General features: G+C 39.4%; 46 protein-coding genes (1 of these 46 running past the window's edge). 34 read left to right on the top strand and 12 right to left on the bottom strand.

The features are described 5' to 3' along the window. The 6 genes from pyrD to ACJJVX_RS13925 form a co-directional block, all read left to right on the top strand. Positions 1 to 89, top strand: the end of a protein-coding gene (gene pyrD / locus ACJJVX_RS13950) for a quinone-dependent dihydroorotate dehydrogenase (protein WP_169327402.1). 922 nt of this gene lie to the left of the window's left edge; the window shows 89 of its 1,011 coding nt (coding positions 923-1,011); the start codon falls outside the window, past its left edge; its stop codon occupies positions 87 to 89. A 120-nt stretch (positions 90 to 209) separates the two neighbouring features. Further along, positions 210 to 740, top strand: coding sequence for a cell division protein ZapC domain-containing protein (locus ACJJVX_RS13945; protein WP_054204729.1), 531 nt, complete (start codon positions 210 to 212; stop codon positions 738 to 740). 90 nt (positions 741 to 830) lie between these two features. Continuing rightward, positions 831 to 2,948: a bifunctional 23S rRNA (guanine(2069)-N(7))-methyltransferase RlmK/23S rRNA (guanine(2445)-N(2))-methyltransferase RlmL gene (rlmKL, locus tag ACJJVX_RS13940; protein ID WP_054204728.1), complete on the top strand. Its 2,118-nt coding sequence runs from the start codon at positions 831 to 833 to the stop codon at positions 2,946 to 2,948. Next, positions 2,941 to 3,177, top strand: coding sequence for a glutaredoxin family protein (locus ACJJVX_RS13935; protein ID WP_054204727.1), 237 nt, complete (start codon positions 2,941 to 2,943; stop codon positions 3,175 to 3,177). The genes rlmKL and ACJJVX_RS13935 overlap by 8 nt, the downstream gene beginning before the upstream one ends. A gap of 15 nt (positions 3,178 to 3,192) precedes the next feature. Next, positions 3,193 to 5,112 carry an ABC transporter ATP-binding protein gene (locus tag ACJJVX_RS13930; protein WP_054453073.1) on the top strand — a complete coding sequence of 640 codons (1,920 nt, stop codon included), beginning with the start codon at positions 3,193 to 3,195 and terminating at the stop codon, positions 5,110 to 5,112. A gap of 11 nt (positions 5,113 to 5,123) precedes the next feature. Then, on the top strand, positions 5,124 to 6,869 hold the full coding sequence (locus tag ACJJVX_RS13925; protein ID WP_054453072.1) for a DUF3466 family protein: 1,746 nt from the start codon (positions 5,124 to 5,126) through the stop codon (positions 6,867 to 6,869). A gap of 173 nt (positions 6,870 to 7,042) precedes the next feature. On the opposite strand, the gene ACJJVX_RS13920 is transcribed toward ACJJVX_RS13925, so the two are convergent. Next, positions 7,043 to 7,549, bottom strand: a complete 507-nt coding sequence (locus ACJJVX_RS13920) for a DUF2062 domain-containing protein (RefSeq protein WP_054204724.1) — start codon at positions 7,547 to 7,549, stop codon at positions 7,043 to 7,045. 21 nt (positions 7,550 to 7,570) lie between these two features. On the opposite strand from ACJJVX_RS13920, the gene ACJJVX_RS13915 reads away from it, so the two are divergent. Genes ACJJVX_RS13915 through tcdA form a run of 7 tightly spaced genes read left to right on the top strand, consistent with a single transcriptional unit; the run spans position 7,571 to position 14,999 of the window. Next, positions 7,571 to 9,799, top strand: coding sequence for a DNA internalization-related competence protein ComEC/Rec2 (locus ACJJVX_RS13915; protein WP_405632062.1), 2,229 nt, complete (start codon positions 7,571 to 7,573; stop codon positions 9,797 to 9,799). 58 nt (positions 9,800 to 9,857) lie between these two features. Beyond that, positions 9,858 to 11,603, top strand: coding sequence for a lipid A export permease/ATP-binding protein MsbA (gene msbA, locus ACJJVX_RS13910; RefSeq protein WP_405631951.1), 1,746 nt, complete (start codon positions 9,858 to 9,860; stop codon positions 11,601 to 11,603). Beyond that, positions 11,600 to 12,580, top strand: a complete 981-nt coding sequence (gene lpxK, locus ACJJVX_RS13905) for a tetraacyldisaccharide 4'-kinase (protein WP_054204721.1) — start codon at positions 11,600 to 11,602, stop codon at positions 12,578 to 12,580. Before msbA ends, lpxK begins: the two co-directional genes overlap by 4 nt. After that, positions 12,570 to 12,767, top strand: a complete 198-nt coding sequence (locus ACJJVX_RS13900; RefSeq protein ID WP_064435394.1) for a Trm112 family protein — start codon at positions 12,570 to 12,572, stop codon at positions 12,765 to 12,767. The genes lpxK and ACJJVX_RS13900 overlap by 11 nt, the downstream gene beginning before the upstream one ends. Continuing rightward, entirely contained in the window at positions 12,755 to 13,528 is a 774-nt protein-coding gene (gene kdsB / locus ACJJVX_RS13895) for a 3-deoxy-manno-octulosonate cytidylyltransferase (RefSeq protein WP_054204719.1), read from the top strand. Before ACJJVX_RS13900 ends, kdsB begins: the two co-directional genes overlap by 13 nt. Next, positions 13,521 to 14,198: a TIGR01621 family pseudouridine synthase gene (locus tag ACJJVX_RS13890; RefSeq protein ID WP_054204718.1), complete on the top strand. Its 678-nt coding sequence runs from the start codon at positions 13,521 to 13,523 to the stop codon at positions 14,196 to 14,198. Before kdsB ends, ACJJVX_RS13890 begins: the two co-directional genes overlap by 8 nt. Then, positions 14,199 to 14,999 carry a tRNA cyclic N6-threonylcarbamoyladenosine(37) synthase TcdA gene (gene tcdA / locus ACJJVX_RS13885; RefSeq protein ID WP_054204717.1) on the top strand — a complete coding sequence of 267 codons (801 nt, stop codon included), beginning with the start codon at positions 14,199 to 14,201 and terminating at the stop codon, positions 14,997 to 14,999. A gap of 2 nt (positions 15,000 to 15,001) precedes the next feature. Here the strand turns inward: tcdA and ACJJVX_RS13880 are convergent, their stop codons facing one another. From ACJJVX_RS13880 to ACJJVX_RS13870, 3 genes are all read right to left on the bottom strand, one after another. Continuing rightward, positions 15,002 to 15,412 carry a SufE family protein gene (locus ACJJVX_RS13880; protein ID WP_405631947.1) on the bottom strand — a complete coding sequence of 137 codons (411 nt, stop codon included), beginning with the start codon at positions 15,410 to 15,412 and terminating at the stop codon, positions 15,002 to 15,004. Positions 15,413 to 15,425: 13 nt separating this feature from the next. Beyond that, on the bottom strand, positions 15,426 to 16,640 hold the full coding sequence (locus tag ACJJVX_RS13875) for a SufS family cysteine desulfurase (protein ID WP_054453068.1): 1,215 nt from the start codon (positions 16,638 to 16,640) through the stop codon (positions 15,426 to 15,428). 123 nt (positions 16,641 to 16,763) lie between these two features. Then, positions 16,764 to 18,050 (bottom strand): citrate synthase, encoded by a 1,287-nt coding sequence (locus ACJJVX_RS13870; protein WP_054453066.1) that lies wholly within the window; start codon positions 18,048 to 18,050, stop codon positions 16,764 to 16,766. A 412-nt stretch (positions 18,051 to 18,462) separates the two neighbouring features. Here ACJJVX_RS13870 and sdhC point away from each other — a divergent pair, with 412 nt between their 5' ends. From sdhC to hflX, 11 genes are all read left to right on the top strand, one after another. Then, positions 18,463 to 18,840, top strand: a complete 378-nt coding sequence (gene sdhC, locus ACJJVX_RS13865) for a succinate dehydrogenase, cytochrome b556 subunit (RefSeq protein ID WP_082355599.1) — start codon at positions 18,463 to 18,465, stop codon at positions 18,838 to 18,840. Further along, positions 18,831 to 19,178 (top strand): succinate dehydrogenase, hydrophobic membrane anchor protein, encoded by a 348-nt coding sequence (gene sdhD, locus ACJJVX_RS13860; protein ID WP_054204713.1) that lies wholly within the window; start codon positions 18,831 to 18,833, stop codon positions 19,176 to 19,178. Before sdhC ends, sdhD begins: the two co-directional genes overlap by 10 nt. Beyond that, complete coding sequence (gene sdhA / locus ACJJVX_RS13855) at positions 19,179 to 20,951, top strand: succinate dehydrogenase flavoprotein subunit (RefSeq protein ID WP_054204712.1); 1,773 nt, start codon at positions 19,179 to 19,181, stop codon at positions 20,949 to 20,951. 10 nt (positions 20,952 to 20,961) lie between these two features. Further along, the gene (locus tag ACJJVX_RS13850; protein WP_054204711.1) at positions 20,962 to 21,678 is read left to right on the top strand and encodes a succinate dehydrogenase iron-sulfur subunit; all 717 of its coding nucleotides are present in this window, start codon (positions 20,962 to 20,964) and stop codon (positions 21,676 to 21,678) included. An 88-nt stretch (positions 21,679 to 21,766) separates the two neighbouring features. Then, positions 21,767 to 24,586, top strand: a complete 2,820-nt coding sequence (locus ACJJVX_RS13845) for a 2-oxoglutarate dehydrogenase E1 component (RefSeq protein ID WP_054204710.1) — start codon at positions 21,767 to 21,769, stop codon at positions 24,584 to 24,586. A gap of 3 nt (positions 24,587 to 24,589) precedes the next feature. Next, a complete protein-coding gene (odhB, locus tag ACJJVX_RS13840) occupies positions 24,590 to 26,110 on the top strand; it encodes a 2-oxoglutarate dehydrogenase complex dihydrolipoyllysine-residue succinyltransferase (protein WP_054204709.1) in 1,521 nt (506 codons plus the stop codon). A gap of 177 nt (positions 26,111 to 26,287) precedes the next feature. Then, complete coding sequence (gene sucC, locus ACJJVX_RS13835; RefSeq protein WP_007375754.1) at positions 26,288 to 27,454, top strand: ADP-forming succinate--CoA ligase subunit beta; 1,167 nt, start codon at positions 26,288 to 26,290, stop codon at positions 27,452 to 27,454. Then, on the top strand, positions 27,454 to 28,326 hold the full coding sequence (sucD, locus tag ACJJVX_RS13830; protein ID WP_054204708.1) for a succinate--CoA ligase subunit alpha: 873 nt from the start codon (positions 27,454 to 27,456) through the stop codon (positions 28,324 to 28,326). Before sucC ends, sucD begins: the two co-directional genes overlap by 1 nt. A gap of 145 nt (positions 28,327 to 28,471) precedes the next feature. Then, positions 28,472 to 30,415 (top strand): GGDEF domain-containing protein, encoded by a 1,944-nt coding sequence (locus tag ACJJVX_RS13825; protein WP_405631941.1) that lies wholly within the window; start codon positions 28,472 to 28,474, stop codon positions 30,413 to 30,415. A gap of 192 nt (positions 30,416 to 30,607) precedes the next feature. Beyond that, positions 30,608 to 32,005 carry a M28 family peptidase gene (locus ACJJVX_RS13820; protein ID WP_054453062.1) on the top strand — a complete coding sequence of 466 codons (1,398 nt, stop codon included), beginning with the start codon at positions 30,608 to 30,610 and terminating at the stop codon, positions 32,003 to 32,005. A gap of 200 nt (positions 32,006 to 32,205) precedes the next feature. Next, positions 32,206 to 33,555, top strand: coding sequence for a GTPase HflX (gene hflX, locus ACJJVX_RS13815; RefSeq protein WP_405632059.1), 1,350 nt, complete (start codon positions 32,206 to 32,208; stop codon positions 33,553 to 33,555). Positions 33,556 to 33,618: 63 nt separating this feature from the next. Here hflX and ACJJVX_RS13810 read toward each other — a convergent pair whose 3' ends face one another. The 3 genes from ACJJVX_RS13810 to ACJJVX_RS13800 form a co-directional block, all read right to left on the bottom strand. Continuing rightward, positions 33,619 to 35,307 (bottom strand): AMP-binding protein, encoded by a 1,689-nt coding sequence (locus ACJJVX_RS13810; protein WP_405632056.1) that lies wholly within the window; start codon positions 35,305 to 35,307, stop codon positions 33,619 to 33,621. A gap of 297 nt (positions 35,308 to 35,604) precedes the next feature. Then, complete coding sequence (locus ACJJVX_RS13805; RefSeq protein WP_054204704.1) at positions 35,605 to 36,051, bottom strand: DUF3010 family protein; 447 nt, start codon at positions 36,049 to 36,051, stop codon at positions 35,605 to 35,607. A 64-nt stretch (positions 36,052 to 36,115) separates the two neighbouring features. After that, positions 36,116 to 37,129 carry an endonuclease/exonuclease/phosphatase family protein gene (locus ACJJVX_RS13800; RefSeq protein ID WP_405631937.1) on the bottom strand — a complete coding sequence of 338 codons (1,014 nt, stop codon included), beginning with the start codon at positions 37,127 to 37,129 and terminating at the stop codon, positions 36,116 to 36,118. Between the two features lie 258 nt (positions 37,130 to 37,387). On the opposite strand from ACJJVX_RS13800, the gene thrS reads away from it, so the two are divergent. From thrS to ACJJVX_RS13770, 6 genes are all read left to right on the top strand, one after another. Then, on the top strand, positions 37,388 to 39,298 hold the full coding sequence (gene thrS / locus ACJJVX_RS13795; RefSeq protein ID WP_054453059.1) for a threonine--tRNA ligase: 1,911 nt from the start codon (positions 37,388 to 37,390) through the stop codon (positions 39,296 to 39,298). Positions 39,299 to 39,357: 59 nt separating this feature from the next. Further along, complete coding sequence (gene infC / locus ACJJVX_RS13790) at positions 39,358 to 39,921, top strand: translation initiation factor IF-3 (RefSeq protein WP_082355596.1); 564 nt, start codon at positions 39,358 to 39,360, stop codon at positions 39,919 to 39,921. A gap of 208 nt (positions 39,922 to 40,129) precedes the next feature. Then, a complete protein-coding gene (gene rpmI / locus ACJJVX_RS13785; RefSeq protein WP_002960713.1) occupies positions 40,130 to 40,330 on the top strand; it encodes a 50S ribosomal protein L35 in 201 nt (66 codons plus the stop codon). A gap of 15 nt (positions 40,331 to 40,345) precedes the next feature. Next, positions 40,346 to 40,708 carry a 50S ribosomal protein L20 gene (rplT, locus tag ACJJVX_RS13780; protein WP_004587841.1) on the top strand — a complete coding sequence of 121 codons (363 nt, stop codon included), beginning with the start codon at positions 40,346 to 40,348 and terminating at the stop codon, positions 40,706 to 40,708. Between the two features lie 182 nt (positions 40,709 to 40,890). Beyond that, positions 40,891 to 41,973, top strand: coding sequence for a sensor histidine kinase (locus ACJJVX_RS13775; RefSeq protein WP_054204701.1), 1,083 nt, complete (start codon positions 40,891 to 40,893; stop codon positions 41,971 to 41,973). Then, complete coding sequence (locus ACJJVX_RS13770) at positions 41,960 to 42,784, top strand: LytTR family DNA-binding domain-containing protein (protein ID WP_054204700.1); 825 nt, start codon at positions 41,960 to 41,962, stop codon at positions 42,782 to 42,784. Before ACJJVX_RS13775 ends, ACJJVX_RS13770 begins: the two co-directional genes overlap by 14 nt. Positions 42,785 to 42,900: 116 nt before the next feature. Here the strand turns inward: ACJJVX_RS13770 and pyk are convergent, their stop codons facing one another. After that, positions 42,901 to 44,337 (bottom strand): pyruvate kinase, encoded by a 1,437-nt coding sequence (gene pyk / locus ACJJVX_RS13765; protein WP_054204699.1) that lies wholly within the window; start codon positions 44,335 to 44,337, stop codon positions 42,901 to 42,903. 392 nt (positions 44,338 to 44,729) lie between these two features. Between pyk and gndA the strand changes: the two genes are divergently transcribed. Further along, the gene (gene gndA / locus ACJJVX_RS13760) at positions 44,730 to 46,103 is read left to right on the top strand and encodes an NADP-dependent phosphogluconate dehydrogenase (RefSeq protein WP_054204698.1); all 1,374 of its coding nucleotides are present in this window, start codon (positions 44,730 to 44,732) and stop codon (positions 46,101 to 46,103) included. Positions 46,104 to 46,167: 64 nt separating this feature from the next. Here gndA and ansA read toward each other — a convergent pair whose 3' ends face one another. Together ansA and sppA are read right to left on the bottom strand one after the other, a co-directional pair. Then, on the bottom strand, positions 46,168 to 47,178 hold the full coding sequence (ansA, locus tag ACJJVX_RS13755; protein ID WP_054204697.1) for an asparaginase: 1,011 nt from the start codon (positions 47,176 to 47,178) through the stop codon (positions 46,168 to 46,170). A gap of 305 nt (positions 47,179 to 47,483) precedes the next feature. Continuing rightward, positions 47,484 to 49,349, bottom strand: a complete 1,866-nt coding sequence (gene sppA / locus ACJJVX_RS13750) for a signal peptide peptidase SppA (protein ID WP_054204696.1) — start codon at positions 49,347 to 49,349, stop codon at positions 47,484 to 47,486. Between the two features lie 218 nt (positions 49,350 to 49,567). Here sppA and ACJJVX_RS13745 point away from each other — a divergent pair, with 218 nt between their 5' ends. The 3 genes from ACJJVX_RS13745 to nhaD all read left to right on the top strand — a co-directional run bounded on the left by ACJJVX_RS13745 (position 49,568) and on the right by nhaD (position 54,590). Beyond that, positions 49,568 to 51,529, top strand: coding sequence for an FAD-dependent oxidoreductase (locus ACJJVX_RS13745; RefSeq protein WP_405631933.1), 1,962 nt, complete (start codon positions 49,568 to 49,570; stop codon positions 51,527 to 51,529). 291 nt (positions 51,530 to 51,820) lie between these two features. Beyond that, entirely contained in the window at positions 51,821 to 52,501 is a 681-nt protein-coding gene (locus ACJJVX_RS13740) for a DoxX family protein (protein ID WP_405631932.1), read from the top strand. A 682-nt stretch (positions 52,502 to 53,183) separates the two neighbouring features. Then, positions 53,184 to 54,590, top strand: coding sequence for a sodium:proton antiporter NhaD (nhaD, locus tag ACJJVX_RS13735; RefSeq protein ID WP_249118495.1), 1,407 nt, complete (start codon positions 53,184 to 53,186; stop codon positions 54,588 to 54,590). 71 nt (positions 54,591 to 54,661) lie between these two features. Here nhaD and ACJJVX_RS13730 read toward each other — a convergent pair whose 3' ends face one another. Next, positions 54,662 to 55,711, bottom strand: coding sequence for a CNNM domain-containing protein (locus ACJJVX_RS13730; RefSeq protein ID WP_342883894.1), 1,050 nt, complete (start codon positions 55,709 to 55,711; stop codon positions 54,662 to 54,664). Positions 55,712 to 56,300: 589 nt separating this feature from the next. Then, a complete protein-coding gene (locus tag ACJJVX_RS13725) occupies positions 56,301 to 57,122 on the bottom strand; it encodes a tyrosine-type recombinase/integrase (protein ID WP_405631928.1) in 822 nt (273 codons plus the stop codon). Positions 57,123 to 57,671: the final 549 nt, after the last annotated feature.

The raw sequence follows: 57,671 nt of genomic DNA, 5'->3' as shown, positions 1-57,671 counted from the left end.
TAGAGGCGGGTGCCGATTTATTACAGGTTTACACTGGATTTATTTATAAAGGTCCGCAATTAGTTAAAACGATCCTTAACGACTTATAAGGATCCGTTATCTAAGCTTTTGATCGTTCATTAAATGTTCTAAGCAAACATAGTGTAAATGATCAAAAGCCGCTATACTTCATTATTCGTGTAATTAATTCCTGGGAGCTAAAGGAGAGCATGTTACAAGCATCAAAGCAATGGCAGTGGGTTGCTTGTCAAGTACGGAACCGTTTATTGGTTGATTTAGACCAAGATATGCAGCTGTGCACGCCTTTTAAACTCCGTCAATTGACTGATTCTGTACTTACTCAACCTAATTTTAGTTTAGAAGATGCCGCATTTTATCAGCAAGTATATCAATATCTTGATGGTTTTAATATTTGGCAACCAGCAAAGCTATGTCAAATTGCACTCAATGCAACCGCAGCAAAATTTTATTTAAAGCCAATGCTTGCAAAAAGTTGGTTTTTTGAAACTTACACCGGAGCAGAACCGAGTGTTGAAGCTGTTATAAAGCTACAGTCGGCAGCTCAAAGTGGTGAGTTTTTGATCGTTGATCATTGTAAAGAAGCATCTTTATGCATTAGTTTGTCAGAGTGTTTTAAATTAGATGAAAATCTAAGCCTTAACCAATTTGAAGCTATTCGAGTGCTCAATAACCGTGTTTTTCCAATTTATAACCACGCCCAAAATAGTAAAACTGCCTAAGCATATTTTTTGCAGTTCCTCCCATTATCACGTGTTTGTCAGTCAACCTATGGTATAATCCTGCGCAATTAGCTATTAAGGGTTATTACTTTGCAATTTATCGCGCTTACTTCGATCGGAATCGAAAATTTATTGGTTGATGAACTTACTGAAATTGGTGCAACTGTCACCAAGCAAACAGTGGGTTCTGTGCGTTTTGACGCCGACACTACATTAGCACAAAAAGTTTGTTTAATGAGCCGCTTTGCAACGCGTGTTCTGATGTTGATCGAAGAGAAAGAAGGCGTAGATGACAAAGAGAGTCTTTACAATTTTGCTCGTTCGCAACCTTGGCAAGAATGGTTCGGCCCTACACAAACATTTGCTGTTGATTTCAATGGAACAAATGATTCATTGAAAAATACCCAGTTCTCAGGGCTTGTGATTAAAGACGCTATTGTGGATTATTTTAATGACCTTTTCGAACAGCGCCCAAATGTAGATAAACAAAATGCCAATGTGCGTGTTGTTGCACGGCTATCGCGCCAAGGCGTGGCGATGTATATTGATTATTCAGGTCCTCGTTTATCTGAGCGTGGTTATCGTGAAGGCCAAGGCAAGGCACCGATAAAAGAACATTTAGCAGCCGCACTGATTAAACGCAGTGGTTGGCTTGAAAATGTTCAACAGCCGTTATTTGATCCATGTTGTGGTGCTGGTACTATTCTAATTGAAGCTGCAGGTATGGCACGCAATGAGGCTCCGGGTTTATTCCGAGAAGGTTTTGCTTTTGAGCGCTTACCAAGCTTTCGTGTTGCTAAATACAGAGAATTAAAAGAACAACTTACCTCGCAAATTACCGATCCTAAACTATGGCTTATTGGTCATGATAATGATTCTAACGTACTTAGCAAAGCGGTGGATAATGCCCGTAGAGCTGATTTAGGCGATGTGATCAAGTTTAAACAAAGCGATGCGACCAAGTTGACCTCAGTGGCAAAATTGCCGGGTGTGGTCATTTCAAATTTACCGTATGGTGAACGTATCGGCTCTATGGCTGAGTTAGTTAGTTTACATAGTGGTTTAGGGACTGGATTTAAAAAACACTTTAATCATTGGAAACTTGCGTTATTAGGTATGGATGAGAGTTTATTTAAACTACTCAAGTTAGTAAAACTCAAACGCTATAAATTTAAAAATGGCCCGCTTGATGTGGTACTTAACTTATATCAACTTGACGATAAGCAAGTAAGCTTAACAACGGAAGATAAACCAGCATTGAACTTTGAAGGTTCAATGTCGTTTGCTAACCGCGTTAAAAAGAATAAGCAAGGTTTAAAAAATTGGCTTAAACAAAATGATATACACGCATATCGCGTGTACGACGCTGATATCCCTGAATACAATGTTGCCGTTGATATTTATGGTGATTCAGCAGTCATATTTGAATACGCTGCACCGAAAGAAATTGACGATGTGACGGCACATAAGCGTCTTCAAGACGTTATTTCATTGACCGCACAGCAGCTTAATATTGCGCCAGGAAACATTGCCGTAAAAGTCCGTAAAAAGCAAAAAGGCGAAGAACAATACACGCCAATGGCAAAGCAAAATCGTACTCAAGTTATCGAAGAATTTGGTGCTAAGTTTAAAGTTAATTTATTTGATTACTTAGATACGGGGCTGTTTTTAGATCATCGTTTAGCACGACGTTATATTCAAGAAAATTCAAAAGATAAGCGCTTCTTGAATTTATTTGCTTATACAGGTACAGCTTCTGTACATGCGGCATTAGGTGGAGCTAAAGCAATTACGACTGTGGATTTATCGAAAACCTATTTAAAATGGGGCCAAGATAACTTTGATTTAAATAATATCAGTAATACGCGATACCGCTTTGAGCAAGCTGATTGCTTGAAATGGTTAGAGCATGCAACCAGTCAATATGATTTGATATTTTTAGATCCCCCTACATTTTCCAATTCAAAACGTATGAAAGATGCCTTTGATGTACAAAATGATCATATTAAATTACTGACATGGGTTAAAAAAATCCTCAGTCCATCAGGGACGTTGATTTTCTCGAACAATATGCGTGGCTTTACAATGGATGAAGTCGGTTTAATTGGCTTAGGATTAAAAGCGGTTAATATTTCTGAGAAAACGATTTCACCTGACTTTAAACGCAATAAAAGAATACATAATAGCTGGTTGATTACCCATGGCTAAATGGATTTTATATCATACAGATGGCTGCCATTTATGTGAGCAAGCACATGCTTTGCTTACGCCGTTGCTAGATGATGATTCATTACAGCTAATTGATATTATGAGCGATGAAACGCTAATTTCAAAATATCAGACCAGCATACCGGTTTTAGAAAGCGAACGAGGCCAACAATTTTTTTGGCCTTTTACTGCGCAAGATGTGCGTCAGTTTTTTACGCAAACAGAATAAGAGTAAACAGATAGTATGGATTTAATTAGAATTTCTAAAGCTCAACTCGCATATGGCACGCATCCACTTTTAGATAATGCAGACGCTGTAATTGAAACTGGCGAACGAGTGTGTGTTGTTGGCCGTAATGGTGCTGGTAAATCAACGCTTTTAAAAGTGCTTGATGGCCAAGTGATTTTAGATGATGGTGAAATAAATCAGTTAGGTAGTATCAAAATATCTCGTTTAGAGCAAGATCCACCAAAAGGAGCCAGTGGCTCGGTGTTCGATTATGTTGCTCAAGGGATGCCTGAAATTGCCAATTTATTAATTGATTTTCACCATGTTAGTACTGAGTTACAAACTGACTGTACAGACAAGTTGCTAAATAAACTTGAGCGTTTATCAAATCAATTGGAAGCCGCAGATGGTTGGCGCTTTGATAGCCGTATTCAATTAGTGCTTACACAGTTAGAGCTTTCTCCTGATGCAAAACTTGAATCACTTTCTGGTGGTTGGTTACGCAAAGTCGCCCTTGCACGTGCACTTGTAAGTGAGCCTGATTTATTATTACTCGATGAGCCTACCAACCATTTAGATATGGAAAGTGTCATGTGGCTCGAGCAATTTTTGAAAGAGTTTAAAGGCGGAATTGTCTTTATTTCTCATGACCGTGCTTTTATTCGCGCAGTTGCAACACGTATTTTAGATTTAGACCGTGGTAAATTAATTTCTTACCCAGGTGATTACGCGACCTATTTAGAACAAAAGGCGCACGATTTAAAAGTTGAAGAAACACAAAACGCATTATTTGATAAACGTTTAGCTGAAGAAGAAACGTGGATCCGTCAAGGCGTTAAAGCACGTCGAACACGTAATGAAGGACGCGTTCGAGAGTTAAAGCAATTACGTAATGAACGTAAGCAACGTGTTGATCAAGTTGGTAAAACTGATTTCAATATTGAAACGGCTGACAGATCAGGCAAATTGGTATTTGAAGCTAAGCACCTAAATCATGCGTTCAATAAAGACAAAGTAATTGCTAATGATTTCTCAACACTAGTAATGCGTGGTGACCGTATTGGACTTGTAGGGCCAAATGGTATTGGTAAGACTACCTTATTAAAACTGCTATTTGGTGATATAGAAGCGGACGGAGGTATTGTTAAACAAGGTGTTAATTTAGAGTTTGCCTATTTTGATCAATACCGTCAAAAGCTTGATGAAGAGGCGACAGTGCAAGATAACGTCGCCGAAGGTAAGCAAGAAGTGATGATGAATGGTCGTTCACGTCATGTACTTGGCTATTTACAAGATTTCTTATTCCCACCGGCACGTGCTCGTACTCCAGTTAAAGCGCTATCAGGTGGTGAGAAAAATCGCTTATTATTAGCCAAGTTATTTTTAAAACCTTCAAATATTTTAGTGCTCGATGAGCCAACCAATGACTTGGATATTGAAACACTTGAATTATTAGAAGATATTATTAATCAATATCAAGGTACTGTTTTAATTGTAAGTCATGACAGAGAGTTTATTGATAATACCTGTTCGAGTGTGTGGGCATTTGAGGGGAATGGCGTTATTACCGATATCGTTGGTGGTTATAGCGACTATGAAGCTTATGTTAATTATTTAGCTGATGAGCAGAAAAAAAATACGCAACCTGTTATTAAAAAGATAGAAGTAGCGCCTGTTACACCTGTGGTAAAAAATGATAACAAAAGTAATAAATTATCTTACAAATTAAAACTTGAATTGGAACAGTTACCTAGTAAGCTGGAAGAAATAGAAAAAGCGCTTGAAGCTCAGCAAATTGTTGTCAATGATGGTGATTTTTTTAAGCAAGACGCCAGTGAAACGACGAAACAATTGAACCATTTAGCACAACTTGAGTCTGACCTCGAAGCCGCTTTGGAGCGCTGGGAAGAACTTGAAGATTTAAAGAATCAGTAGTAAGGACTAAAATGAAATATAAATTACTCGCTGCCAGTATTTTAGCGACGATTAGCACATCGGCACTCAGTGCAACGTATAAACTAACGGAATTAGAGTCGTATGATGGAGCTAAAAAAAATTATATCAGCGATGTCAGCAATAGCGGTCATATCATAGGGCTTGCAGAAAATTTGTATAATTTCCCAATTGATGTTAGCTATATAAATTTTGAACTTGATTTAATCAAGACGGCATATAGCAATCTTAAGACTAATTATGAAAAAATTAACAAAGAAATAACGTTTACGCTTGATGAAATAAAAAATGAAAATGCAGCTGCGCTTAACCCTGACGCCCATGCTTTTATGCTTTCATTTCTTGCATCACAAGCTAATAACCCTGATTATCAAAAAATAGGTCGCTTTGTTGGTATTAACTATCTAAATAGCAGTGCGCAAGAGCAAGTGTTATTTGACATTTCATCTGTTGATTACGATGGCCTAACTCGTTCTGTAAATAATCTTTATAACGCTGTTTCAGAAGATGGAGTATCTGTCGGTTGGGGTACGGCGCCTTATGACAAAACAACATTCACTGCCGACGGTGAAACAGAGGAAGAAACACAGTTCGTTCGTGACTTTATATCACGAGGTATCATTTTATCGCCTTCAGGCGCAGAAGTTCCGTTAATACCAGAGTTTTCAGAACATGGCGGTATTAGTACCGCTAACGATATTGTTAAAACTAATTCAGGCTATGTAGTTGTCGGGCAAGTTTCTACAGGGATACCTGCAGATCGTCAAAAAAATATTGACGATAGTTGTGATGGTAAAGATGAGCTTGTATCCGTATGCATAGAGCGTTTAAATATAACCCATCAGAGAAGTGGCGGGTTGTTTGATAAACGTGCTGTTATGTGGACTTTAGATGACAATCTTAATATCACAAAAACGCAAGAGCTAGGTTTAGGGTTTACACCAGAAGATGACGAAAGTGAGAGCTTTGCATATAGCAGTAATGCCATAGCAGTAAATGGAAAAGATATTGCTGTAGGTTATTCTAGTGTTCGTTATTATGATCGAGCGAGTACTATTATATCATTACCTGCGTATTATAAAGATGGTAAGGTAACTGAGATAGTCAACCAAGAAGATGGTTGGGTGGAGGGTCAAGCATCTGCTATTAGTGAAAATAATATTATTGTAGGCTATGCATCAAAACAAATTGATGGTGCACAACGTTACAAACTTTTCTATCATGATATAGCTAGCAACAGCACAGTGTTCCCTACGGACTACTTTAGTAGCTCAAGCTCATTCGCTAATAGTATAAATGATAACGGCTATATTGTAGGCGAAGGTGAAACGGATGTATATAATACATCAAATCGCCGTCGTGAAGGCTTTTTATATAAAATTGGTGATGATAAAATTACTAATTTGAATGACTTATTACCTTGCTATGAACTTGATGGTGAAACAAGGTATAAATACACTGTTTCTGAAGCACGAGTTATCAATAATGATAATGAAATTTTCGGTGTTGCAACAAAAACAGTTGAAAAAACTGATTCACTAGGTGGCGTTGTCAGAGATACTAACGGGGACATTGAATACGAAAGTGTACCTGTTCCCATTAAATTGACTCCAATTAATGGTGAAGTTGAAAGTTGTTCTGATCCTGCAACCGAGACTTACGAGCGCCAATCTGCAAGTTTCCCTTGGTATACATTATTATTGTTACCATTAGTGGGTTTACGCCGCGTATTTCGTTAAGAGAAATCTTATGTGATAAGTAATTATCACAGAGTGATTTAAACAAAAAAGCCCTCCTTTTTATAAGGAGGGCTTTTTTGTTCTATACTTCATTATTATTCAATTAACAGGATTTAAATGAACCAAAAATTGAATGTTAATAATAGTGTGTGAACTATTATTTATAGATGAGTTTATTTATGGCGATTCAACCAAGCTTTACGTACAGAGCGACGCCATAGTAAATCAACACCAAAATAGCCGAGTATTGCCGCCATACTGGCACAAATAATAGAACCAACTAAAAAGGCAGGACCTATGGTCGTCAAACTCTCAATAAACCACTGCCAAGTTGGTTCGAATGCAAAATGTTGCTCAGGATGCCCTAAAGCAATTGCTCCGACTAAATAAGAACAGTAGAAAATAGGCGGCATGGTTAAAGGATTTGTGATCCAGACTACGGCAACAGAAATCGGTAGGTTTACACGTAAAGGAATGGCTAACGCTGCAGCCAAAACCATTTGAAAAGGAACAGGGATGAATGCGAAAAATAAGCCAACTGCAAATGCACCTCGTGCAGAGCGTCGATTTAAATGCCACAAATTAGCATCATGCAATAAACGACCAAAAATTTTTAAAAATTTGTGATGTTTAACTGTATTGTGATCGGGTAAAAACCGTTGGATCGTTTTTTTAGCCATTTAAAGCAACCATTTACATCTGTGTGGTTAAGCATTGGGTTTGTTGTAGGTTGTTTAATAACCGTTTTTTATTATCAGACCCTTGTGTTTATTCTCTTCGCTTCATCTTTAACAATTGCGAGCTTGTATTTTAAGCCGTTTTTACCTGTATTGTTAGGTTTTATTTGCTCAATTTTATGTGTTTGGGTACATTTTTATAGCTTTTATTCAATTAACGCGGAACAGTTGCACGAAAATCAATCGCTACTAAGTACATTTAAAGTTGTAGAGGTAATTTCAAGACGTGATGCGTATTATTTAAAAGTTGAAATTGAATCAATTCACGAGAAAAACGTATCAAAAATTAAGCCCCCCCTGGCGTTAGTGAGTTTAAAGGTAGATGAATTGCTATCTATTGGAGATAGCATCACCACTAAGCTTAAATTGGTTCAATACCGTAGCCAGAAAAATTTTGATGTTTTTGATAAAGAGCAGCATGCTTTTAGCCAGCGTTTATTTTATAAAGCAAAGCAGATAGGCAGTGATATTCAAATTACGCGGCGGCCTAAGGCAACATTACGACAAAGCTACCGTGATTTTATTAAGCAAACTTACCAAGTGACTCAACTTAATTGGCTTTACTATGCACTATTGACTGGGGAAAGAAGTTTAATGTCGTTCGAGCAAAAAAATGAATTACAGCAGTTTGGATTGAGTCATTTACTTGCTATTTCAGGTTTACATATAGGTTTAATTTTCAGTATTGGCTTTTTTGTTAGCAAAACCTTCGTATCGTGTTTTATAAAGTTATTTAGTCAAAAACTTAATTTATCAGTGATCTATAGCTTTGGTGGGTTTAGTTTAGCATTTTGTTATGTTTATTTAAGTGATTTTTTAGTCTCAGCTACGCGTGCATTAATAATGCTAGGTTGTTATTTACTTGTTTATTATTGCTCTAAGCAAACATTAAAATGGCGGAGTATTTTGTTTGCGTTAGTGTGTGTGCTTGTAATTGATCCATTTAGCTTATTGAGTCCTGGGATATATTTTTCATTCATAGCAGTGGCTATTATCTTCTTAATATTTACTGTAAGAACACGTTTTCCAGCTAACTTTTTTACAACAATTAAAATGCTGGTTATTATACAGTTAGCATTAACAATCGGCTTGTTACCGCTATCCTTGCATTACTTTGGTGGAGTAAGCTTTATTGGCTTAGCAGTAAATTTAATAGCTATACCACTGCTTAGTATCGTTATTATGCCTTGCTTGGTTTTTATTAGCTTGCTAAGTTTTTTTGTAGAAGTACGTGAGCTTATAGCGCTATTTGATTTTTTATTGTTTGAAATGTATCAACTACTTTTAACTATCCCTGTAGATTACCGCTGGTATGACACGACAAAACCAAAACTCGCAATAGTATTAGGCTGCTACGTAAGCGGCACAATTATTTACCTATTCCCGCGGTATTTTATTATTGGGCTATTCCCTTTTTGTCTGGTGTTAGTTGATGAATTATTACAAGCTAGGGCTCGTTGGCAAGTAGATATATTCGATGTAGGGCATGGCACCATGGCACTAATAACGATACAGAATAAAGGTTTTATGTATGATCTAGGCCCTATATATTTTAATCAATTCAGTCGAATAGAAAGTACGTTAATTCCTTATCTAAAAAATAATGATATTGAGGTTGAGCATACAGTTATTAGTCATATGGATAAGGATCATGCCGGAGGACTAAATCACTGGTTAAAACACGGTTACGCGGATACGTTTAATTTATTACAACCAGAAGGAGTGGAGCAAATATGTCTTGCTGGTAGTTATGATTTTCATAGTTTAAAAATTAATGTCATTGAGAATAAAGGAAATTTTAGCTCAGATAATGATAACTCTTGCGTCATTCAAATTAGTGATGGCAATTTTAGTGTGTTATTACCTGGCGATATTTCAATAGCGCGTGAGAATGAACTGTTATCTGAAAATTTAGATCTAAAAAGTACTGTGTTATTAAGTCCGCATCACGGGAGCAATACCTCTTCAAGTGAAGAATTTATCGACGCGGTGTCGCCCGACGTTGTTATTCATTCCAGTGCATATAAGGGGCAGTGGCAACTTCCTCATTTTGAGGTTGTTGAGCGCTATAGTAACAAACAAATAAAGCAACATGTTACAGGTACGCAAGGTCAAGTACAGATCCTTTTTTATCAAAATAGTTACCGTGTTCGCGTTGCAAGGGATGAAAGTTATTGGTTTCTAAAAGATTGAGTTTAGTTTTATGTTGCTGGAGGCTACAATACCCATAGACTATGAATTAGAGAGTGTTATGGATCAAACTACATCACAAATTTATAAGCGTTTATTGACGTATGTGGGTGATTATAAAAGCGTTGCAATCTTAGCCGTGGTAGGCATGATCGGCTATTCAGCGATGGATGCTTTATTTATTCAATTGATGAAACCTTTTATTGATCAGGGGCTTAATGAGCGAAATAGCGATGTTTTAAAATACGCACCTTTTGTAGTTATTGCACTCGTTATCGGACGAGGGGTTTTTAATTATATGTCATCTTATTGCTTGAGCTATGTAGGCTCTCAGGTCGTACGTTCATTACGTCAGCAATTGTTTGAACATATTCTTCATTTACCTGTGTCATTTCATGATCAAAATTCAACGGGCGATTTGATCTCAAAAATTACCTTTGATACCGAACAAGTCCAACAAGCAATAACAAAAGCATTGTTAGTCGTTGTGCGTGAAGGTGCCTTTGTGGTGTTTTTATTGGCCGTGATGTTTAATACCAGTTGGAAATTGTCTTTAATCTTTTTAGTTATTATTCCTTTGGTTGCGATTATTGTATCTGTAGTTTCAAAACGCTTTCGCCATATCTCTAAGAAGATTCAATCCGCAATGGGACAAGTTACCCGTAGCTCAGAACAAATGCTAAGCGGTCATAAAGTTATTCATGGTTTTGGTGGCCAACAACAAGAAATAGCGCAGTTTGCCAAAGTTAATAATCATAATCGCCAACAACGCATTAAAATGGATGCGACTAAAGCTGTAAGTGTATCAGTTATCCAAATTTTAGCGGCCAGTGCAATGGCTGTTATTTTATGGATAGTGTCAATGCCATCAATGATTGACGCCATTACGTCTGGTGATTTTATGGTGTTGATATCTTCAATGATGATGCTTTTACGGCCATTAAAACAACTAGCTAATGTTAATAGTGACTTACAACGTGGCATTTCTGCGGCGCAAAGTATCTTTTTAGTACTGGATCAAGATATTGAGAAGGACACAGGGACAGTTACTGTAGATAAAGTACATGGGTTAATTGAAGTCAAAAATGTAACATTTAAGTATCCGACCAAAGATGAAGCTGTATTACATGATTTGTCTTTAACAATAAAAGCAGGTGAGAGGATCGCGTTAGTTGGGCGTTCTGGTTCTGGTAAGTCGACTATCTCTAACCTTTTACCACGGTATTACGATTTACAACAGCCGAGTGAAATACTCTTAGATGGTGTAGCGCTTTGTGATTACAAATTGGCTGACTTGCGAAAACAGTTTGCATTGGTATCACAGCAAGTTGTGTTATTCAACGATACCATAGCGAATAATATTAGCTATGGTATTTCACGCGAATTGGCTGAGGACGAACTACTTGCTGTTGCAAAACAAGCGCATGTTTGGGAATTTGTAAAAGACTTGCCTGATGGTTTAAATACGATGGTAGGTGAGAATGGTGTGATGCTTTCAGGTGGACAACGCCAACGCATTGCCATAGCGCGTGCGATATTAAAAGATGCCCCAATTCTTATCTTAGATGAGGCGACATCAGCACTGGATACTGAATCAGAGAAATTGATTCAGCAAGCATTAGATGTGTTAATGAAAAATAAAACATCCATCGTGATTGCCCATCGCTTATCAACGATTGAACACAGTGACAGAATATATGTAATTGATAACGGGAAAGTGATTGAAAGTGGAGATCATCCGTCTTTACTTGCAAAAGATGGTACCTATGCTGCTTTATGTAAAATGCAGTTTGGTGAACACGGGTGAGTAAAATTGAACAAAGTTGGTATAAAAAATTTAGCTTAATAACATTATTGTTATTGCCTTTAAGTGGTTTATTTTGGCTTATTTCATCTTTGCGGACACTTTGTTATAAATTAGGTGTGCTTAAATCATATCAAGGGGCAGTGCCCGTTATTGTTGTTGGCAATATTAGCGTTGGCGGCAATGGTAAAACCCCTTTTGTAATTTGGCTTGTTCAGCATTTACAACAAAAAGGCTTAAAAGTTGGTGTTTTAAGTCGTGGTTATGGAGGGAAATCAGATTCTTATCCGCTGAATGTTGATAAAACGGTTACGTGTGAGCAAGCGGGTGATGAACCCGTTCTTATCCAGCGTCGATTAGGGTGTCCAGTGGTCGTTGGACCTGATCGTACACAGAATATTAAAATGCTCTGCGCGCAAAATAAATTAGACGTTATCATCTCTGATGATGGCATGCAGCATTATAAAATGGCGCGCAGTATTGAATGTTGTATTGTAGACAGCGAGCGACGTTTTGGTAATGGTTTATTAATGCCCGCGGGGCCATTGAGAGAAACACAAAAACGTTTAAACGCGGTTGATTTAGTGATTGAAAATGGAGGAGAGCATGAATTTAATTATCAACTTCAAGCGTCGCCATTATTACTTGTAGCAAACGGGAAACAAGCACAGCAACCATTACTAAAAGGGCATGCAGTCAGCGCGATAGGTAACCCTAAACGATTTGAACGCACCTTAACAGCCCAAGGTATAGAGTTACTATCAACAGCACATTATCGTGATCACTATGCATATTCGGTGACTGATTTTGAAAAATATAACGAAGAAGCCGTTTTTATGACGGAAAAAGATGCGGTAAAATGCCACACTTTTGCAAAACCAACATGGTACTTTTTACCTGTTGATGCCAAACCATCAACTGCGGTAATTAACAAACTAAATTTATTACTTAAAGAAAAAGGGATCCTCGATGGCCTTTGATACAAAATTACTTGAAATAATTGCTTGCCCTGTAGGCAAAGGAAAGTTGCGCTTAGATAAAGAAAATAATGAATTGGTAAGTACAGCGGCAAAACTTGCTTACCCAATCGTTGATGACATCCCAGTATTACTTGAAAACGAAGCGCGTGAATTAAGCCAAGACGAGGTAGACAAGTGGAATTCGTAGTCGTAATACCGGCGCGTTTTGCATCTACTCGACTACCAGGCAAACCACTTGCTGATATTTGTGGAAAGCCGATGATTCAACATGTGTACGAAAAAGCGATCGCTTCGGGTGCCAGCAAAGTAATTATTGCCACCGATCATCAAAAAGTATTTGATGCAGTAAAAGCTTTTACATCTGATGTGCTTATCACACGAGAAGATCATCACTCAGGTACAGAACGCCTTGCAGAAGTGATGGATTTATTGGCATTGCCAGATGATACAATCGTTGTAAATGTGCAAGGTGATGAGCCGCTTTTAGCCCCCGAAAATGTGACACAAGTAGCTGCACTACTGGCTGATTCAATAGCACCTATGGCCACGCTCAGTGTTGCGATTGATGATATAGAGGATGTATTTAATCCCAATGCGGTTAAAGTAGTCAGTGATGTTAATAAAAATGCCTTGTATTTTTCACGTTCAAGTATACCATTTGATCGTGCAAATATGATGGATAGAGCAAACCATGACTTAATTAATACTGCAAATTACCAGCGTCATGTGGGGATTTATGCTTATCGCGCTGGGTTTATCAAAGAGTACATCAAACTGACACCTTCGCCGCTTGAGCAATTTGAGTCGTTAGAGCAGTTACGGGTGCTTTACCATGGGCATCAAATAAAAATTGAGCAAGCACAAATAGCACCGCATGCAGGTGTTGACACACCTGAAGACTTAACGCGTGTAGTAAATTATTTACGAAGCAACACACATTGTGGATAAACAACATACCCCATTGCATGTTCATGCGCAGCATAATGACTTTTATGTCATAGAAAAACCAGCAGGGCTTAATTTTCATAGTGAAGAGGGGCCCGGATTTGTTGTGATTGCACAGCAGCAGTTAAATGAAAAACTGTATGCAGTACATCGTTTAGATAAAGTTACATCTGGCTTAATTATTTTGGCGCGCAGTAGTGAGGCCGCAGCTGAGTTTACTCGGCAATTCACTGCTCATGAAGTAGACAAATATTATTTGGCATTGTCAGATGCAAAGCCTAAGAAAAAACAAGGCTGGGTAAAGGGTGATATGGCCAAATCTCGCCGTAGCAGCTATAAACTTTTAAATACAACAGAAAACCCTGCTATTACTCGTTTTTATTCGATGAGTGTTGCGGCTAATTTACGCGGCTTTATTTTAAAACCTTACTCAGGTAAAACTCATCAATTAAGGGTTGCTCTAAAAAGCATATCAGCGCCTATCTTAGGTGATGCGCTTTACGGTGGCACGATTGCTGAACGTACATATTTGCATGCTTATGCACTGTGCTTTCTTTGGGATAACGAGCTATATCGTTTTATTTGTGAACCTAATAGCAATACTCAATTTGCACAAATTACTAAACACGAAAACTTTCATTCATGGCAGCAGCCATGGCAATTGGATTGGTAAATGACAGACTCTGTAATAGATATTCGCTTTGGCGGTATAAAGCGCTTATACGGGCAACAACAATTTGAATGGCTACAAAATGCACACTTTTGTGTGATTGGTATTGGTGGCGTAGGTAGCTGGGCTGCTGAAGCATTAGTTAGAACGGGTGTTGGTAAACTAACGTTAATAGACCTTGATGATATTTGCGCGACGAACGTTAATCGGCAAATACATGCATTAACGGGAACTATTGGTGAAGCAAAAGTTGATGCAATGAAAGAACGGTGTCAACTGATTAACCCGGAATGCGAAATTACTGTTATCGATGATTTTATTACTTTGGATAATATTCGTGAACATATTCAAAATTTTGACTATGTCATTGATTGCATTGATGCAGTGAAAGAAAAGGCCGCATTAATTGCCCACTGTAAACGTAATAAGTTGCCGATTATTACTACTGGTGGCGCCGGTGGGCAAACTGACCCTGGTCAAATTACGTTTGGTGATGTTGCTAAGTCAACACAAGATCCGCTGCTAGCTAAAGTACGCTATATTTTACGTAAACAGTACAACTTTAGTAGCAATCCAAAACGCAAGTTTAATATCGATTGTGTTTATTCAACAGAGCAACTTGTGTATCCAGGCAGTGATGGCAGTGTTTGCCATGCAAAACAAAATGCTGATGGCTCCATGAATATGGATTGCAATAATGGCTTTGGCTCTGCGACGATGATCACAGGAAGCTTTGGCTTTTTTGTTGCAGCCAAAGCAATTCGTAAGTATTTAGATAAAAAGCAACGATTAGTTCAAGTTTAAAGCTACTTTTGTGCAGCCATTGTTTGAATTCGCTCGACAATGGCTTTAACACCATTCCCTCTAGATGGGCTTAAATGGCTAATCAAACCAAGCTTCTCAAACTCTTCAAAAGCATTCATTGATAGAATCTGCGTAGGTGTTAAACCATTATATAGTGACAAAATGAGTGCTAATAAGCCTTTGACGATCCGAGTATCAGAATCACCGACAAGTACGATGCAGCTCTCTTCAAGGTCAAAGTCTAAATACAACCATACTTTGCTCTCACAACCAGGTACAAGTGCATCGTGTGTTTTTAAAATGTCAGGCATAGACGGTAATAGTTTCCCTAGTAACATAATCTCACGGTACTTTTGTTGCCAGCCAGGTGCATTTTTCAGGGTTTGTGCTATTTCTTTAAACGTTTTATTCATTGCTTATCTACTTTTAATCTAATAAAGCGATGCATTCGTGCAGAGCATTAATGAAAATATCTATATCTTGGTGAGTATTATAAAAACAAAAACTTGCCCGTACACTGCCGTTGATACCCAGATGTACCATTAAAGGTTGGGTACAATGGTGGCCGCTACGAACGGCAACACCAAATCCATCAAGTAATGTCGCAATATCGAATGGGTGTTCGTCTTTGTAATTAAAACAAATGGTACCAATATTATGTTCTAAATTACTGTAAATTGTGATGCCATCGATTTCGTTTAATTTATTAACCGCATAGTTAAATAGCCCTTGTTCATAGTCGTAGGCTGCATTCTTATCAAGTTCAGAAAGATAATCTAATGCGGCAGAAAACCCGATTACACCTGCAATATTTGGTGTGCCTGCTTCAAACTTGGCAGGTGCATCGCGAAACGTGCTGTTGAAAAGGCTCACCGTTTCAATCATTTCTCCACCCGTTTGATAAGGCAGTAAGGCGTTTAAACGCTCATACTTACCATACAGGCCACCCACGCCAGTTGGACCAAGCATTTTGTGTGCAGAGAACACATAAAAGTCACAATCGAGTATATTTAAATCAGGCTGTAGGTGCATCGCGCCTTGAGCACCATCGACGACAGTGATGGTATTAAAACCTTTTACAGTACTAAGCAGTGGGCTTAGGTTTGTTATATTTCCCAATGCATTTGATGCATGAGTGAGCGCAAGCACGGTTGGTTTTATTTGTTTTAAAAATTCAATACAGGCTGACATATTGAATGTTGCATCCGCTTCAAGCGGTAATATATGTAATTTAGCACCAGTTTTAAGTGCTAATTGTTGCCAAGGGACGATGTTTGCATGGTGTTCAAGTGGGGTAATAACGATACTTGAATTTTTATCAAGTTGTTCAGTTAATCCACAAGCAATTAGGTTTAATGCCTCAGTAGCACCTTTAGTCCAAACAATTTCACGGCTTTGCACATTAAAATATTGAGCAACTTTATCACGCGCTTTTTCGTAGGCTGTTGTTGCTTGTTCACTGAGTGAATGACGACCTCTATGAACATTTGCATTCTGCTGTGTGTAAAAAAGCTCTGTCGCAGCAATAACCGATTGGGGTTTTTGTGATGTTGCAGCAGAATCAAGGTAAACAAGAGGTTGGTCGTTTATTTTTTGTGTTAAGAGTGGGAAATCAGCACGAATTTTTTCAACAGCAAACATAAAAAAACCAAACAGTAAAAGTTGCTGGAATTGTAATGGCTTTAAGATAATTCTCAACTGTTAATAGTAAAAATCAGCAACAAAAAAGGCCGCTAAAGCGACCTTTTTGCGATAATTTAATTATTAACGCTTATCAGTTGATACGTAATCACGATGTGTGTAACCCGTATATAGCTGACGTGGGCGGCTGATCTTATGACCAGGCTGAGATAGCATCTCATCCCAGTGAGTGATCCAACCAACTGTACGTGCCATTGCGAAGATCACAGTGAACATACTTGTTGGAATACCAATTGCTTTTAAGATAATACCTGAGTAGAAATCTACGTTAGGGTAAAGTTTCTTCTCTACAAAGTACGGGTCTTCAAGTGCAATTTGCTCAAGTTTCATTGCAATATCAAGCAATGGATCTTGAATATTAAGCTCTGCAAGTACTTCATGACACGTTTGACGCATTACTGTTGCGCGTGGATCGAAGTTTTTGTAAACACGGTGTCCAAAGCCCATAAGGCGGAAAGGGTCCGCTTTATCTTTCGCTTTAGCGACGTATTCATCGATGCGGTCAACTGAACCAATTTCTTCTAACATGTTTAAACATGCTTCGTTAGCGCCGCCATGTGCAGGGCCCCAAAGAGATGCAATACCCGCTGCGATACACGCATATGGGTTAGCACCAGATGAGCCAGCTAGGCGTACTGTTGACGTTGAAGCGTTTTGTTCATGATCAGCGTGAAGCATGAAGATTTTGTCCATTGCTTTAGCAACAACAGGACTCACGTTGTATTCTTCAGCAGGGACAGAGAACATCATATGTAAGAAGTTTTCAGCATAGCTTAAGTCGTTACGTGGGTACACGAACGGTTGGCCAACGTTGTATTTGTAAGCCATTGCAGCAATTGTTGGTAGCTTAGCAATAAGTTTAACAGCACTTGTTTTACGTTGTGTCGCATCCGTAATATCAAGGTCTTCATGATAAAAAGATGATAATGCACCGACAACACCACACAGCATAGCCATTGGGTGAGCATCAAAGCGGAAACCCTGAAAGAAGTTTGCAATTTTTTCATCAAGCATAGTGCTATGAGTGATTTCTTTTGCAAATTCAGTGTATTGTTCTTTAGATGGTAACTCACCGTTCAATAGTAAGTAACATAACTCAACATAATCTGAGTCTTCAGCTAATTGCTCAATTGGGTAACCACGGTGAAGCAATATACCTTTGCCGCCATCAATATAAGTAATTGAAGATTCGCAAGAACCAGTCGACATGAAACCTGGATCATATGTGAAATGACCGTGTGCACCTAACGTGCGTACATCGATTACATCTTGACCTGCAGTACCTTGGTAAATTGGAAGTTCGATTGGATCTAGACCATCAATATGGACTGTGGCTTTTTTATCCGCCATCTATTTATCTCCTATTAAGATAACAACTCTGATTGTTATGTTCTGAATTTGTTTAAGCACATTCTTTTCATTTTAACGTGAAAGAGGGGGTTAAAGTCAATTTTTATAAACATTATGCACAAATGTATAATAAATATTCTGAGAGGATTAAATATTATACCATTGGCTAATTCGCAAATATCTCTAATTAAACAAGAATTGTAAAAAGACCGTTGGCTATATATACTATCGAAGGTTTTATACCGTATTGTCTGTAGGTAAACGTTATTTTTACATGTGATTTTTGCAAAAATGTGAACTTTTCTTGTGTTAATAAAGTTTATTTAGATAGTTCCATCAGAAAAATTCATTTTTGGTGGGTTTAGAAAAACAAGTAGATGAGCTCCTAAGTGGGCAAGATGGGCAAGTAACTGTGAAAAAGCAAAGACCTGTAAATCTAGATCTAACAACTATATCTATGCCGGCAACGGCTAAAGCATCAATATTTCACCGCGTCACCGGTGTTGCATTATTTTTTGCTTTAACGTTTGTCATTTGGGCTTGGTCAGAGTCTCTTTCTTCAGCTGAAGGTTTTGAATTCGTCAAGGGTCTGTTTAGCGGATTCATTGCCAAATTCATAGCTTGGGGCACCATTTCTGTATTGGCGTATCACCTTATCGGCGGTATTCGTCATATCATTATGGATATGGGACATTGGGAAGAACTTGAATCAGGTAACCTCAGCGCTAAAATTGCTATGGCACTTGGCGTTGTGGCTTCCGTATTAGCAGGGGTGTGGATATGGTGTTAAATCAAGCAACTCTTAAGCGTGATGGCGTACAAGATTTCGTATCTTTACGTACCACGGCACTCGTAATTACCGCGTATGCGATTTTTATTATTGGCTATTTTTTAGCGTCGCCAGAAGTCACTTACGAAGCATGGCAAGGCCTGTTTTCAAACCTAGCAATGAAAGGGTTTACGCTAATTACCCTGGTTTGCATTATGGTTCACACCCGTATTGGCCTTTGGCAAGTACTAACAGACTATGTTAAATGCGCAAAGTTGCGTGCTGCTTTAGGGTTTGTATTAAACCTTATGGCCGCGGCGTACGTAGCTATTGGTCTAATTGTTTTATGGGGTGTTTAAGTGAAATATTCTGTTCGTGAATTTGATGCCGTCGTGATTGGCGCAGGTGGTGCGGGTATGCGCGCAGCACTTGCAATCACTGAATCAGGTAAAACCTGTGCACTTATCTCTAAAGTTTTCCCAACCCGTTCGCACACTGTGTCCGCACAAGGTGGTATTACGGTTGCGTTGGGTAACTCACATGAAGATAACTGGGAATGGCACATGTACGATACTGTTAAAGGTTCCGATTTTATCGGCGATCAAGACGCTATCGAATATATGTGTAAAACAGGACCTGAAGCCATTACTGAATTAGAGAACATGGGTTTACCATTTTCTCGTTTTGAAAATGGCCGTGTTTACCAACGTCCTTTCGGTGGTCAATCGAAAAACTTTGGTGGTGAGCAAGCCGCACGTACAGCAGCTGCAGCTGACCGTACAGGTCATGCGCTACTACACCTTCTTTACCAACAAAACGTTAAAAATAAAACCAATGTATTCTCAGAGTGGTATGCATTAGATTTAGTTAAAAACGACGATGGTAATGTTGTTGGTTGTACTGCGATTGATATTGAGACAGGTGAAGTTGTTTACTTCAAGTCAAAAGCGGTTGTATTAGCAACGGGTGGTGCGGGTCGTATTTTTGCATCAACAACTAATGCACACATCAACACTGGTGACGGTGTTGGTATGGCAACACGTGCTGGCATCTCAATGCAAGACATGGAGATGTGGCAATTCCACCCTACTGGCATTGCTGGCGCGGGTACACTTGTTACTGAAGGTTGTCGTGGCGAAGGTGGTTATCTTTTAAATAAAGATGGCGAGCGCTTCATGGAGCGTTATGCACCGAACGCAAAAGATTTAGCGTCACGCGACGTAGTTGCGCGTTCAATGATGACGGAAATTCGTGAGGGTCGTGGTTGTGATGGTCCTTGGGGTCCACACATTAAACTTAAGCTTGATCACCTTGGTGAAGAAACGCTTAATTTACGCCTTCCAGGTGTTTGTGACCTTGCGAAAACATTTGCACACGTTGATCCTGCTAAAGAACCAATTCCAGTAATCCCTACGTGTCATTATATGATGGGTGGTGTTCCAACTAACGTAAATGGTCAAGCGCTACAAATCGACGCCCAAGGCAACGAAAAAGTAGTTGAAGGATTATTTGCAGTAGGTGAAATTGCCTGTGTATCTGTACACGGTGCAAACCGCTTAGGTGGTAACTCATTACTTGATTTAGTTGTTTTTGGTCGTGCAGCGGGTAACTTCCTTGGCACATACTTAAATGATGTTGAAGTATCAAAAGATGCGTCAGAATCAGATTTAGATGCGGCTCTTGCTCGCTTCAACCGTTGGGAAAACTCAGCTGTTGGTCAAGGTGAAGATCCAGTTCAAATCAAGAAAGACCTACAACAATGTATGCAACTTAACTTCTCGGTATTCCGTGAAGGTGAGTCTATGGCTGCGGGTCTGCAAGAACTTAAAGAAATTCGTGAACGTTTGCAACATGCGCGTCTTGATGATAAATCATCAGATTTCAATACTGCACGTATCGAATGTCTTGAATTAGATAACATGATGGAAACAGCATACTCAACAGCAGTTGCTGCAAACTTCCGCACAGAAAGCCGTGGTGCGCATTCTCGCTTTGACTACCCAGATCGTGATGACGAAAACTGGTTATGTCACTCAGTTTTCAATCCGGTAACGGATGAAATGAGCAAGCGTGATGTAAACTATGCGCCTAAACTGCGCGAAGCATTTCCACCTAAAGCACGTACCTACTAGGAGCGAGACGATGGCACAAGTACAATTTTCTGTTTATCGTTACAATCCAGATGTTGATAACGCCCCACGTATGCAAGAGTATACTTTGCAAACGGAAGAAGGCCACGACATGATGGTATTGGACGCACTTTTATTATTAAAAGAGCAAGATCCAACCTTATCATTTCGTCGTTCATGCCGTGAAGGCGTGTGTGGTTCTGACGGTGTCAACATGAATGGTAAAAATGGTCTAGCATGTATTACACCTTTATCTACGCTGCAAAAAAATGGCAAAGGTAAAATCGTAGTTCGTCCATTACCAGGCTTACCTGTGGTACGTGACCTTGTTATTGACATGAGTCAGTTCTACACTCAATACGAAAAAGTAAAACCATATCTAATAAATGACACGCCAGCGGCGGGTGAACGTCTTCAAACGATCGAAGAACGTGATAAGTTAGATGGTCTTTACGAATGTATTCTGTGTGCATGTTGTTCAACATCGTGTCCTTCGTTCTGGTGGAATCCAGACAAGTTCATAGGTCCTGCTGGCCTTCTTCATGCTTACCGTTTCTTGGCTGATAGCCGCGATACGGCAACAGAAGAACGTTTAGCTGACTTAGACGATGCGTTCAGCGTATTCCGTTGTCACAGTATCATGAACTGTGTTAGCGTTTGTCCTAAAGGTCTTAATCCTACTAAGGCAATTGGACAAATCAAGTCAATGCTATTGAACCGTTCGGTTTAAAAGTATTGTAAAAAGTAAGGTGGCTGATGTGAGTTAGCCATCTTGTTATATAACAATTAATTTCTGCGCTAAAGAAAAGGGCTTATAAATGCACGAAGGTGTGATGAAGGCATGGCTAGAATCTTCACATTTAAACGGCGGAAACGTTGCTTATGTTGAAGAGCTTTATGAAGCGTATTTAGATGATGCGACTTCTGTGCCAGAAGAATGGCGAGAAGTGTTCGAACAATTACCAAAAGTAGATGGTGTGGATGTTGACGTTAAGCATTCAGAAGTTCGTGCACAATTTGCGGCGCTTGCTAAAAACAAGCATAGAGAAGTAGTGGTAACACAAAGCAATGGTGGAGACCTTAAACAGGTTAAAGTACTCCAGCTAATTAATGCTTTTCGTTTCCGCGGTCACCAAAATGCTAACCTAGACCCATTAGGGATATGGCAGCGTGAACGCGTTCGAGACTTAGAACTTGAATACCACGACCTATCTAAAGCTGATTTTGACCGCGAATTTAACGTGGGATCGTTTGCCGTTGGCCGCGATACCATGCCTTTAGGTGAGTTATATCAAGCTCTGATGACCACATATTGTGGCTCTGTTGGCGCTGAGTATATGCACATCACATCCACTGAAGAAAAACGCTGGTTACAACAACGTTTGGAATCAGTGCAGTCGCGTCCGACTTTCAGTAAAGATGAAAAGTTGCGTATCCTAAAAGGGTTAACCGCAGCTGATGGTCTGGAAAAGTATTTAGGGGCTAAGTTCCCTGGTGCAAAACGCTTCTCACTTGAAGGTGGTGATGCATTAGTACCGATGCTAAAAGAATTGATTCATCGAGCGGGCGAAAGCGGTCAACAAGAAGCTGTCATTGGTATGGCTCATCGCGGTCGTCTAAATGTGCTTATTAATGTTTTAGGTAAAAACCCATCAGAGTTATTCGATGAGTTTGCTGGTAAACATAAAGAAACACTGAGCTCGGGTGATGTTAAGTACCATATGGGTTATTCGTCTGATTTTGCTACCAAAGGTGGCAATGTTCATATGGCGCTTGCTTTTAATCCATCTCACCTTGAAATTGTAAACCCAGTTGTAATGGGTTCAGTTCGTGCACGTTTAGATCGTTTAAACAGTGAGAGCGGTTCAAAAGCGTTACCAATTACCATTCATGGTGATTCTGCAATTGCAGGGCAAGGCGTTGTACAAGAAACCTTTAACTTATCGCAAACAAATGCGTTTAGTTGTGGTGGTAGTATTCGTATTGTAGTCAATAACCAAGTTGGATTTACTACAAGTAAACAAGACGATGTTCGTTCTACAGATTACTGTACCGACATCGCAAAAATGGTCCAGTCACCGATTTTCCACGTTAACTCTGATGATCCTGAAGCCGTTGCATTTGTAACTCAAATCGCGCTTGATTTCAGAAATCAATTTAAACGTGATGTAGTCATCGACTTAGTTTGTTATCGCCGCCATGGCCATAATGAAGCGGATGAGCCGAATGCGACTCAACCGATCATGTACCAAAAAATTAAAAAACACCCAGTACCACGTTTAATCTATGCAGATCAACTAACAGCGGAAGGGTCATTCACTGAAAGTGAAATTAAAGCATTAGCTGACGATTACCGTAATAGCTTAGATGACGGTCACTGTGTTGTTGAAGAGATTCAAAAAGAAACATCACATTCTTCTGATTGGGCAAAATATGTAGGCCATGAATGGAATGTAGAATACGATGCAAGCGTATCAATAGAAAAACTTAAAGAACTTGGTACAATTGTCGCTAGCTACCCTGAAGGGCATAAAGCGCAATCACGTGTTAAAAAGATTTATGATGATCGTAAATTAATGGCAACAGGTGAAAAACCACTCGATTGGGGTATGGCAGAAACACTTGCTTATGCAACGATTGCATCTGAAGGCACAGATATTCGCATGACTGGGCAAGATTCAGGGCGTGGTACGTTCTTCCACCGCCATGCGGTTGTTCATAACCAAACAGATGGTTCTACCTATTTACCACTGCAAAACATCAGTAAAGATCAAGGCACTTTCCAAGTATTCGATTCAGTTCTTTCTGAAGAAGCTGTTGTTGCCTTTGAGTATGGTTATGCAACAGCTGAGCCTACATCATTAGTTATTTGGGAAGCTCAGTTTGGTGACTTCGCCAATGGCGCGCAAGTTGTATTTGACCAATTCTTAAGCTCTGGTGAGCAAAAATGGGGCCGCCTATGTGGTCTTACAATTTTGTTACCGCATGGTTATGAAGGTCAAGGTCCAGAACATAGTTCGGCACGTTTAGAGCGTTTCTTACAATTATGTGCCGATCACAACATGCAAGTATGTGTACCTTCTACACCAGCGCAAGTATATGCAATGCTGCGTCGTCAGTCAGTAAGACCACTTCGTCGTCCATTGATTGTAATGACACCAAAATCTTTACTGCGTCACCCACTTGCAACGTCCACGTTAGAGGAGTTGTCAGAAGGTGTATTCCACAATATGATTGATGAAATCGATGATATTGACGCGGCTAAAGTTGAACGTGTTGTATTTTGTAGCGGTAAAGTATATTACGAGCTACTACAAGAACGTCGTAAACTTGAACTTGATAACGTAGCTATTGTGCGTGTTGAACAGTTATACCCATTCCCACATGATGAAATGGAAGCCATTATGGCCCGTTATCAGCATGTATCTGATTTTGTTTGGTGTCAAGAAGAGCCACAAAACCAAGGTGCTTGGTATTGTTCACAACATCACTTTGTAGAGGCAATCCCACAAGGTGCGAAGCTTAAATATGCTGGCCGTAAAGCATCAGCTTCTCCAGCATGTGGTTATATGTCAGTGCATACAAAAGAACAACAAGCGCTAGTCGCAGACGCGCTTACTATTGAAAATAAAGGATAAGCAATGAGCACAGAAATTAAAGTTCCTGTTCTTCCTGAGTCGGTTGCTGATGCTTCCGTTGCTACATGGCATGTAAGTGTTGGCGACAAAGTATCTCGCGACCAAAACTTAGTAGACATTGAAACAGATAAAGTGGTTTTAGAAGTTGTTGCACCGCATGACGGTGTGATCACTGAGATTTCGCAAGAAGAAGGTGCTACCGTACTTGGTGACCAAGTAATCGGTCTAATTGGTGATGCTGATGCAGCAGCGCCTAGCGAAGACGCGAAGAGTGAAGCAGCACCTGCTTCTGATAAACAAGACAATGCGCCAGTGGCGCCATCAGCACCAGCCTCAGAAGGTAAAGAAGTGGACATTAAAGTACCTGTACTTCCAGAATCAGTCGCAGACGCGACAGTAGCTACTTGGCATGTTCAACCAGGTGACGCAGTTTCTCGCGATCAAAACTTGGTTGATATCGAAACAGATAAAGTTGTTCTTGAAGTTGTTGCTCAAGAAGATGGCATCATGGGTGAGATTATTCATGCAGAAGGCGATACTGTACTTGGTGAACAAGTTATCGGTAAAGTGCAAGCCGGTGGTGTAGCTGCCGCTCCTGCTGCAAAATCTGATGCTGCACCAGCTGCAGAAGCAAGCGATAGCTCAGATGTGTTAACACCATCTGTACGTCGTTTAATTGCTGAAAAAGGCCTAGACGCTGCTAAAATTAAAGGCACAGGCAAAAATGGCCGTGTAACGAAAGAAGATGTTGATACTTTCTTAAAAGCACCAGCACCAGCGGCCAAAAAAGCAGAGGTTTCTGCTCCAGTTGCACCTATGGGCGATCGTACACAAAAACGTGTGCCTATGACGCGTTTACGTAAAACGATCGCAACACGCCTTCTTGAAGCTAAAAATTCAACTGCAATGCTAACAACATTTAACGAAGTAAACATGGAACCAATCATGAGCCTTCGTAAGCAGTATCAAGAAGTGTTTGAAAAGCGTCACGGTATTCGCTTAGGTTTTATGTCTTTCTATGTGAAAGCAGTGACTGAAGCACTTAAGCGCTTCCCTGATGTAAATGCATCGATTGACGGTGACGATATCGTTTATCATAACTATTTTGATATCAGTATTGCAGTATCTACACCTCGTGGTTTAGTGACACCAGTACTTAAAGATTGTGACAAGCTATCGGTTGCCGAAATTGAAAAAGGTATTCGTGAACTAGCCCTTAAAGGTCGTGATGGTAAGTTAACGCTTGCTGATATGACAGGTGGTAACTTCACTATTACTAATGGGGGCGTATTTGGTTCATTACTATCTACACCTATCATTAATTTGCCACAGTCGTCAATTTTGGGTATGCATAAAATCCAAGACCGTCCAATGGCTGTAAATGGTAAAGTTGAAATACTTCCTATGATGTATTTAGCACTTTCTTATGACCACCGTATCATTGATGGTAAAGAATCTGTTGGTTTCTTAGTAACTATTAAAGAGTTACTTGAAGATCCAACACGCTTATTGCTAGATGTTTAATCTAGTTGTATGAAATATGAGCTGTGAATGAACATTCACAGCTTTTTTTTTGCGCCTTTGGTCGTACTGGGGTTTTCATGTTAAGCCTTGGGATCTATACTAGGTGCGCAATTTGGGATAGCTGTCTGTTTATAAAAATAGTCAGCTCTTTTAGTATAAAAAATTGGATAAAGCATCATGAATTTGCATGAGTATCAGGCAAAACAACTTTTTGCCGAATATGGTTTACCAGTTTCTCAGGGTTTCGCATGCGACACACCTGAAGAAGCTGCAGCAGCTGCTGAGAAAATCGGCGGTGATATGTGGGTTGTTAAAACTCAGGTTCACGCAGGTGGACGTGGTAAAGCTGGCGGTGTAAAGCTAGTTAAAACTATCGACGAAGTAAAAGCGTTTGCAGCTAACTGGTTAGGTAAAAACCTAGTTACTTACCAAACAGACGAGAAAGGTCAGCCAGTTGCTAAGATTTTAGTAGAAAGCTGTACAGATATCGCCAACGAATTGTACCTTGGTGCAGTTGTTGACCGTGCATCTCGCAAAGTTGTTTTCATGGCGTCTACTGAAGGCGGTGTTGAAATTGAAACTGTTGCTGAAGAAACACCAGAGCTTATCCACAAAGCTGAGATCGATCCGTTAGTAGGTCCTCAAGCTTATCAAGCCCGCGAATTAGGTTTCAAATTGGGTCTTAACCCAGTGCAGATGAAACAGTTCGTTAAGATCTTCATGGGTCTTGGTAAAATGTTCACTGATTTTGATTTCGCATTACTTGAAATCAACCCGTTAGTAATCACAGACGAAGGTAATCTTCACTGTCTTGACGGAAAAATCGGTATCGATGGTAATGCACTTTACCGTCAACCTAAAATCCGTGAGTTCCACGATCCATCTCAAGAAGATGCACGTGAAGCACATGCAGCAAGTTTTGAGCTTAACTACGTAGCCCTTGATGGTAACGTTGGTTGTATGGTTAACGGTGCGGGACTTGCGATGGGTACTATGGACATCGTAAACCTACACGGTGGCAAACCGGCTAACTTCCTAGATGTTGGTGGCGGCGCGACTAAAGAGCGTGTTTCTGAAGCATTCAAAATCATTCTTTCTGATGATAATGTTAAAGCTGTTTTAGTAAACATCTTTGGTGGTATCGTTCGTTGTGACATGATCGCTGAAGGCATCATTGGCGCAGTTAAAGAAGTGGGCGTAAACGTTCCAGTAGTTGTACGTTTAGAAGGTACTAATGCTGAACTTGGTCGTGAAGTTCTGGCTAAATCTGACCTTAATATCATCGCTGCTGAATCACTAACAGACGCTGCTGAAAAAGTAGTTGCTGCTGCGGAGGGCAAATAATGTCTGTATTAATCAATAAAGATACAAAAGTTATCTGTCAAGGTTTCACAGGTGGTCAGGGTACTTTCCATTCTGAGCAAGCACTTGAGTACGGTACTCAAATGGTTGGTGGTGTAAGCCCTGGTAAAGGCGGTCAAACGCACCTTGGTCTTCCAGTATTCAACACAGTTCGTGATGCAGTACAAGAAACAGGCGCAACTGCGTCAGTTATCTATGTACCAGCGCCTTTTTGTAAAGATGCAATCTTAGAAGCTATCGATGCTGGCATTGAGCTGATTGTTTGTATCACTGAAGGTATCCCTACACTTGATATGGTTGACGTTAAAGTTAAACTAGATCAAACAGGTACTCGTATGATCGGTCCTAACTGCCCAGGTGTTATCACTCCTGGCGAAACTAAGATTGGTATCATGCCTGGTCACATCCACAAGCCTGGTAAAGTAGGTATCGTTTCTCGCTCTGGTACTTTAACGTACGAAGCAGTTAAACAAACTACTGATGCTGGTTTTGGTCAGTCTACGTGTGTTGGTATTGGTGGTGATCCAATTCCAGGTACTAACTTTATCGACGTTTTAGAAATGTTCGAAAAAGATCCACAAACTGAAGCAATTGTAATGATTGGTGAAATTGGTGGTACTGCAGAAGAAGAAGCTGCAGAGTACATCAAAGCTAACGTAACTAAACCTGTTGTATCTTACATTGCTGGTGTTACTGCACCAGAAGGTAAGCGTATGGGTCACGCTGGCGCGATCATCGCAGGCGGTAAAGGTACTGCTGATGAGAAATTTGCTGCATTAGAAGCTGCGGGCGTAAAAACTGTACGTTCACTTGCTGATATCGGTAAAGCATTGAAAGAAAAAACGGGTTGGTAATAACCAGTTAATTTCTTTTAAAAAGGCTCGCTTTTATCGCGGGCCTTTTTTAATGTAAAAATATTAACGTTAATATTTTTATTTTGATCTTCATAATCAACTACTTGCTTAGCACCTACCTTACTTTGATAAATAAGCAGAGTAAATGAATAAAACTGTACTTATTAGGTACGCTAGCATTAATTTAAACTGGCGTTATAATAGCCAACTGTTTATTAATAATTCTAAGAAAAAAGCAGTAATGCGAATAATTCACTTTTCATTTTTTTGTGTTTGCGTAGTATTCACTCCGTTTTTATTTGCAATGGGTTCCCAGCATATTGATTTTTTGTCTGTAGAAAAAACAGCGATGGCACACCCTAATGAAGCAATTAAACGTTTAATTTTATCACAAGATGATAAAAGCTTACCTGATACGCAGCACGCCTATAATAATACATTGCTTGCTCGCCTTTATCTTTTTCAGGGGGATATCGATCTCTCTAAAGATACATTTGAACTCGCATATCAACAGCTGCCAAAAACGGATAATTGGATCCATGGTTACTGGCTCTTATATCGCAGTATTTTTTCTCTAGAGCAAGGGCAGTTACCACAAGGGCTTAGGCAAATTAAGCTATCTCAAGAGGCCTTTGCAAAAGCAAATGATTATGAAATGATCGTCAGAGCTATCTCTATTGAAGGTGTACTTTTACTATGGCAAGAGGAATACCCTAAATCAATAGAGATCATTGAAAATGCTTATATTGAAGCAAAAACTGCAAAAATGTCCACAACAACAATGTTGTATATTTATGACAGTCTCGCAGCATACTATTCAACTATGTCGCTATTTGAGCAAGGAATACAGTACGCTGAAATAGCCGCTGAGCTTGCAACAAATAACGGGGATATTGTCAATGGTTTACCAATCCTTTATACATTATGCATAACTTACTCCCGTGCAGAACAGCTGGATTTGGCGTCTGCGTGCTATGAAAAAATGATCACACTTTCGGCAAGTGTAAAAGCACCACGTTATTTATTTTGGGCTCCGGCTGGTAAGGCGCGTGTTGCATTAAAGCAAAAAGATTATACGCAAGCGTTACAGTTGTTGTATCTTGCTAAAAATTACGTTTATAAAGTGATTATTAACCCTGCTCATATTATTGCTTTGAATAATAATTTTGCGCGTGTGTTTTTAGCACTAGAGCAGCCAGAGCAAGCGCTAGAGTATCTACATGAGTCAGATAAGTTACTAGCGAATTATGAGCGACCACTAAATAACCGTTATATGCGTCAAACTTTAGCACTCAAAGCGCAGAGTTACGAACAGCTTGAGCGTTTTGAAGAATCGTCAAAATCACTCTGGTTTTATATAAAGCTTAGTGATGAAGCAAAAGAAACCACGCAACAAAAATTAGAGCAAGAAGCGCGCTCTAAATTTGAATCAACCCAACAAGAAATTAAATTACAGCTAGCAGAAGAAAAACTAAAAAATCAGCAAATCGCATTAGATAAACTGGCAAAAGAGGGGCAACTAAACACGGCTTACTTGGTTATTGGTTTATTAGTTATTGTGAGTATGTCTATTTTTGGATTTAATCAGCACCGCGCTTATGTAAAAAGCCAACAGCGTGCAAATACAGATCCATTAACGGGTGCGTGTAATCGGCGCTATATACTCGATTTTATTGTTCAGCAGCTCATAGATAAAGAGCGCTTCTTTTCTGTCGCCATTTTAGATATCGATCACTTTAAACAAGTTAATGATAACCATGGCCATGATATTGGTGATCAAGCGTTAATAGGGTTTACCACTCTATTGCAGACTCAATTAGAGAATACAGCATGTAAATTTGCACGTTTTGGCGGTGAAGAGTTTATAGTCGTTATGCCCGATTTTGATTTAGAGGCAGCTCATGAGTTTATAGCTAATTTATGCACTTGTTTAAAATCTTTAAATTTAACAGATAAAAATATCACATTAACCAGTAGTGCTGGAGTTGCACAAAGGCAATCAGGGATGGCACTTAATACGTTATTAAAAATAGCGGATACAAATTTGTATAAAGCAAAAAATACAGGAAGAGACAAAGTATGCAGCTAACAAATACGGCTTAACGTCGGGGATTGCTTACTGCTTACTTTCGTATTTTACCACCCCTTTAATTTATCATTTTCATTACTCAATCAATTTTTACTATTGCCCGACTTAAGTCGTCGTTTATCTCAAAACTATTTGCACAATGAATTAGCTCACGTACTGTAGTATTTATTACAATAAAAATGAGTACGGATTATGTTTAATCGAATGACTAGCAAAGTAACGATTTTAAATTATACATTGGCGTTGAGCTCCTTATTTATAACTACATCAGCATTGAGCGAGCAGCTTAACTATCAAGATCAGGAAAAACTACACCGTATTGCTGATGCTGTTTCTGCCAAGCGTATTGAAAATGATATTCAGAGTTTGGTTAATTTTGGTACTCGCCATACATTATCTGATACTCGCTCAAGCACTCGAGGTATTGGGGCCGCGCGACGATGGATCAAAGCTGAGTTTGAAAAAATATCAAAGCAATGTGGTGGTTGTTTGCAGGTTATAGAAGTAAAAGAGACGATCTCAGGTGAAAAGCGGATCCCCACACCTGTTGAGGTCGTAAATATTATTGCAATACAACGCGGCACGTCAGAGCCCAATCGTATGGTAGTGATGTCGGGTGATATAGATTCACGGGTTAGTGATGTAATGGATTTTACTAGTGATTCACCGGGGGCGAATGATAATGCATCGGGAGTTGCAGGTGTCCTTGAGTCGGCTCGTGTTCTATCACAGTATAAGTTTAATGGCTCAATTGTCTATGCTACGCTTTCAGGGGAAGAGCAAGGTTTGTTTGGTGGTAAAATTTTAGCTGAATATGCAAACAAACAAAGGTGGCAAATTCACGGTGTACTAAACAACGATATGATAGGTAATATTACGGGTATTAATGGTGTAACAGATAATACAACAGCCCGAATTTTCTCAGAAGGCACGCGGGTTATCGAAACCAAAGAGCAAGCACATAAACGCCGCTTTACTGGAGGTGAGGTAGATTCTGCAAGTCGTAACTTAGCGCGTTATATCGACACAATAGCCGATCGCTATATCCCTAACCTAGATACTCTATTAGTGTATCGACTCGACCGCTTTGGCCGAGGTGGGCATCATAGACCATTTAATGACATGGGCTACGCCGCAGTGAGAGTTATGGAAACCAACGAAAACTATAATCATCAACATCAAGATTTACGTACTGAAGAGGGTGTTGTTTATGGTGATACAATAAAGGGTGTTGATTTTGATTACACGGCCAAATTAACGGCATTAAATGCTGTAAGTTTGGCATCTATGGCATGGGCACCAGCGCCACCAAAAGCAGTTACTATATCTGGAGCTGTACAGGCGAGCACCACTTTAAAATGGCAAAAAAATCAGGATAAAACGACGACTGGCTACCGTATTTATTGGCGTTACACTAGTGAACCTCAGTGGCAGTTTAGCCGTTATGTAGGCGATGTAAGTGAAGCGACACTCACTAATGTAGTGATCGACAATTATTACTTTGGTGTAGCCACAGTAAATAAAGAGGGTATTGAATCACCTGTTGTATTTCCAGGAGATGTGGGGGCATTTGAATACGTAAATAACTGATAATAGCTTTACCCTAGGCAGTGTTGACCTTTGTGGATTGAACAAATTTCAATCCACAAAGGTCAACACGCGCTAGTTTTAAATATTAACGTCATTAATGAACTATAACCCTATAAAGCGAGGCTATAACAGCGTAGGATCAAGCTACTTTCGAATGAAAAATAGGTTTGCACTTATTGGGTGCATTAACACAAAAAATTATGCAACTAACTGCAAAACCATCACTTCCTAATGCGTTACTCATTTCTATTAGTACACCGCAGTTTAAAGGTGACGAAGCAACTGAATCACTTGCAGAACTTGCTCGTTTGGTGACTACTTTAGGATTTAAAGTAGTGGGCACACAATCACAAAAGCAAAGTTCTACGCAAAAAGTTAATGTACTTGGCTCAGGTAAACTAGCAGAAATAGCACACCTCACCGGTAATAAAGGAATGGTTGAAGACGAACTAGCAGATGATTTACTCGATGAAGTTCCTTTAACTGAAATATCGTCAGAAATTCCATCAGATGAACTTGATTTTACGTGCGCTGACGTAGTGGTATTTGACTGTGATTTAACCCCTTCTCAACTACGTAATGTTGAGAACCAATTAGGTGTAGAAGTATTTGACCGCACTGGCATAATTATTGAAATATTTAGTCGTCATGCGCGTACTAAAACAGCAAAATTACAAGTGGAAATTGCTCGTCTTAATTATGTAGCACCACGACTTCGTGAAACATCAACAGGTGATAAAGAACGACAAATGGGCAAAGGTGCTGGTGAAACCACGCTTGAGTTAAATCGTCGTAAGGTACGTGATCAGTTAGCAGAACTAAAGCGCGAATTGGTAAGTGTTCAAGATGTAATGATGGACAGGCGAACGCAGCGATCTGAGCTATTCTCAGTGGCTTTAATTGGTTACACCAATGCTGGCAAGTCATCCATGATGCGTGCAATTACAGGCAGTGATGTGGAGGGCGAAAACAAACTCTTTGCAACGTTAGATACCACTGTTCGGGCGCTGTATCCAATTACACAGCCTCGTATACTTGTTTCAGATACGGTCGGTTTTATTAAAAAATTACCTCATGATTTAGTTGCTTCATTTCATTCAACATTAGCAGAAGCGCATGATGCGTCATTATTGTTATATGTCGTTGATGCATCTGATCCTTCATTTCGCTCACAGCTTGATGTAGTGCATAAAGTTCTGGCTGAAGTTGGAGTGGAAGGCAGTAAAAAGTTACTGGTACTGAATAAGTCAGATCAATTAAGTATTGAGCAACAGCAATCGCTAATGGATGAATTTCCTGATGCGATGATGACATCTACGCGTAACTCAGATGATATCAGCAAACTGCATAAGTACATTATTGATATTGCTCAAGAGGACATGATTGAAGAAGAGGTTGTTATACCGTATACCGCCAAAGGTATCGTGGGCGAAATTCGATCCAGTATGAGTGTTGTTAAAGAAGAATATGAATACAGCCATATCAAATTAACGGTGCGCTCGAGCGCGATTGATTTAGAACGTTTAAAAAAGAGAATGCTGAATTTATAACAAATTCAATATTTAAAAAGCACAGCTGATTGGCTGTGCTTTGTTGTATTTAGCGTGGTGAAGCTAAGAGAAAGCTTTGTCGTTGAGTTCTGCTTGCATTTGTTCTCGCATTTTAAATTTTTGCAGTTTACCTGTTACAGTCATAGGGTAGTTTTCTACAAAACGGATATGTCGTGGCATTTTAAAGTAGGCTAGCTTGTCTTTTAAAAACACACGAATCGCTTGCTCATCAAGTACAGTATCCTCTTTCGGTTGGATCCACGCACACACTTCTTCACCATATTTTTCATCTGTTATACCAAATATTGCAGCATCTTGAATATCAGGATAGGTATAGAGTACCTCTTCAATTTCTCGAGGGTAAATATTCTCGCCACCGCGAATAATCATATCTTTAATGCGCCCAACAATAGTGACAAACCCTTGCGTATCCATAACACCTAAATCGCCAGAGTGCAGCCAACCGTCTTGATCGATAGTTGCAGCTGTTTTTTCCTGATCATTCCAATAACAACGCATAATTCCTGCTCCGCGACTACATATTTCCCCTGGTAATCCAATTTTTTGCAGTTTTCCGACTTCATCTATTATTTTTACTTCTGTATGCGCTAAGGCACGCCCTACAGTCGTTACTTGTTTCTCAATTGACGAGTCTATTTCAGTTACATTATTAATCGGGCTACATTCTGTTTGCCCATATCCAATCACAACCTCATTCATATGCATGAGTGACTGTACTTTGCGCATCACTTGCTCTGGGCAAGTCGAGCCTGCCATTATTCCGGTGCGTAAACTAGATAAATCAAAACGGGAAAAGTCCTTAAGTTCAAGTTCAGCAATAAACATTGTAGGCACGCCATGCAAGGCAGTACATCGCTCTTTTTCTACTACTTCGAGGGTTATTGTTGGATCGAATGATTCAGCAGGAAATACCGCTGTAGCGCCTTTACTAATACATACCAGATTACCTAACACCATACCAAAGCAATGGTATAAAGGCACCGGGATACATAGCTTGTCATCTGCTGTTAAACGCATGGCATTGGCCATTAGAAAACCATTATTTAAAATGTTTTTATGAGACAGCGTTGCACCTTTTGGACTGCCTGTTGTACCAGATGTAAACTGAATATTGATATCTTGCTCTGGTTTTAAAGTTGCTGCGAGCGTGACAAGCGCTAATTTTTGCGCATCAGTTGGCATATTCATTATTTGGTTAAAACTAAACATTCCTGGGGCTGCTTCATTACCAATCCGAATAATGTTTTTTAGATAGGGGAGGTTTTTTGCATTGAGCATACCTGGCTCAGTATGTTCGAGCTCTGGAAGCAATTCATTTAGCATAGCAAGGTAATTACTCGCTTTGAAACAAGATGCAGTGATGAGTGTTGAGCATTCAACCGTATTAAGCGCAAATTGTAACTCGTTTGGACGATATGCAGGATTAATACATACCATAATGGCCCCAATTTTAGCTGTCGCAAATTGGGTTAAGCACCACTCTAAGTTATTTGGAGACCATATCCCAACTCTATCACCCGGCTTTACACCTATCGATAGTAGACCCATGGCCAATTGATTAATTTTTTGTTGATATTCTCTATAACTTAATCGAATGTTTTGGTGATGAACTACAATTGCAAGATGTTCGGGGTTATTGTCGACAATGCTGTCAAGGTAATTACCTATCGTACTCTCTATCAAATCAGGGGTTTGCGATCCTCGGTACTGGCTAATTACCAAGTCATTCATATCATTGACTTTATTCTGCGCATTTTTTACAGGTCTATTGTTGTCATTTACTTGCATTGTGCGGTCTCCATGTCATGTTGTGTGAGTATACAAAAACAAGAAAAGCATAAATTGTCGACAAATGAAAGGGTTCTAAGACCAATGTAGCAGGGGGGATGAGCTTAGAGCAAAAAACAGGGCAATAAAAAACGCCAATGAGATATGCTGAATAACAGCACACATTGGCGTTGTGTCGTAGGTTAATTTATTTGGCTTCAGATCAAGCAATTATAATCAATAAAGCGCTACTTTGAAAAATTAAAGCTCTTCACTACGATATGTTTTTTTCATCAAGTGTACGTATGCATTCACAAACGCATTTTCTTGATATTTTTTAAGTCCCGTTTCTGCAAAATCGATAGGGATTGGATTTCGCTTTAACTGTTCTTTGACTTCAGTTGTGCTGAATAAATAGACATCTAATTCTTTGATCAATTGGATAGCCGTTTCCATTTTGAAGCCATTTGCACTACCTGCAAATTTACCCTTAGGGGCACGTTGACGAATTGCCACAGAGTCAATTTGGTAATCTTGCATTAATTTTGCAAAATCGAACTGAAATTTACGCATAACTTCAGTGTCGTTACCATTGCCTAAAGTAAAGCGAGTTTGGCGGATATCACGTATATCAAATACATCGTTATCTTTAGTTAAAATACACAGTAGTACGTCACTACCGGTAATTTCTACACCACATGTTCTCATTGTCATTCTCTAATAACTAGTTTAATCATATTATATCAATTAAACGTCTTAAAAACAGCGCATTTTAAAAACCTATTTCAATTGCTATCCCACTATGATCACTTACACAAATATCTTCTTCAACCAATTGGGGGTTCAGATGTGAATCAAAACTTAAATAATCTAAAGACTTTATTCGTGATAAAGCACAGTGCGTATTAAAATGACTTGAGGTCAAAATATAGTCAAGTACATTGCCTTGGCCTTTGTAGTAATGACTGGGAGGCTTTTTTTGTCCCGCTTCGCATTGAGTACTTAATTCATATGCATCTGATAAACCAACTACTGGTTGATCGATCTTTAAACACGAATTACTTTGCAACGGGGGGAATCCTGTGGTCATAAATGACAATGCGGGGCTGTGAATGCTATCGTTAAAATCACCCATAACAATTGTGGCACAGTTTTTTTCTCGTTGTGTTTTAAGTGCATCATAGTAAACAATAGACGCTTCTAAAGAGCGAGATATTTGCGATTGCATCATACCTACCGTTTGCTGCAATACATTAAGTAACGGATCTTCTTGATTATGAATATTCAAAATATGCGCCATTGAATGCACCCGTTGTGATTTAAAGTGCACTACATAGCAGGTCAAGTCACCAAATTTAGGAATACTAAAGCTGCACTTGATAGGTGTTCTATTAAATTTAAATTCATTTTGGTTATTTAAATATTCAAGTAATTCAGGACAAGGGGTTAATTCGATACATTGCGTAAAAGGAATTTTTGAAGCAATTGCAACGACAGGGTTAAATAAGACTTGTGGATAAAGATTATCGCTTCGTGGTGCTGCCACAGTAGCGAAATGAGCATAGCCTTGGTCTTTACAAAGTGTTTGCAATGCATTTGGACTAAAGACTTCCTGAAATGCGACGATAGTCGCTTGGCTTTGCTGTAAAAAACCAGTAATAAACTGCAGTTTTTGTTGCCATTGAGTTGCATTATAGCGTTCATGCAATTGATAAAATGAATAAGGAGGTACCGCAAAATTAAGTAAATTAAGCGTGGCAAAGCATATACGGTTTGGCGCAGTCATTAAGTAGTCCAACAGCTAAAATTCTATGTAAGTATGAAATGCGAGGGTTATTTGTCAATTTGTCTGGCTAAATACTTGTATTTAACTGCTTCAAACGCGACAATAACTAATTGTACTTGGTAAGACTCAACAAGTGCATTAGCGTTTAACGCTGAATTTAACAATGCTTATTCGTAAAAGCGTTGTAGAGTCATTCATTTTAATTTAATAAATACATGTGATGCATTGTAGGCGTCACCACTGTAGCAAGGATTTATAATGCCAGTTATTACTCTCCCTGACGGCAGTCAGCGTAGTTTCGAAAACCCAGTAAGTACTCTTGACGTAGCGAATGATATCGGACCAGGTCTAGCCAAAGCGACTATCGCTGGTCGAGTTAATGGTACGCGCGTTGATGCATGTGATTTAATTAGTGAAGATTCTCGTCTTGAAATCATTACCGCAAAAGATGACGACGGCCTTGAGATTATTCGTCATTCATGTGCCCACTTAATTGGTCATGCGGTTAAGCAGTTGTTTCCTGATGCGAAAATGGCTATTGGTCCAACAATTGATAATGGTTTTTACTATGATATCGATATGGAGCAATCGTTATCTCAAGATGATTTAGAAGCCATTGAAAAACGCATGTTACAACTAGCTAAAACAAACTACGATGTGGTTAAGAACACCGTAAGCTGGCAAGAAGCGCGCGATGTATTTGAAGCGCGCGGCGAAACATATAAAATTGAGATTCTTGACGAAAACATCAGTAAAGATGATCGCCCTGGTTTATACCAGCATGAAGAATATGTTGATATGTGTCGTGGTCCACACGTACCAAACATGAAATTTTGCCAAAATTTCAAAATCATGAAAGTAGCCGGTGCTTACTGGCGTGGTGATTCAGATAATAAAATGCTACAGCGTATTTATGGCACCGCATGGGGCGACAAAAAACAGCTTAAAGCTTATTTAAAACGCCTTGAAGAAGCTGAAAAACGTGATCACCGTCGTATTGGTAAAGCACTTGATTTATGGCATTGGCAAGAAGAAGCGCCAGGCATGGTATTTTGGCACAACGATGGTTGGAGCATTTACCGTGAGTTAGAAGAGTTTGTACGTGAAAAATTACGTGAATACCAATATGAAGAAGTAAAAGGTCCAATGATGATGGACCGTTCATTGTGGGAAAAATCAGGCCACTGGGATAAATATTCAGATGCAATGTTCACCACTGAGTCTGAGAAGCGTGAATACGCTATTAAACCAATGAACTGCCCGGGTCACGTACAAATATTTAATCAAGGCTTAAAATCATACCGTGATTTACCACTGCGTATGGCAGAGTTTGGTTGTTGTCACCGTAATGAACCATCAGGTGCACTACACGGTTTAATGCGTGTGCGTGGCTTTACACAAGATGATGCCCATGTGTTCTGTACTGAAGAACAAATCATGGACGAAGTATCGTCATGTATTAAAATGGTGTACGACACATACGAAACGTTTGGTTTTGAAAAAATTGTTGTTAAGTTGTCAACACGCCCTGAACAGCGTATTGGTGATGACGAAATGTGGGACAAAGCTGAGCTTGCATTAGCTGACGCACTTAAAGCAAATGACATTGAATTTGATTACCTACCGGGCGAAGGTGCCTTTTATGGTCCTAAAATTGAATTTACTTTGTACGATTGCTTAGACAGAGCGTGGCAGTGTGGTACAGTGCAACTAGATTTTGCATTACCAGGGCGTTTAGGGGCAACTTATGTTGCTGAAAATAACGAACGCCGTACGCCTGTTATGATTCACCGTGCAATTTTAGGTTCTATCGAACGCTTTATCGGTATCTTAACAGAAGAGTACGCGGGCTTATTCCCAACGTGGCTTGCGCCTAAGCAAGTTGTGATTATGAATATCACAGATAAACAAGCTGGTTATGTGCAAGAAGTTGTACAAAAATTAAATAAAATTGGAATTAGAGCCACTGCTGACTTGAGAAATGAGAAGATTGGCTTTAAAATCCGTGAACATACATTAAAACGTATTCCTTACTTACTTGTTGTTGGCGATAAAGAAGTTGAACAACAAGAAGTAGCGGTGCGTACCCGCACAGGTGAAGATCTGGGCAAATTTAATGTTGATGAATTTGTCGCTAAAATTAGCGAAGAAATTAAAAATCGACTATAAAAATCCAGCGTGTAGGGCATTTACAAAACAGCTAACTACACGCTTATTATTTGATATTCTTGGAGGAACGTACTATTAGAGGCGGCAAGAAAGGGCAACAAACAGCCCAAAAAAATCGTATTAACGAAGAAATTACAGCTCAAGAAGTTCGCTTAATTGACATTGAAGGCGAACAAGCTGGAATTCAGTCATTAAAAGACGCGCAAACAATGGCTGATGCCGCGGGTGTTGATCTTGTTGAGATTAGCCCTAATGCAGAGCCGCCTGTTTGTAGAATCATGGACTACGGTAAGTTCATCTTTGAAAAAAGCAAAGAACTGAAAGAGCAGAAAAAGAAGCAAAAGCAGATCCAGATAAAAGAAATCAAATTCCGTCCGGGAACGGATGAAGGCGATTATCAGGTTAAGCTTCGCAACTTACGTAAGTTCTTAGAAGGTGGCGATAAAGCTAAAATTACCATCCGCTTCCGTGGTCGTGAAATGGCCCACCAAGAAATTGGTATAGAATTACTAAACCGTATCAAAGCCGATTTAGAAGAACTTGCAGTTGTTGAGTCTTTCCCAAATCGTGTTGAAGGTCGCCAAATGGTTATGATGATGGCACCTGTTGCTAAAAAGCAATAAACGCGCTAAGATATGCACCGAATTTAGCTCAGGTCTGCAAGTAATATGTAAATATTCACCTGAGTTAACCGGTATTAAAGTAAAACTGCGGCATTTATGCTGGGTTTTCACCGGAACATGGCAGTAAGTTAGGCCTAAAAGTGGAGCTATAGAAATATATCTCACGCCTGCTTACTAATTTTAAAGCAATACATTTGGAGTTATTGCAATGGCTTATAAGCTAAAAAGTCACAGCGGCGCAGCTAAGCGCTTCAAAAAGACTGCTTCTGGCGGTTTCAAGCGTAAACAAGCGCATCTTCGTCATATTCTGACTAAGAAAACTTCTAAGCGTAAACTACACCTACGTCCTAAGATGATGGTTCATAAAAATGACCATGGTCTAGTTTCACGTATGTTACCGTTCGCTTAATAGGGGTTTTTAGAAATGGCAAGAGTTAAACGCGGCGTTGTCGCACGTGCACGTCACAAAAAAGTTTTAAAACAAGCAAAAGGTTACTACGGAGCACGTTCACGTGTTTACCGCGTAGCTTTTCAGGCTGTTACTAAAGCGGGTCAATACGCTTACCGTGACCGTCGTGCGAAGAAACGTACTTTCCGTCAATTATGGATTGCACGTATCAATGCTGCTTCACGTCAAAATGGTCTGTCTTACAGCCGTTTTATCAATGGTCTTAAAAAGACATCTGTAGAAATCGATCGTAAGATCCTTGCAGATATCGCTGTTTATGATCAAGTTGCATTCGCAGCGCTTGTTGAAAAAGCAAAAGAAGGCCTAGCGGCAGCTTAAGCTTTTTAAATAAGTACTAAAAGGGAGCCTATGGCTCCTTTTTTTGTGGCTAAAATAAAGTATGCTCAAATCATCTGTAGATATCTTTGCGGTAAGGCTCGTGAAAAGCGAGATAGTTGGTAGTGATCCCATCCTAGCTAACGCTATATAATAATTATAAATTAATGAGGTAATTAACTATTTTGAATTGGCAATCATTAGTCGACAACCGCCAACGTTTTTTCTGGGTATTACAGATCGCGGGCTGGATTGGTTATGCACTAGTAAATTATATTGGCTCAAAAGTCTTTGAAATGCGCGACATCTACGTATTCGTCATTGTACTCAATGCATATGCGGGTTGCTTAATGACTGTGCCACTGCGTTATATGTATCGCAAAGCATGGAATGCATCCCCTTGGGTGCTCATGCTTGTTGTATTTAGTGCTTCCTACGTAACAGGCACTTTATGGGCAGTTGTACAAAAGTTTAATCTGTGGGAAATATATCGACATGGTTATCGTCCTTCAGAATGGTTTTATTATTTTCAGCAAGGCTTAGACTCAGTCTATATTGTATTGTGCTGGAGTGGTTTGTACTTTGGTATAAAGTATTATCAGTTATTGCAAAGTGAGCGTCAAAAAGCATTAAAGGCTACGACGATGGCCCATGAAGCGCAATTAAAAATGCTGCGATACCAGCTTAACCCTCACTTTTTATTTAATACCTTGAATGCTATCTCAACCTTAATATTGGTAAAAGAGAATAAAGATGCCAATTTAATGGTGTCTAAGTTAAGTGACTTTTTGCGTTATACACTTAATACTGATCCAATTAAGAAAGTGCCATTAGAGCAAGAGTTGCATGCACTTATGTTGTACCTTGAGATAGAACGAGTTCGTTTTGATGAACGTTTAAAGCTCAATGTGCAAGTAAGTGATGAAGCAAAGCAAGCATTAGTCCCTAGTTTGATATTACAACCTATAATAGAGAATGCGATTAAATACGCGATAGCTCATTTAGCGCAAGGTGGAGTGATTGATATCAAAGCACAGGTATTTGCTAATGAACTATTGTTGGAAGTAGGTGATAATGGCCCTGGCACTGAGCTAGTTAATGGTCAATTAGTTAATGCACAAGGGGTAGGGGTGGCAAACACCAAAGATCGCCTAAAGACTTTGTATGAAAATAACTATTCGTTTGTATTATCACATAATACGCCAAGTGGATTGAAAGTAAATCTGCGTGTTCCGTTTGAAAAGGCTGTGAAAAATGAGCAAGATTAAAACCCTGATTGTAGATGATGAACCGTTAGCTCGTAGAGGATTAGCGGTGAGATTAGAAGACTTTGACGATATCGAAGTGATAAAGTTGTGTAGCTCGGGCCAAGAGGCAATTGATGCATGTCTTGCAGGGAATATAGATTTAGTTTTTTTAGATATCCAAATGCCAGGTATGAATGGCTTTGAAGTTGCTAGAACATTAAGCAGTAGCGTAAGGGCGTTACCTGCTATTGTATTTGTAACCGCATTTGATCAGTTCGCAGTCAAGGCATTTGAAATTCATGCTTTAGATTATATTCTTAAACCAGTCGATGACAACAGACTAAAACAGGCGGTAGAAAAAGTGCATACTTACTTGAAGACGCAACAAGACAACGCACATAAAAAGAAATTGGCGAGTTTTGTTGCTGGAATTACGGGTAATAATTGTGAAGAGATTTTGAAAAAGCTGGCGACGGGAGATACGTTAACAGATCGTCGCTATCCAGAGTCTTTAGCCGTGAAGGAACAAGGGGAAATAATCCGTGTGCCTGTGGCGACAATTCAATGGGTGGATGCAGCTGGCGATTATATGTGTTTGCATTGCCAAGATGGGCAAACGCATATTCTACGTAAAACGATGAAAGAACTAGAACAAGAACTCGATCCACAATTATTTGTGCGCGTTCATCGTAGTGCCATTGTAAATACAAAACAAATTAATAAATTAGTAACGCAAGTAAGTGGTGAGTATTTACTTGTACTTGATAATGGGCAAGAGTTAAAAGTAAGCCGTAGCTACCGCGATAAAGTCAAGGCAGCTTTAGCTAGTTAAATTTATTACCCAGAATTTGGGGATTGAGTTGAGTATTTTATACGCTGTGTTTTAACTAAGAGCCTTAACGTAAAAACGCGAGCAAAAGCTCGCGTTTTTGTAGGACTAAGATTTAACTAAGCAACAGTAACTATTTTCATCGTATTGGTTGCGCCAATAGTCTCCATCGTATCACCATGAGTGATGATAACGGTGTCGCCTGATTGCAATGAACCAGCGGCAACTAAGGTGCTAAGTGCATCTTTTACCATATTATCTTTTTCACATTTAGTCGAATCAAAAAACACCGGGTAAACACCACGGTAAAGCGCTGTCTGACCTAGCGTACTTGCATGACGAGATAATGAGAAAATAGGTAAACCAGAGCTAATACGAGACATTAGTTTAGCTGTGCTACCTGACTCAGTTAATGTAACGATTGCTTTTACTGAATCTAAATGGTTTGCTGCGTACATTGCAGATAAAGCGATTGACTCAGCGTTTGAAGAGAAACGGCTATCTAAACGATGTTTAGAAACGTGCGTTTCTTTTTGTGATTCAGCACCTAAACAAACACGTGCCATAGTTGCTACGGTTTCTTCAGGGTAATCGCCAGCAGCAGTTTCAGCTGACAGCATTACTGCGTCAGTACCATCAAGTACAGCATTAGCAACATCCATGACTTCTGCACGAGTTGGCATTGGGTTATCGATCATCGATTCCATCATTTGCGTTGCAGTGATCACAGTACGATTTAGTGAGCGAGCGCGGCGGATAATTAGTTTTTGCTTACCCATTAAAGCAGCATCGCCAATTTCAACACCTAGGTCACCACGGGCAACCATCACAGCGTCTGAAGCGAGAATAATATCATCAACAGCTTCAACAGTTTCAACCGCTTCAGCACGTTCAATTTTTGCTAAAAGCTGTGCATTAGAACCCGCAGCTTCAGCAAGTGAACGTACATAACGCATATCATCGCCACTGCGTGGGAATGATACTGCGATGTAATCAACGTTAATTTCAGCAGCTGTTAATAAATCTTCTTTATCTTTTTCAGTAAAAGCGGGTGCTGTTAAACCACCCCCTAAACGGTTGATACCTTTATTATTTGATAACACACCACCGACAGCAACTGTGGTATGTACTAAATGGCCTTCAACACTTACGACTGTTAATTGAATTAAACCGTCATTTAAAAGGAGTAAATCACCAGGGGCAACATCTTGTGGTAATTCTTTATAATCAATACCTACGCCATTAATATCGCCTAGGCCTTTTTCCATTTTTGCATCAAGAATGAATTTAGCACCAACAGTCAAACTTACTTTGCCTTCTTTAAACGTTGATACACGAATTTTAGGGCCTTGTAAGTCAGCTAAAATAGCAATGTGCTTACCCAATTTTTTTGCAATATCACGTACAGCTTGAGCGCGATCTTTATGATCTTGTGCAATACCGTGTGAGAAGTTTAAGCGCACTACGTTTGCACCGGCACGAATTATTTTTTCTAAGTTGTTATCTCGATCGGTTGCAGGTCCAAGGGTCGCGACTATTTTTGTGCGTCTAAGCATCAAATTCTCCTGTGAGCTTACGATGTAAGCAGGTTGACGGTTATTTTCATTATTTATATTCATAGGCTTTAGCGCAATGAAATATACAGTTTGAATAACAGGGAAGAATAGTAATTAGTTATTCTTTTGCTGTCATTATTTATACAAAATTAATATGACGACATTATGACACCGGTGTCAGGTTCCGTCAATGCACGAATAATGAAATCCCAACCGTGAAATTATCACCCTGCAACCACGGTTGTTTGATATAATCCCCGCAATGTGCGCATTTGTTTTGCGCTCGGCGTTGTATCTAATGTCTAAGTTCGCAATTTTAAGCTGCTTGGGTATAATGCGCGCGGTATTATTTTCATTTTCTAACCAATAGTTGTTACCGAGGAGGACACTAAATGCAAGTTGCATTAGTCGGGTTAGGCGTTATGGGTAAAAATCTTGCTCTCAATTTGATTGAGCAAGGAATGACACTAGTAGCTTATGATAAAAACCCGGATGCGGGCGAAGAATTACTAAGCTGTGCTAAATTACAAGGCATGGCAGATCGTTTGCACATTGTCTCTGATTTAGGTGATATGGTTAAACGGTTAACGCCACCTCGCTCAATTTTGTTATTAGTGCCAGCGGGTGAGTTAGTTGATAAAGTTTGCAGTGAACTAGTTGAAGCGGGCGTTGATTGTGACGATATTATCGTTGATTGCGGTAATAGTAATTATAAAGACGGCATCACTCGGAAGCTGAAATATCAAAACAAATTTGAATTTGCAACGATGGGAATTTCTGGCGGGGCAGAAGGTGCTCGCCATGGTCCTGCGATGATGGCAAGTGGTTCAGAAGGTGGCTGGGAGCGTGTCGAGCCATGGTTTGAAAAAGTAGCAGCAAGTTACAAGGGTGAGTCGTGTTTTGCCCGTGTAGGTCAATCTGCTAGTGGCCATTTTGTCAAAATGGTGCATAACGGTATTGAATATGCACTAATGCAGTTAATTGCAGAAATGTATCAATTACTACGTTTAGGCACTAAGCGCAGTCCGCACGAAGTAGCTGAGATCTTTAATCAATGGTCTGAAGGGTCACTTAATAGTTACTTATTATCTATCTCAAGCCATATTTTATCGCTTGAAACAAATGCAGATGAAGCATTAGTTGATTTAATTGATAATAAAGTTGGCGCAAAAGGCACAGGCTTGTGGACGGCACAGAATGCGTTAGAGCTAGGCATTGCGGTTCCTTCGTTGGTTGCAGCAGTTCAAGCACGTCATTTAACAAACACAGGTGATACACACGCCGCAAAAGAAATGGCCTATGCTGCTAAATCAACCACACATGTTGAATTAGATTTAGACGAACTTAAAGATGCTTTTTTGTTTGCTAGTTTATTAGCTTATCGTCAAGGTCTTGCGCTTATCAAGGGTGCATCGCGTGCGCATCAGTGGAAAGTCGACCTGTCTAAAACATTACAAACATGGCGTGCTGGTTGTATCATTCGTGCAGATTATTTAGATAATATTGCCGAAGGTGTTGAGTTTATCGATACACTAGAAAAAGAGTCGTTAGCACTGCGTAAGATCTGCGGACAAGCAATGATGACAGGATTAGCATTTCCGGTACTGAGTTCTACACAAACGTATTTTGCGACGCTTACTACACCAAGTAATGGTCACTTAGTGCAAGCTCAACGCGATTATTTTGGTGAGCATGGTATTAAAACCCACAGCGGTGAAGTGTGCCATTTAACTGATTTAGTAGAGATTGACGCGAAAGTACGTTAATTGCTGTTTAAGTACGAAAAAGGCGCGCTAAATAGCGTGCCTTTTTCGTTTAGAAAGCTATATGTTACCGGCTTAATTCACCACGTAAATTATCTTGCATTAAATGACGAATAGTTTCTACTTCTAGTTTTTGACTAAGTAGGTAATGTAGTTTCGTTAAGCATGCTTCTAACGTCATATCGTAACCGCTGATCACACCAATATTGAGTAATGCGTTACCTGTTGCGTAACCACCCATATTAACATGGCCTTTTAAACATTGAGTAAGATTGACGATAACCATACCTCGTTTACTGGCGCTGGAAAGTATTTCTAGAAAATCTGGATCTTGTGGCGCATTACCAACACCAAAGCTTAATAACACTAAGGCTTTAATATTATCATTTACTAAGCTTTTTACAACAGCGTGGCTGATCCCAGGATATAAATATAAAACCCCAATAGGCTGTGGTGTTATTTTAGTTATTTGAAGTTCGTTCTCAACGTAAGGGCTCAGCTGTCCCTTTAGTAATTGAATGTTAATACCGGATAATGCCAATGGATCAAGGTTAGGGGATGCAAACGCATCAAATCCGTCAGCGTGTGCCTTAGTGGCGCGATTACCACGAAATAGTTGATTATTAAAAAAGAGACTTACTTCTGCGATAGGGTAATTAGCCGCTAAATACATGGCATTGAGTAAATTTACTTGGCCATCAGATCGCAGTTGCGAGAGCGGAATCTGTGAGCCAGTAACGATGACAGGTTTTGTTAAGTTCTCAAACATAAACGACAATGCTGATGCAGTATACGCCATGGTATCGGTACCATGAAGCACCACAAAGCCATCGTAATCTTGGTATTTGCTTTTAATATCGTCAGCAATTAATTGCCAATGAGCAGGGGACATATCTGAAGAGTCGATTAGTGGGCAATACTCGTGAATATCGAATAGGGGCATTTCATCACGATTAAATTCAGCATTGTTTTCTACGGTTTGCGTTAAAAAACCTTCAGCGGGAATATAGCCTCGGCTCGATTTTTTCATCCCAATCGTACCGCCAGTGTATGCGATATAAATACGTTTACGTTTCATAAAAAAGCCCAGTAAAAAAACTGGGCTTAGTATAACGGTTAGTGGCTGCGATTACAGCTTATATACCTAAACTACCTCAAGATGCAGAATTTAGCGTTTCACAGGTGCTTAATATCAAGGCGTTACTTTGCAAGAATGGCAGTCCCTTTTAAGAAGTAACAACGATGAGAGTAAGTACCTGTGAAACGCCCAACGGGTTGGTTTAAAAGCGATTTATACCGCGTTATTGATTTTAACAAGGGAATAACCATTCTTTGCAATCAATGCCTTGTCTAAATCGCTTTTAATTCCAACTGAAACTCGCATTATTGTGAAATATTACACACTAAACAACGAGCATAAATACCTTGCGGATCGTTATAATCCTGTAAGCTTTCAACTTCAGCAGTTAATTGCTTAACTAAACCAGTGATTGATGCTTTATTTGATAAGGCATTTTGCAATGTACTTTGTGAGCCAATCAGTGATTTGATAGATGCATTTCCAAAAATATCTTGCATTAGTTGCTCTTCAGCAGACAGACTATGCTTAATAGTTTTAACCTCATAAAAGTCAAGCTTAGCGAGTTCTGCCGCCGCTTTAATTGCATCTTGTTTATTACCTAGTTTATCGATTAAACCAAGTTCTTGTGCCTGGCTTGCAATCCAAACGCGGCCTTGAGCAATATTATCTACTTGCTCTGGGGTCATGTTACGCGCTTCACCAACCACCTCTAAAAAGCGTTGATAAGCATCTTCAACACTTAATTGAATTACTTGTGCCATTTTTGCATTAAGTGGGCGTGCGATTGATAAACCAGCCATTTCCGTTGTAGCTACACCATCCGAGTAAACACCTAATTTAGCCATGGTATTTTCAAATGTCATAAAGTTACCGAATACACCAATTGAACCAGTGATGGTGCTAGGCGCAGCCCAAATTTCATTGGCCGCAGAAGCAATCCAATAACCACCAGACGCTGCAACTGAGCTCATTGAAGCGATCACAGGCTTACCTGCTGCTTTTAGTGCGAGCACTTCGGCACGAATAACTTCAGAGGCAAACATACTACCGCCACCTGAATCAATTCGTAGCACAACCGCTTTCACTTTTTCATCTAAACGCGCTTTACGAAGTAAGGCTGCGGTTGAATCACCACCAATTTCACCGGCTTTACGTTCACCATCAGAAATAGTGCCGCGTGCAATAACAACAGCTACTTTCTCTGTCATTGGGTTATCAAATGTAATGGGAGGTTTAATTAATGATAAATATTCTTTAAATGATACTTGATTAAAGGTCTTGCCTGTTTCTTCAGTACCGACTAACGCGATAAGTTCTTGACGAACTTGCTGATTAGTTTTTAATGAATCTACCCATTGATGCTCAAGCGCATATTTACCTGAATCACCATTGACAGCTTGCATTTTTGCAAGGAACACATCCATTGTTTCATCAAAATTTGTTTCATCAAACGGACGAGCAGCGGCCACATCTTGTTTGTATTCTTTCCACAATGCACTTAACCACACGCTGTTGGCTTCTTTGGCTGCATCTGACATATCATTACGGATAAACGGCTCAACAGCTGATTTGAATGTCCCAACACGGAATATATGCTGAGTGATACCGAGTTTTTCCAAGGCTTCTTTAAAATACAGCGGGTACATACCAAAACCTTGAATTTCGACGCCGCCATAAGGGTGCATCGATACTTCATTAGCATGAGCAGCTAAATAGTATTGCGCTTGTGAATAATAATAACCAGTGGCAATGACTTTTTTATCCGCAGCTTTGAAACGCTCTAACGCTTGGGTTATTTGCTTTAATTTATTTAAATGCGCATTTGGCATTTTTTGTAAATCCAACAAAATAACCGAAATACGTTTATCTTCAGTTGCTTGATCAATTACTTCTATTATGTCATCAAGTAAAATTTCAGCTGGCTCATCCTTACTCATTGTGGCGTCATTGATAGCCGCTCCAATTGGATCCACGTAGATTTTTTCTTCTACGATTGGACCATTGAGGTTGAGCCTAAGTACAGATGTATCTGCTACTTTAATTTCATCTCCATCACTGGCAATTGACACAATGAAAAGAATAACAATTAGCACAAATAAAAAATTGAGAACTAAGCGGCGTGAAAAGTTAATTCCTGCCCACAGTCCTTTAAACATCTTTGCAATCAAAATAGATCCTTAATTTGGTACAGCTTATATCTGACTCCATATTAGCCCAGAATAAAAATTTATTTAACTGTTAAATCGTAACTAAGTATTTACGAATGATTTTTTAACCTTGTTTATGCGAAAATGTTACATAATTTATCACTTTTGTTGCTTATTACTTGCCAATCAAGCAAAATTCGCTAATGTATAGAGGTTAGACCAGTTGATTGGGGCAGAGGATGTTAGAACAACAATTACAATTAAAACACACACAATTACGTAACCGCTTGGTAATGGGCTCAATGCATACGGGCCTTGAAGAGGGGTGGCATAACCGAAAACGCCTAAGTGCGTTTTATGAAGCGCGTGCCAAAGGTGGCACGGCAATGTTGATCACAGGTGGGTACAGCCCTAATTTACGTGGTAAATTAACGCCTATATCGTCATCTTTTAACAGCTACTATGATGTGTTTAAGCACCGCGCATACACCGATGTTGTACATCAGCATGGCGGTAAGATTTGCTTACAATTATTACATGCTGGTCGTTATGCATATCATCCATTTAATCAAGCACCGAGCGCAATTAAAGCACCTATTAATCCGTATCAGCCAAAAGCAATGTCGCTCAGTTCGATTAAAAAAACCATAAAAGACTTTGCCCATTCTGCCTATTTAGCACAAAAGGCTGGCTACGATGGCGTTGAAGTGATGGGGTCTGAAGGCTATTTGATCAATGAATTTATGGCTCCGCATACCAATAAACGCACAGATGAATACGGTGGCAATTTAGAAAATCGTATGCGCTTAGCATTAGAGATAGTCAAAGCAGTACGGGCAAAAGTAAATAAAGAATTTTTAATCATTTTTCGTTTATCAGTGATGGATTTGATCCCTAATGGGTCAACACCTGATGAAGTGACGACTCAAGCCAAAGCATTAGAGCAGGCTGGGGTCGATATATTTAATACAGGTATTGGCTGGCATGAAGCGCGAGTGCCAACAATTGCGAGTATGGTGCCGCCAGGTGCTTTTAAAGAAGCGTCAAAACGATTAAAAGAAGTTGTCAGTGTTCCAGTGATTGCTGTTAATCGTATAAACACGCCGGATATTGCGAATGAAATATTAAACGCAGGTGATGCTGACTTAATTTCGATGGCGCGGCCATTACTGGCTGATCCTGAATTTTTTAATAAATACCAAGCACAGCAAAGTAAACACATTAATATTTGCATTGGCTGTAACCAAGGCTGTTTAGACCACGTATTTAAGGGTAAACGAGCGACATGCTTGGTGAATCCGCAAGCGGGATTTGAACTTGATTACCCATTAGAAGCCACATCAAAATCAAAAAATGTTTTAGTTGTTGGCGCAGGGCCCGCTGGTTTATCGGCAAGTTGCTATTTAGCACAAAAAGGCCATACGGTTACGCTGATTGATAAAAAGACAGATATGGGCGGGCAATTTAATTTAGCCATGCGAATTCCAGGTAAAGAGGATTTTAATCATACTCTACGTTATTTCATCAATGAACTTGAGCGCCTAAAAGTCACAATAACGTTAAATACAGCTTTTGCTGATGATATGCTTGATCAATATGATGAGGTTGTATTTGCAACAGGCGTTCGCCCTCGTGAGGCAAATTTTACCTGTGCAGACAATAAACGTGTATTTTCATACGATGAAGTTATTCGTGGTGAAGTTGAGCTCGGTAACTCTATTGCGATTTTAGGCGCAGGTGGGATAGGTTTTGATATGGTTGCGTTTTTAAGTGAACATAAAGATCAAAGCATTGCTGATTTTAAATCACAGTGGGGTATTGAATGTGAGCCAAATCCTCATAAAGATAACCGACAATTATTTATGTTAAAACGAAGTGCAGGGCGCTTTGGTAGCGATCTTGGTAAAACAACAGGTTGGATACACCGACAAGTTGCAAAGCAGCATGGTGTAAAACAAATTGCTGATTGCCAATATCATCATTTTGATGATCGAGGTCTTAAAATTACAGTGGCAGGGCAAGATCAAGTGTTACCTGTCGATACCGTTATTGCGTGTATCGGGCAAGTTTCTAATAATGAATTAATGTCTCAATTACTTGATAACCCAAAGGTACATGTTATCGGCGGAGCAAAATTAGCATCTGCAATTGACGCAAAACGAGCTATTTATGAGGCATTACAAGTAGCACGAGAAATATAACTCAATTATAAGCCGTTAATCTTTCAAGGTTAAAGTTTTACTCTTAGGGGCGATTTAATCGCCCCTAAAGATTGGCACTTAGAAACGTTCAGTATTTATATGTGATTATTAGCTCATTTAAAGCTTAAATATTCGCATTGTTGTAGAATTAAACCCCACATACGCACACCTTATTGCACTTGAATGTTAATTTATATTTTTTCTGGTTGTTGGTTGAAATAAGCAACTGCTCATGGCGGTCTAAGTGATTTATAGACTATAACTAACTTAAACGTTTTGAGAAGGACTGAAATGAAAAATAAAATCATATCTTTATACCACTCTATCTTTACTAAACTTGCCGTTTTAGATGGCGCTCCTGCATTACTTTTTAGGCTTATTCTTGCGCCTGTGATGATCATTGCTGGGTATAACAAACTTGCAATTAGTGGTGATACGTCAGGTTTTTTTGAATTATTTTTAGCTTCACCCGATGTCGTCGCATGGTTTGGTAATCCAGACTGGGGTTTAGGCTTGCCATTTCCAGATTTGCTCGCATTTTTAGCCGGTTGGAGTGAGTTCTTGGGTGGATGGCTTTTGTTAGTTGGTTTATTAACACGTTTAGTTGCTATTCCACTGATGTTTACCATGGTTGTTGCAGCAACGAGTGTGCATTGGCATAACGGCTGGTTTGCTATTGCGCCAACAAACCCGGAGACAAGTGCGGCACAAGTGCTTGATTGGTTAGCTATTCCCGGTGCTAAAGAAAGCTTAGATAACTCTCTTGAAGTGAAAGATCGTATTGAAAAAATTAGTGGATTAGTCGAAGAGCATGGCTTTCCTGATTATTTATATGAAAAAGGCAAACCATCAATTTTAAATAATGGCATCGAATTTTCTGCGATCTATTTTGCCATGCTATTAAGCTTATTTTTTACGGGTGGTGGGCGTTTTGTAAGCCTTGATTATTGGTTACGAAAAAGAATTGAATAAACTAGATTAGCATAGTCGTGGCTGGGTATAACTAGAATTGAATAGGTTGCGCGTTGTATATCCAAACCAGCTCAAGGTGCAGAATTCAGCGTTTTACAAGGGCTTAATATCAAAATGTTACTTTGAAAAAATGGCTGTCCATTTTAAGAAGTAACAACGCAGAGAGTAAGTCCCTGTGAAACGCCCAAGAGCTTGGTTTAAAAAAATTTATACTGCGTTATTGATTTTAATAAAGGAATAACCATCCTCTGCAATCAATGCCTTGTCTAAATAGCTTTAATTCTAACGACACTCACCTCGGGTATATATTATACGTAGAATACTCTTCTAAGTTTGCAGAGCCTCATAATTATTGATTTATTAGTGAGTCTATAAAATAGCGCGAGAGGAAATTTTTATGCATTAGAGAGCTATCATTAATGTTTAATTTAATGTTTATCCCCACTTGTTCTACCCATCGTTGCGCTCAGTAATATCGCTGTTATTAATGCAAATTTAGACTTGAGTATAATTGCCACGCCATTTTATTGTGATACCTTATTTCAACTTTTTTATAACAATTGATCAATCATAAGAATGATAAATAAAAATATATGAATTGATCAATGCGTATTAAAAAAACAGTTTTTGAAATTAAAACAGGACGTGTTACGTGAATACTTTGTTACGAGGATTTAACCTTTTGAGTGTGGTTTTATTGTTATTTTGCTCACCTGCGTGGGCGGCAGACGGACAATTAGACCTAACAACATCTAATATTGGGTTACTTTGCATTATTATATTTTGTATTGCTTATGCAGTGGTTATGCTCGAAGAAAAACTACATTTAAGAAAATCTAAACCAGTACTCGTTGCAGCGGGATTAATCTGGATATTGATTGGCGCATACTATGTAAACCATGATATCCCTGGTATTACGGAAGTCGCATTTAGACACAACTTACTTGAGTTTGCTGAGCTAATGCTATTTTTACTGGTGGCGATGACGTATATCAACGCACTGGAAGAACGAGGTGTGTTCGACGCTTTACGCTCTTGGATGATACGCAAAGGATTTAATTATAAAAATTTATTTTGGATCACCGGATTTCTAGCGTTCTTTATATCACCGATTGCAGATAACCTGACAACGGCGTTACTAATGTGCGCGGTAGTAATGAAAGTGGCTGAAGGAGATAAACCATTTATTAACCTCAGCTGTATAAATATTGTGATTGCAGCCAATGCGGGTGGGGCATTTAGCCCGTTTGGCGATATAACCACGTTAATGGTCTGGCAGGCTGGGTTAGTCCATTTTAATGAATTTTTAGTCTTATTTTTACCCTCGTTAGTGAACTACCTTGTCCCTGCGGCAATAATGAGCTTTTATGTTGCTGATAAACAACCCACCGCAAAGTACGAAGAAGTTGAGCTTAAACGTGGTGCAGTTAGAATTTTGGTTTTATTTTTATTAACAATAGCTACAGCCGTTGCGTGCCATAGTTTTTTACATTTGCCTCCAGTGCTTGGCATGATGATGGGGTTAGGATATTTACAGTTTTTTGGTTACTTTTTAAGAATGACATTACCTGGTTCTCTTGCTCGCAAAAAAGCGCATGCGGAGCAGCTAGGTGACAAAGACAGGTTAGCCAAACTTGGCAGTGTTGTACCATTTGATGTGTTTAGTAAAGTGTCACGTGCCGAGTGGGATACTTTATTGTTCTTTTACGGAATTGTAATGTGTGTAGGTGGTTTAGGCTTTCTAGGCTACTTAAATCTAATGTCTGAAATGCTCTATGGTAACTGGTCTACAACAACAGCTAATGTGTTTCTTGGTGTGATCTCGGCAGTCATTGATAATATACCTGTGATGTTTGCGGTACTATCTATGGAGCCTGATATGTCACACGGGCAGTGGCTTTTGATCACTCTTACAGCAGGTGTAGGTGGTAGCTTATTGTCGATAGGCTCTGCGGCGGGGGTTGCTTTAATGGGGCAAGCGCGCGGTTACTATACATTTTTTGGGCACTTAAAGTGGACACCTGTTATCGCTTTAGGTTATGGCGCAAGTATCATGGTACATCTTTGGTTGAATGCATCACTTTTTTAAGTGGTAGTTAAACCTCTTATAGGCACTGATTAAAACCAGTGCCTATAAGTAGTCTGCTCGCTTATTTATGTTTATTGTACGTTTGGTTTTTGTGCGGGTAATAATAGTTCAGGAGGCTGCATGCCCTTTAGTAGTCGGCCGTAAATATCAGCGCCAGTTATGATACGGTTTGTAGTTCCCCAAACAAGCAACACATCTTGATCAATAGCACCATCGAATGCTTTATCCACCGATTGACTCATTTTCATTTTTATCACAGCGTCACTTAAACTGGTTTTATCATCAGTAATAATAATAGGGCGGTGACAAAAACTATACGCGTCTAAGCTATCAAACTCAAACAAGGCAGCTCTTAATAAGCCATCAGCATCCACTACCAGCAAAGGTTCATCATCTAAATTGGTGATTACCACCCAACGATGACCCGATTTATTAATACTTTTTAAAAAGGGATCTTCTGCTGAATTTGTGATGTCGGGAATAATCGGTAAATCCATTTTTGTTTTTAGCGCGATAATTGAATCAGGATCAATTAACTCGCCTTCATCAGCAACGGTTATGGTATCTAGTTTAAAGAAGTTAAGTGCGCCAATCCCTTCGACATGATTGATATCGGTACCTTCGGCTTCAATGTGTTTTCTGATAATACTGCTTAGTTCGCTTTCAGCGAGGTAGGTAATGCCTTCTTTACCTAGCCATAGATCTAATATAATAGCCGTTGGCTTTGCTACGGGATAAAACAATATTTGATAAAAGCGGATTACCGGGGACAATAAACTTCCCATTTTTAGTGCGTTTCTTGAAAAATAAGCTTGGGGAATAATTTCACCAATAATGGTGATTGCAATTGTGGAGAATAAAAAGGCGCTGATACCTGCTAAAGCAGAATCAGATAATAGGGTCAATAAAACATTGATACCCACATTACCCCATAAAATAGTGGTTAAAAGGAAGTTTGAGTCACCTCTCAATGCGAGTATTTTTTTCGCATCTTTATTACCTTTTGTTGACTCTACTTCGAGTTGTAAACGACTCAAAGAGAAAAAAGCTAAATTTAGACCTGAAAATATGGCTGATTGCGAAATGCAAAAAACGATACCAAGCCAAAGAAAAAGATCCATAAAATGAGTTCCTAATGTGTTAGTGGCATGTACCACAAACAATAAAAGTAACACAAACCATCACATTATCAGGCATTTTTATAACTAACGGTGAGGTTTAGGCTGTTTATTAAAATTTTATGGATACTAGGTAGGGCGTGTTGACCTTTGTGGATTGAAATTTGCTCAATCTAGGGGCGATTTAATCGCGGCGCGAGGTTTGTAACCTAGCGGGCTCGATAACTGCTCCTGCGTTATTCTACTGGCTCACATCCATGTGAGAATAAGTAAAAATCGAGCAAAGCTTCCGCGTCCTGCTCACGCCCCTTACCTACGTCCGTGTATGCAACAAAGAGTTAATCGCCCCTAGGAAAAACCCTTTGGGCAGCGCATATTTGGCATTTATACTGCGTTATCGCCTATTTATGGGGAGCAACCACACAGCATAGGCGCTGGCTTGCCTAAATACCAAATAGACTGCTGCAAAATCAATCACGAAAGGTCAACACGCCCTAGAGCACCATATAGTTTAAAAATCATGCAGCTAATTTCAGTGATATATGTAAATTAGTGATCATGGCTGTACGATTTAAATCATATTCATTGAGTCTTATTCCTCTATATCGTGCTCGAGGTCCTGCCCTAATTCAGGTAACCAGTGTAAGTAACTTTGCGTGGTTCTAATGTCACTGTGACCAAGCTGGTGTTGCAGTTGATGAAGTGGCATACCTGATTCAAGTTGATGTGTTGCATAAGCATGGCGTAAGGCATGTGGATTACAGTGCGCTAAACCACACGCTTGTGCGTGTTTTCTCAATGGCTTCCTGAAGGTCGATGCTGACATAGGTTTATCCATTAACAATCGCGAGTAAAACATCCAACCCGTTGGGTGATACATTTTCCAGTAACAACGTAATTGATTCAGTACACTATCTGATACAACTACGTAACGCGATTTATCTCCTTTACCATGTTCAATTAAAATGGTTTTACGCTGTCCATCGATGTCTTGCACTTTGATGCGCAGCAGTTCGCCAATACGCAAACCACATCCATAATACACCACTATCAATGTTTTTAAACGCATATCCGTGCAACTTTCTATAAGTCGACGAATATCATCACGCGATAAATAAGTAGGTGCCCGAGGTTTCGCTTTAGGCAAGGCTATGTCTAAGTTCAGTGGGCGATGTAAAATATTCTTAAACAGAAACCAAATGCTGTTTATTTGTATTTTTTGACTCGCTCTGGAGAGCTTGCGAATGGCGGGATCTTTAAAAAAGATACTCAGCTCATCATCAGTAATTAAATCGAGTGGTTTATTAAAATAATGGCTGAGTTTAAGTAAATGCTCGCAGTAACTTTTACATGTACTTTGTGAATAACCTCGATAGGTTATTTCTGTTTTGACTTGTTCAATGAGTGTATTCATGACTTACCTCCAAGTTATGGGATAACCCCAAGGTAAGTGTGGCTCAAATGTTCAGAATAGGATCTCCGCGTAGCGGCTTAGTTCAACAATTTAATAGTGCGCTCATCGGGCATATTTCTGCCGACTTAACGCTCATTTATCTACTTTATATAGTTTTAACAAATTACCTAAGGTATTACTATCACGAAGTTTTCTAAAACTTTAAAGCAAAGTTAAACAGAACAATATGCGCTCAGCGCTCATTTTCATGAATATATGCGCAAAGGGCTGTTTGGCCAATTAATTAACTACGATATTTAGCCAATCTCGATGGCCGCTTATCACTCAAAGCCGTCATTTAGTTTAATCTTTCATCGTTGGGTTTCGTTGTTCTCAACCTAACCCACAGTAGTGAATTAAACGCCGAGTTGATTGGGCTTTTCCTAGAGCACCATATAGTTTAAAAATCATGCAGCTAATTTCAGTGATATATGTAAATTAGTGATCATGGCTGTACGATTTAAATCATATTCATTGAGTCTTATTCCTCTATATCGTGCTCGAGGTCCT

The organism is Pseudoalteromonas sp. Ld20, assembly GCF_045064175.1.
GTDB classification, from domain to species: domain Bacteria; phylum Pseudomonadota; class Gammaproteobacteria; order Enterobacterales; family Alteromonadaceae; genus Pseudoalteromonas; species Pseudoalteromonas neustonica.
This window is presented reverse-complemented; position numbering and strand designations above follow the sequence as displayed.

Coding starts and splice junctions, on each gene's coding strand:
- ACJJVX_RS13880 (WP_405631947.1), bottom strand. CDS start 15,412: ATGAATAAAACGTTTAAAGAAATAGCACAAACCCTGAAAAATGCACCT.
- sucC (WP_007375754.1), top strand. CDS start 26,288: ATGAATTTGCATGAGTATCAGGCAAAACAACTTTTTGCCGAATATGGT.
- rpmI (WP_002960713.1), top strand. CDS start 40,130: ATGGCTTATAAGCTAAAAAGTCACAGCGGCGCAGCTAAGCGCTTCAAA.
- ACJJVX_RS13925 (WP_054453072.1), top strand. CDS start 5,124: ATGAAATATAAATTACTCGCTGCCAGTATTTTAGCGACGATTAGCACA.
- hflX (WP_405632059.1), top strand. CDS start 32,206: ATGCAACTAACTGCAAAACCATCACTTCCTAATGCGTTACTCATTTCT.
- ACJJVX_RS13810 (WP_405632056.1), bottom strand. CDS start 35,307: ATGAATGACTTGGTAATTAGCCAGTACCGAGGATCGCAAACCCCTGAT.
- ACJJVX_RS13725 (WP_405631928.1), bottom strand. CDS start 57,122: ATGAATACACTCATTGAACAAGTCAAAACAGAAATAACCTATCGAGGT.
- ACJJVX_RS13875 (WP_054453068.1), bottom strand. CDS start 16,640: ATGTTTGCTGTTGAAAAAATTCGTGCTGATTTCCCACTCTTAACACAA.
- ACJJVX_RS13920 (WP_054204724.1), bottom strand. CDS start 7,549: ATGGCTAAAAAAACGATCCAACGGTTTTTACCCGATCACAATACAGTT.
- pyk (WP_054204699.1), bottom strand. CDS start 44,337: ATGCTTAGACGCACAAAAATAGTCGCGACCCTTGGACCTGCAACCGAT.
- ACJJVX_RS13850 (WP_054204711.1), top strand. CDS start 20,962: ATGGCACAAGTACAATTTTCTGTTTATCGTTACAATCCAGATGTTGAT.
- thrS (WP_054453059.1), top strand. CDS start 37,388: ATGCCAGTTATTACTCTCCCTGACGGCAGTCAGCGTAGTTTCGAAAAC.
- ACJJVX_RS13945 (WP_054204729.1), top strand. CDS start 210: ATGTTACAAGCATCAAAGCAATGGCAGTGGGTTGCTTGTCAAGTACGG.
- ACJJVX_RS13805 (WP_054204704.1), bottom strand. CDS start 36,051: ATGAGAACATGTGGTGTAGAAATTACCGGTAGTGACGTACTACTGTGT.
- ACJJVX_RS13740 (WP_405631932.1), top strand. CDS start 51,821: ATGAAAAATAAAATCATATCTTTATACCACTCTATCTTTACTAAACTT.
- gndA (WP_054204698.1), top strand. CDS start 44,730: ATGCAAGTTGCATTAGTCGGGTTAGGCGTTATGGGTAAAAATCTTGCT.
- ACJJVX_RS13820 (WP_054453062.1), top strand. CDS start 30,608: ATGTTTAATCGAATGACTAGCAAAGTAACGATTTTAAATTATACATTG.
- ACJJVX_RS13825 (WP_405631941.1), top strand. CDS start 28,472: ATGAATAAAACTGTACTTATTAGGTACGCTAGCATTAATTTAAACTGG.
- ACJJVX_RS13900 (WP_064435394.1), top strand. CDS start 12,570: ATGGCCTTTGATACAAAATTACTTGAAATAATTGCTTGCCCTGTAGGC.
- sucD (WP_054204708.1), top strand. CDS start 27,454: ATGTCTGTATTAATCAATAAAGATACAAAAGTTATCTGTCAAGGTTTC.
- ACJJVX_RS13935 (WP_054204727.1), top strand. CDS start 2,941: ATGGCTAAATGGATTTTATATCATACAGATGGCTGCCATTTATGTGAG.
- ACJJVX_RS13745 (WP_405631933.1), top strand. CDS start 49,568: ATGTTAGAACAACAATTACAATTAAAACACACACAATTACGTAACCGC.
- ACJJVX_RS13770 (WP_054204700.1), top strand. CDS start 41,960: ATGAGCAAGATTAAAACCCTGATTGTAGATGATGAACCGTTAGCTCGT.
- ACJJVX_RS13870 (WP_054453066.1), bottom strand. CDS start 18,050: ATGGCGGATAAAAAAGCCACAGTCCATATTGATGGTCTAGATCCAATC.
- tcdA (WP_054204717.1), top strand. CDS start 14,199: ATGACAGACTCTGTAATAGATATTCGCTTTGGCGGTATAAAGCGCTTA.
- ACJJVX_RS13800 (WP_405631937.1), bottom strand. CDS start 37,129: ATGACTGCGCCAAACCGTATATGCTTTGCCACGCTTAATTTACTTAAT.
- ACJJVX_RS13730 (WP_342883894.1), bottom strand. CDS start 55,711: ATGGATCTTTTTCTTTGGCTTGGTATCGTTTTTTGCATTTCGCAATCA.
- msbA (WP_405631951.1), top strand. CDS start 9,858: ATGGATCAAACTACATCACAAATTTATAAGCGTTTATTGACGTATGTG.
- ACJJVX_RS13930 (WP_054453073.1), top strand. CDS start 3,193: ATGGATTTAATTAGAATTTCTAAAGCTCAACTCGCATATGGCACGCAT.
- ansA (WP_054204697.1), bottom strand. CDS start 47,178: ATGAAACGTAAACGTATTTATATCGCATACACTGGCGGTACGATTGGG.
- rplT (WP_004587841.1), top strand. CDS start 40,346: ATGGCAAGAGTTAAACGCGGCGTTGTCGCACGTGCACGTCACAAAAAA.
- odhB (WP_054204709.1), top strand. CDS start 24,590: ATGAGCACAGAAATTAAAGTTCCTGTTCTTCCTGAGTCGGTTGCTGAT.
- ACJJVX_RS13845 (WP_054204710.1), top strand. CDS start 21,767: ATGCACGAAGGTGTGATGAAGGCATGGCTAGAATCTTCACATTTAAAC.
- sdhD (WP_054204713.1), top strand. CDS start 18,831: ATGGTGTTAAATCAAGCAACTCTTAAGCGTGATGGCGTACAAGATTTC.